This window comes from Pseudomonas sp. GM55 (genome assembly GCF_000282395.1).
GTDB classification, from domain to species: domain Bacteria; phylum Pseudomonadota; class Gammaproteobacteria; order Pseudomonadales; family Pseudomonadaceae; genus Aquipseudomonas; species Aquipseudomonas fluorescens_CC.
In genome coordinates this window covers 172810-229605 of record NZ_AKJJ01000053.1, presented here as the reverse complement: position 1 = coordinate 229605, position 56796 = coordinate 172810, and the positions used below count along the sequence as shown (strand labels likewise).

General features: G+C 60.6%; 52 protein-coding genes and 1 tRNA gene (1 of these 53 only partly in view). 31 read left to right on the top strand and 22 right to left on the bottom strand.

The features are described 5' to 3' along the window. Positions 1-1447: the 3' portion of a TolC family protein gene (locus tag PMI31_RS15900; RefSeq protein ID WP_008019138.1), read on the top strand. It extends 68 nt beyond the left edge of the window; 1447 of the gene's 1515 nt are visible here — the last part of the coding sequence; its start codon lies beyond the left edge, outside the window; the stop codon is at positions 1445-1447. After that, the gene (cysC, locus tag PMI31_RS15895) at positions 1431-2036 is read left to right on the top strand and encodes an adenylyl-sulfate kinase (protein WP_008019137.1); all 606 of its coding nucleotides are present in this window, start codon (positions 1431-1433) and stop codon (positions 2034-2036) included. The genes PMI31_RS15900 and cysC overlap by 17 nt, the downstream gene beginning before the upstream one ends. 12 nt (positions 2037-2048) lie before the next feature. On the opposite strand, the gene PMI31_RS15890 is transcribed toward cysC, so the two are convergent. Together PMI31_RS15890 and PMI31_RS15885 are read right to left on the bottom strand one after the other, a co-directional pair. Continuing rightward, a complete protein-coding gene (locus tag PMI31_RS15890; protein WP_008019136.1) occupies positions 2049-2807 on the bottom strand; it encodes a slipin family protein in 759 nt (252 codons plus the stop codon). 2 nt (positions 2808-2809) lie between these two features. Beyond that, the gene (locus PMI31_RS15885) at positions 2810-3343 is read right to left on the bottom strand and encodes an NfeD family protein (protein ID WP_008019134.1); all 534 of its coding nucleotides are present in this window, start codon (positions 3341-3343) and stop codon (positions 2810-2812) included. A gap of 198 nt (positions 3344-3541) precedes the next feature. Between PMI31_RS15885 and PMI31_RS15880 the strand changes: the two genes are divergently transcribed. From PMI31_RS15880 to PMI31_RS15840, 9 genes are all read left to right on the top strand, one after another. Continuing rightward, on the top strand, positions 3542-4003 hold the full coding sequence (locus tag PMI31_RS15880; RefSeq protein ID WP_008019133.1) for an aminoacyl-tRNA deacylase: 462 nt from the start codon (positions 3542-3544) through the stop codon (positions 4001-4003). A gap of 153 nt (positions 4004-4156) precedes the next feature. Further along, complete coding sequence (locus tag PMI31_RS15875; RefSeq protein ID WP_008019132.1) at positions 4157-4402, top strand: DUF2789 domain-containing protein; 246 nt, start codon at positions 4157-4159, stop codon at positions 4400-4402. A 127-nt stretch (positions 4403-4529) separates the two neighbouring features. Next, positions 4530-4958, top strand: a complete 429-nt coding sequence (locus tag PMI31_RS15870) for a MarR family winged helix-turn-helix transcriptional regulator (RefSeq protein ID WP_043302404.1) — start codon at positions 4530-4532, stop codon at positions 4956-4958. Further along, positions 4955-7027, top strand: a complete 2073-nt coding sequence (locus PMI31_RS15865) for an FUSC family protein (RefSeq protein WP_043302403.1) — start codon at positions 4955-4957, stop codon at positions 7025-7027. Before PMI31_RS15870 ends, PMI31_RS15865 begins: the two co-directional genes overlap by 4 nt. Next, positions 7024-7233 carry a DUF1656 domain-containing protein gene (locus tag PMI31_RS15860; protein WP_007987399.1) on the top strand — a complete coding sequence of 70 codons (210 nt, stop codon included), beginning with the start codon at positions 7024-7026 and terminating at the stop codon, positions 7231-7233. Before PMI31_RS15865 ends, PMI31_RS15860 begins: the two co-directional genes overlap by 4 nt. Then, on the top strand, positions 7230-8117 hold the full coding sequence (locus tag PMI31_RS15855) for an efflux RND transporter periplasmic adaptor subunit (protein WP_008019129.1): 888 nt from the start codon (positions 7230-7232) through the stop codon (positions 8115-8117). Before PMI31_RS15860 ends, PMI31_RS15855 begins: the two co-directional genes overlap by 4 nt. Beyond that, complete coding sequence (locus tag PMI31_RS15850) at positions 8114-9562, top strand: efflux transporter outer membrane subunit (RefSeq protein ID WP_008019128.1); 1449 nt, start codon at positions 8114-8116, stop codon at positions 9560-9562. The genes PMI31_RS15855 and PMI31_RS15850 overlap by 4 nt, the downstream gene beginning before the upstream one ends. A 93-nt stretch (positions 9563-9655) precedes the next feature. After that, positions 9656-10291 (top strand): hypothetical protein, encoded by a 636-nt coding sequence (locus PMI31_RS15845; protein WP_008019126.1) that lies wholly within the window; start codon positions 9656-9658, stop codon positions 10289-10291. A 284-nt stretch (positions 10292-10575) separates the two neighbouring features. After that, positions 10576-12081 (top strand): YdgA family protein, encoded by a 1506-nt coding sequence (locus PMI31_RS15840; protein WP_008019124.1) that lies wholly within the window; start codon positions 10576-10578, stop codon positions 12079-12081. A gap of 69 nt (positions 12082-12150) precedes the next feature. Here the strand turns inward: PMI31_RS15840 and PMI31_RS15835 are convergent, their stop codons facing one another. Next, positions 12151-13683 carry an FAD-dependent oxidoreductase gene (locus PMI31_RS15835; RefSeq protein ID WP_008019123.1) on the bottom strand — a complete coding sequence of 511 codons (1533 nt, stop codon included), beginning with the start codon at positions 13681-13683 and terminating at the stop codon, positions 12151-12153. A 139-nt stretch (positions 13684-13822) separates the two neighbouring features. Here PMI31_RS15835 and PMI31_RS15830 point away from each other — a divergent pair, with 139 nt between their 5' ends. Both PMI31_RS15830 and PMI31_RS15825 read left to right on the top strand, forming a co-directional pair. Further along, positions 13823-14383, top strand: a complete 561-nt coding sequence (locus tag PMI31_RS15830; protein ID WP_008019122.1) for a YbhB/YbcL family Raf kinase inhibitor-like protein — start codon at positions 13823-13825, stop codon at positions 14381-14383. A gap of 61 nt (positions 14384-14444) precedes the next feature. Next, positions 14445-14705 (top strand): hypothetical protein, encoded by a 261-nt coding sequence (locus tag PMI31_RS15825; protein ID WP_238539292.1) that lies wholly within the window; start codon positions 14445-14447, stop codon positions 14703-14705. 85 nt (positions 14706-14790) lie between these two features. On the opposite strand, the gene PMI31_RS15820 is transcribed toward PMI31_RS15825, so the two are convergent. Beyond that, positions 14791-14867: transfer RNA gene (locus PMI31_RS15820), tRNA-Arg, on the bottom strand. Positions 14868-15215: 348 nt separating this feature from the next. On the opposite strand from PMI31_RS15820, the gene gabD reads away from it, so the two are divergent. The 3 genes from gabD (at position 15216) to PMI31_RS15800 (ending at position 19471) form a co-directional block, all read left to right on the top strand. Next, positions 15216-16658, top strand: coding sequence for an NADP-dependent succinate-semialdehyde dehydrogenase (gabD, locus tag PMI31_RS15810; RefSeq protein ID WP_008019120.1), 1443 nt, complete (start codon positions 15216-15218; stop codon positions 16656-16658). Positions 16659-16842: 184 nt separating this feature from the next. Continuing rightward, the gene (gabT, locus tag PMI31_RS15805; RefSeq protein ID WP_008019119.1) at positions 16843-18120 is read left to right on the top strand and encodes a 4-aminobutyrate--2-oxoglutarate transaminase; all 1278 of its coding nucleotides are present in this window, start codon (positions 16843-16845) and stop codon (positions 18118-18120) included. Positions 18121-18256: 136 nt separating this feature from the next. After that, positions 18257-19471 carry a response regulator gene (locus PMI31_RS15800; protein WP_008019118.1) on the top strand — a complete coding sequence of 405 codons (1215 nt, stop codon included), beginning with the start codon at positions 18257-18259 and terminating at the stop codon, positions 19469-19471. A 113-nt stretch (positions 19472-19584) separates the two neighbouring features. Here PMI31_RS15800 and PMI31_RS15795 read toward each other — a convergent pair whose 3' ends face one another. Together PMI31_RS15795 and desA are read right to left on the bottom strand one after the other, a co-directional pair. After that, positions 19585-20574 (bottom strand): sensor domain-containing diguanylate cyclase, encoded by a 990-nt coding sequence (locus PMI31_RS15795; protein ID WP_008019117.1) that lies wholly within the window; start codon positions 20572-20574, stop codon positions 19585-19587. Positions 20575-20824: 250 nt separating this feature from the next. Continuing rightward, positions 20825-22009, bottom strand: a complete 1185-nt coding sequence (gene desA, locus PMI31_RS15790) for a delta-9 fatty acid desaturase DesA (protein ID WP_008019116.1) — start codon at positions 22007-22009, stop codon at positions 20825-20827. A 147-nt stretch (positions 22010-22156) separates the two neighbouring features. Between desA and dibA the strand changes: the two genes are divergently transcribed. The 6 genes from dibA (at position 22157) to PMI31_RS15760 (ending at position 28386) form a co-directional block, all read left to right on the top strand. Then, positions 22157-24076, top strand: a complete 1920-nt coding sequence (gene dibA / locus PMI31_RS15785) for a phosphodiesterase DibA (RefSeq protein ID WP_008019115.1) — start codon at positions 22157-22159, stop codon at positions 24074-24076. Between the two features lie 277 nt (positions 24077-24353). After that, positions 24354-24536: a sulfur starvation response protein OscA gene (gene oscA / locus PMI31_RS15780; RefSeq protein ID WP_008019113.1), complete on the top strand. Its 183-nt coding sequence runs from the start codon at positions 24354-24356 to the stop codon at positions 24534-24536. Between the two features lie 73 nt (positions 24537-24609). Continuing rightward, the gene (locus PMI31_RS15775; protein WP_008019111.1) at positions 24610-25623 is read left to right on the top strand and encodes a sulfate ABC transporter substrate-binding protein; all 1014 of its coding nucleotides are present in this window, start codon (positions 24610-24612) and stop codon (positions 25621-25623) included. A 69-nt stretch (positions 25624-25692) separates the two neighbouring features. After that, positions 25693-26511: a sulfate ABC transporter permease subunit CysT gene (cysT, locus tag PMI31_RS15770; protein ID WP_008019110.1), complete on the top strand. Its 819-nt coding sequence runs from the start codon at positions 25693-25695 to the stop codon at positions 26509-26511. Positions 26512-26523: 12 nt separating this feature from the next. Continuing rightward, positions 26524-27393, top strand: a complete 870-nt coding sequence (gene cysW / locus PMI31_RS15765) for a sulfate ABC transporter permease subunit CysW (protein ID WP_008019109.1) — start codon at positions 26524-26526, stop codon at positions 27391-27393. A gap of 3 nt (positions 27394-27396) precedes the next feature. After that, the gene (locus PMI31_RS15760; protein ID WP_008019108.1) at positions 27397-28386 is read left to right on the top strand and encodes a sulfate/molybdate ABC transporter ATP-binding protein; all 990 of its coding nucleotides are present in this window, start codon (positions 27397-27399) and stop codon (positions 28384-28386) included. A gap of 88 nt (positions 28387-28474) precedes the next feature. Here PMI31_RS15760 and PMI31_RS15755 read toward each other — a convergent pair whose 3' ends face one another. After that, complete coding sequence (locus PMI31_RS15755) at positions 28475-28999, bottom strand: Mpo1 family 2-hydroxy fatty acid dioxygenase (protein WP_008019107.1); 525 nt, start codon at positions 28997-28999, stop codon at positions 28475-28477. Positions 29000-29081: 82 nt separating this feature from the next. Here PMI31_RS15755 and PMI31_RS15750 point away from each other — a divergent pair, with 82 nt between their 5' ends. Further along, the gene (locus PMI31_RS15750) at positions 29082-29768 is read left to right on the top strand and encodes a Crp/Fnr family transcriptional regulator (RefSeq protein ID WP_008019106.1); all 687 of its coding nucleotides are present in this window, start codon (positions 29082-29084) and stop codon (positions 29766-29768) included. A 112-nt stretch (positions 29769-29880) separates the two neighbouring features. On the opposite strand, the gene PMI31_RS15745 is transcribed toward PMI31_RS15750, so the two are convergent. Continuing rightward, complete coding sequence (locus tag PMI31_RS15745; protein ID WP_008019104.1) at positions 29881-30885, bottom strand: AraC family transcriptional regulator; 1005 nt, start codon at positions 30883-30885, stop codon at positions 29881-29883. Between the two features lie 100 nt (positions 30886-30985). On the opposite strand from PMI31_RS15745, the gene PMI31_RS15740 reads away from it, so the two are divergent. The 4 genes from PMI31_RS15740 to PMI31_RS15725 all read left to right on the top strand — a co-directional run bounded on the left by PMI31_RS15740 (position 30986) and on the right by PMI31_RS15725 (position 35169). Continuing rightward, a complete protein-coding gene (locus tag PMI31_RS15740; protein WP_008019103.1) occupies positions 30986-32059 on the top strand; it encodes a fatty acid desaturase in 1074 nt (357 codons plus the stop codon). 493 nt (positions 32060-32552) lie between these two features. Further along, entirely contained in the window at positions 32553-33134 is a 582-nt protein-coding gene (locus PMI31_RS15735) for an alpha/beta hydrolase (protein WP_008019102.1), read from the top strand. Positions 33135-33189: 55 nt separating this feature from the next. Continuing rightward, on the top strand, positions 33190-34113 hold the full coding sequence (locus tag PMI31_RS15730; protein WP_008019100.1) for a sigma 54-interacting transcriptional regulator: 924 nt from the start codon (positions 33190-33192) through the stop codon (positions 34111-34113). Between the two features lie 273 nt (positions 34114-34386). Beyond that, positions 34387-35169 (top strand): MetQ/NlpA family ABC transporter substrate-binding protein, encoded by a 783-nt coding sequence (locus tag PMI31_RS15725; protein WP_007983099.1) that lies wholly within the window; start codon positions 34387-34389, stop codon positions 35167-35169. A 375-nt stretch (positions 35170-35544) separates the two neighbouring features. On the opposite strand, the gene PMI31_RS15720 is transcribed toward PMI31_RS15725, so the two are convergent. Continuing rightward, complete coding sequence (locus PMI31_RS15720; RefSeq protein WP_008019098.1) at positions 35545-36741, bottom strand: AAA family ATPase; 1197 nt, start codon at positions 36739-36741, stop codon at positions 35545-35547. Positions 36742-36916: 175 nt separating this feature from the next. Between PMI31_RS15720 and PMI31_RS15715 the strand changes: the two genes are divergently transcribed. The 3 genes from PMI31_RS15715 to PMI31_RS15705 are packed head-to-tail and all read left to right on the top strand — an operon-like array spanning position 36917 to position 42128. After that, entirely contained in the window at positions 36917-38020 is a 1104-nt protein-coding gene (locus PMI31_RS15715; protein WP_008019096.1) for an efflux RND transporter periplasmic adaptor subunit, read from the top strand. Beyond that, positions 38017-39081, top strand: a complete 1065-nt coding sequence (locus PMI31_RS15710) for an efflux RND transporter periplasmic adaptor subunit (RefSeq protein ID WP_008019095.1) — start codon at positions 38017-38019, stop codon at positions 39079-39081. The genes PMI31_RS15715 and PMI31_RS15710 overlap by 4 nt, the downstream gene beginning before the upstream one ends. Then, positions 39078-42128: an efflux RND transporter permease subunit gene (locus tag PMI31_RS15705; RefSeq protein WP_008019094.1), complete on the top strand. Its 3051-nt coding sequence runs from the start codon at positions 39078-39080 to the stop codon at positions 42126-42128. Before PMI31_RS15710 ends, PMI31_RS15705 begins: the two co-directional genes overlap by 4 nt. A gap of 117 nt (positions 42129-42245) precedes the next feature. Here PMI31_RS15705 and PMI31_RS15700 read toward each other — a convergent pair whose 3' ends face one another. The 13 genes from PMI31_RS15700 to PMI31_RS15640 form a co-directional block, all read right to left on the bottom strand. After that, entirely contained in the window at positions 42246-42872 is a 627-nt protein-coding gene (locus tag PMI31_RS15700) for a class I SAM-dependent methyltransferase (protein ID WP_008019093.1), read from the bottom strand. Between the two features lie 173 nt (positions 42873-43045). Next, positions 43046-43384, bottom strand: coding sequence for a DUF6124 family protein (locus PMI31_RS15695; protein ID WP_008019092.1), 339 nt, complete (start codon positions 43382-43384; stop codon positions 43046-43048). Positions 43385-43850: 466 nt separating this feature from the next. Further along, positions 43851-44495: a methionine ABC transporter permease gene (locus PMI31_RS15690; RefSeq protein ID WP_007972909.1), complete on the bottom strand. Its 645-nt coding sequence runs from the start codon at positions 44493-44495 to the stop codon at positions 43851-43853. Next, the gene (locus PMI31_RS15685; RefSeq protein WP_008019090.1) at positions 44485-45606 is read right to left on the bottom strand and encodes a methionine ABC transporter ATP-binding protein; all 1122 of its coding nucleotides are present in this window, start codon (positions 45604-45606) and stop codon (positions 44485-44487) included. The genes PMI31_RS15690 and PMI31_RS15685 overlap by 11 nt, the downstream gene beginning before the upstream one ends. Before the next feature lie 2 nt (positions 45607-45608). Continuing rightward, positions 45609-46418 carry a MetQ/NlpA family ABC transporter substrate-binding protein gene (locus tag PMI31_RS15680; RefSeq protein ID WP_008019089.1) on the bottom strand — a complete coding sequence of 270 codons (810 nt, stop codon included), beginning with the start codon at positions 46416-46418 and terminating at the stop codon, positions 45609-45611. A gap of 120 nt (positions 46419-46538) precedes the next feature. Continuing rightward, positions 46539-47897, bottom strand: a complete 1359-nt coding sequence (locus PMI31_RS15675; RefSeq protein ID WP_008019087.1) for an LLM class flavin-dependent oxidoreductase — start codon at positions 47895-47897, stop codon at positions 46539-46541. Further along, on the bottom strand, positions 47897-49090 hold the full coding sequence (locus PMI31_RS15670; RefSeq protein WP_008019086.1) for an SfnB family sulfur acquisition oxidoreductase: 1194 nt from the start codon (positions 49088-49090) through the stop codon (positions 47897-47899). Before PMI31_RS15670 ends, PMI31_RS15675 begins: the two co-directional genes overlap by 1 nt. Before the next feature lie 23 nt (positions 49091-49113). Further along, positions 49114-50346, bottom strand: coding sequence for an SfnB family sulfur acquisition oxidoreductase (locus tag PMI31_RS15665; RefSeq protein ID WP_008019084.1), 1233 nt, complete (start codon positions 50344-50346; stop codon positions 49114-49116). Between the two features lie 231 nt (positions 50347-50577). After that, the gene (locus tag PMI31_RS15660; RefSeq protein WP_008019083.1) at positions 50578-51342 is read right to left on the bottom strand and encodes a hypothetical protein; all 765 of its coding nucleotides are present in this window, start codon (positions 51340-51342) and stop codon (positions 50578-50580) included. Between the two features lie 485 nt (positions 51343-51827). Beyond that, a complete protein-coding gene (gene tcyN / locus PMI31_RS15655; protein WP_008019081.1) occupies positions 51828-52583 on the bottom strand; it encodes an L-cystine ABC transporter ATP-binding protein TcyN in 756 nt (251 codons plus the stop codon). Positions 52584-52587: 4 nt separating this feature from the next. Continuing rightward, complete coding sequence (gene tcyL, locus PMI31_RS15650; RefSeq protein WP_007972897.1) at positions 52588-53253, bottom strand: cystine ABC transporter permease; 666 nt, start codon at positions 53251-53253, stop codon at positions 52588-52590. Then, positions 53253-54053 carry a cystine ABC transporter substrate-binding protein gene (gene tcyJ / locus PMI31_RS15645; RefSeq protein ID WP_008019080.1) on the bottom strand — a complete coding sequence of 267 codons (801 nt, stop codon included), beginning with the start codon at positions 54051-54053 and terminating at the stop codon, positions 53253-53255. Before tcyJ ends, tcyL begins: the two co-directional genes overlap by 1 nt. Before the next feature lie 288 nt (positions 54054-54341). Next, complete coding sequence (locus tag PMI31_RS15640) at positions 54342-55334, bottom strand: D-cysteine desulfhydrase (protein WP_008019079.1); 993 nt, start codon at positions 55332-55334, stop codon at positions 54342-54344. 190 nt (positions 55335-55524) lie between these two features. Here PMI31_RS15640 and epsC point away from each other — a divergent pair, with 190 nt between their 5' ends. Then, positions 55525-56451 carry a serine O-acetyltransferase EpsC gene (gene epsC / locus PMI31_RS15635; protein ID WP_008019078.1) on the top strand — a complete coding sequence of 309 codons (927 nt, stop codon included), beginning with the start codon at positions 55525-55527 and terminating at the stop codon, positions 56449-56451. Positions 56452-56796 lie beyond the last annotated feature (345 nt).

Here is a 56796-nt window from a genome sequence, read left to right as displayed (position 1 = left end):
CAGTGAGCCGATCGAACGCAGTGTCAGTGAGCAGCGGGCCAAAAGTGACCTGCAAAGCATGTACAAGGGGCAGGAGCCTCTTGGCGGCCCGTTGACCCTGCACCAAGCCATGGCCCGTGCGGTGAAGTACAACCTCGAAGGCCGGTTGAAAATCATGGAAGAGGCCCTGGCCAAGCGTCAGCTCGACCTCGCCAGTTTCGACATGCTGCCGCGCATGGCGCTGGACGCCGGATACGTGGGCCGCAATAACGTCAACGCCTCCAGCAGCCAGAGTGTGCGTACCGGCACGCAGTCCCTGGAACCTTCGACCTCCCAGGACCGCGACCGTGACGTGGCGGATCTGACCATGGTCTGGAACGTGCTCGATTTCGGTGTCAGTTACATCAGCGCCAAGCAGCAAGGCGACCAGCGCCTGATCGTTCAGGAGCGTCGGCGCAAGGTGATCAACACCATCGTCCAGGACGTGCGCTCGGCGTACTGGCGGGCGATGGCTGCCGAGCGTCTGCTCACGCAGATCGATAGCCTCATGGCGCGGGTCGAAACCGCCCGCGACAACAGCCAGAGCATGAGCCAGCAACGCATTGGCGATCCGGTACAGGCCCTCGGCTATCAGCGCTCGCTGATCGAAGCGACACGCCAACTGGAAGAGCAGCGTCGTGCGTTGTCGCTGGCGAAGACCGAACTGGCGACCCTGATCAACCTGCCAATGGGCACGGAGCTGACCCTGGCGACCGATAACGGTTATGAAATTCCCGAGCTCAAGGTCGATCTGGCCAGCCTCGAACAGGAAGCCCTGACCAGTCGCCCGGAACTGCGTGAACAGGACTATCAGAGCCGCATCAGCGCCGCCGAGACCCGCAAAGCCATGTTGCGCCTGCTGCCGGGCCTGGAGTTCTCCGCTGGCGGACATTACGACAGCAACTCGTTCCTGGTGGAGCAAGGCTGGGCTGACTACGGCGTCAAAGTCACCTGGAACCTGTTCAACGTGATCTCGGCGCCTGCGGCGATCGACGTGGCCAAGGCGGGTGAAGAAGTCGCCACCGCACGCCGTCAGGCAATGTCGATTGCGGTGCTGGCGCAGCTGTATGTGGCCAATGCCAACTACCGCGAGGCCTTGCGCCAGTTCAAGACCAATCAGCAATTGTCGGACATCGACGGGCAAATCGTCGGTCAGTTGCGCAATCGTCACCAGGCGGAAGGTATCGGTGAACTGGATCTGATCCAGGGTGAATTGAACACCTTGCAGGCCGATCTTCGTCGAGACCTGTCCTACGCCGATCTGCGCAACGCCTATGGGCAAATTTTCGCCAGTGCCGGCCTTGACCCGCTGCCGGATCAGGTGCAATCGACGCAAGTCCAGTCCATCGCCACGGCCTTGGCCAACCGCGAAGCGGCCTGGGCGGCAGGCGATATTACGGTTCCGGTGACGCATGCCCCCGTGCGCTGATGTGAAGGCGCCGAGCGCCAGCATCAGCCGAGCCCAGCGCGAGCGGCGCAACGGTCATCGCGGCGCGGCGATACTGCTGACCGGCCTGCCGGCGGCGGGCAAGTCGACCCTCGCGCAAGCGCTGCACGCGCAGTTGTTTGCCCGCGGACTGCAGAGCGTGGTGCTCGATGGTGACGGCTTGCGGGTGGGGCTCAATCGAGACCTGGGCTTCAGCGACAGCGATCGTCAGGAGAACATCCGCCGCGCCAGCGAACTGGCGTCGTTGCTCGTGGAAAACGGACAAATCGTGATCCTGGCGATGATCGCGCCCCTGGTGGAGTTGCGCGATGTGTTCGCCCGGCGGCTCGGTGACGATTACCGGGAAGTCTGGTGCAGTGCGACCCTGGCAGTGTGCGAGCAACGTGATCCGAAAGGTCACTATGCCCGCGCCCGGCGCGGTGAGTTGGCCGGGTTTACCGGAGTATCTGCGCCGTATCAGGCGCCGGTTGACGCGGCGTTGGTGCTCGACACCGGGGCACAAACCGTCGAGGCCTGCCTTGATCGGCTTTTGACCTGGCTCGGTGAATCCGCAGTGCTGCCCAAGCCCTGAACCGGTCGGTGATCAGGGTTTCGACGACAAGTCCGCCATGCCCTTGAGCAACTCGATCGGCAGCGGAAAGACGATGGTCGAGCTCTTGTCGCCGGCAATCGAACTCAGGGTCTGCATGTAGCGCAACTGCATGGCCCCCGGTTGGCGGCCAAGCATTTCGGCAGCCTGCATGAGTTTTTCCGAGGCCTGCAATTCACCTTCGGCGTGGATCACCTTGGCTCGCCGTTCCCGTTCGGCTTCGGCCTGCTTGGCGATGGCGCGGACCATCGATTCGTTGAGGTCCACGTGTTTGATCTCAACGTTGGCAACCTTGATGCCCCAGGCGTCGGTCTGGGCGTCGAGCACTTGCTGGATGTCCAGGTTCAACCGTTCGCGTTCGGCCAGCAATTCGTCCAGTTCGTGTTTACCCAGTACCGCCCGCAGTGTGGTTTGCGCCAGTTGGCTGGTGGCGGCGAGGAAGTCCTCGACCTGGATGATTGCCTTCTGCGGGTCGAGCACACGGAAATACAGCACCGCGTTGACCTTGACCGACACGTTGTCGCGGGTGATCACGTCTTGCGGTGGAACGTCCAGCACTACGGTCCGCAAATCGACCCTGACCATTTGCTGGACCACCGGGATCAGCAGGATCAGGCCGGGGCCCTTGACCTGCCAGAAGCGCCCGAGCTGGAACACCACGCCGCGCTCGTACTCACGCAGGATGCGGAACGTCCCCCCCGCCAGTGCGATGATCAACAATAGCAGCGCGACAAGACCCAATTGCAAACCCATGACTATTCTCCACCCGGCGCCGCGTCAGCCGCGGCCACTTGCAGCAGCAAACCCTTGCGCCCCACCACCCGCACCTGTTGCCCGGGTTGCAGCGGTGTCGCGCTGAGCACTTGCCATCGTTCTCCTTGCAGATGCACCCAGCCGCCATAGGCGTTGCCGGCCTGTAACGACGTCACGGCCGTCACGCTGCCGAGCAGCCCGGCATCACCGCTGACGGTGTGGCGTGGTCGGGTCTTCAGGGCGTGAATCACCAGGTAGACCAGCAACAACGCGCTGACCAGTCCCAGGCCGATCATCAGCGGCTCCGGCACATCGGTATTGGTCAGGATCACTGCGCCGATCACGAACATCACGATGCCACCCAGGCCGATCACGCCGTAATTGGGCAGGGCCGCCTCGGCGATCAGGAACGCGAGGCCGAAGGTGATCAGCCAGATCCCGATGGGGTTGGGCACCAGCAACACAACCGTGTCGGCGGCGCAGGCTGATCCGCACAACGCCAACAGCAACGCAACGGCACAATAACGCGTGTTCACGTGACCCTCCGGGAGAGTCTTGGGGTGGCTCTGTAGACAGTTTAGTTGACCCGCCGGTTGTATGAATTTTGCTCAATTGTCGGCCACGCCCGATGGGCGGATTTCCCGCCGGAGCGCGCCATCGGGCCTAGACTTTCAGTACCGAAAGAAATGTTAACCATCGTCCGTCAGCGGTTGTTGCGGACACCGAGGTGCATCATGCGTATGGCAAGAACCGTGCAGCGAAGCCTGGAAAAGGCTCAATGCCAATATGACATCGTCAGCCACCCACACTCGGCCAGCAGCCTCGAAACGGCACGGGTCGCAGGTATTCCTGCCGAACGGGTGGCCAAATCGGTGATCCTCGACGATCACCATGGGCATTACCTGATGGCCGTACTGCCCGCCAGCCGTCACCTTGACCTGAGCAAAGTCCGTAGCAGCGGTGAATGGCAGGTGTCTCGCGAAAGTAACCTGGCGCACCTGTTCGACGATTGCGAACGCGGTGCCGTACCGGCGCTGGGTGAGTCCTATGGGTTGGATGTGGTCATCGATCCCCTGCTGACCCGGCAGAAAGACATCTATCTGGAGGCCGGCAACCACGTCAATCTGGTGCGCATGGACGTGCCCGAGTTCCTGAAAATGGTGCCGCATGCCGAGGTGCGGGAGTTGAGTCATTGAGTGTTGTTTCGTCAATGCTGACGTCATCGCGGGCAAGTCGGATCGCCGCACCGCCGCTCCCACAGGTTTTGTGATCGACACAGATCCCTGTGGGAGCGGGCTTGCCCGCGATGACCGCGCAGCGGTCCCTTAATCGGTCCCCAGGAGTTCGACATGGAAAACCCGACCCACAGCCTTCCTTCGCTGTTCAAGCAACTCGGCCTTCCGGACGACGCCGAAAGCATCGATAAATTCATCGCCACCCATTCACCGCTCAAACCGGAACTGCACCTTGCGGATGCATTTTTCTGGAGTGAGAGCCAGGCGGAACTTCTGCGGGACGAAATTCTCGACGACGCGGATTGGGCCGAGGTGGTGGATCAACTGGATGTGATGTTGAGGAAGGGGCGGGGTAGCTAACGAACGGCGTGCTGGCGCGAGATTTGTTTCAAAACTTGACGGAAAATCCCCTCCAATGCGATATTGATAGTTAGCAAACTAACAGTGTGTGTTTTCCCTCGTGCCGAATAACCTCGACGTCCTCCAGATGAACATCAGCAGTGCCATGGTGGTGGCCGCCAGGCATTGGCGCAAAATCTGCCAGACCACGCTGGTCAACTATGGAATCTCCGAAGCCTGCGCCGTTCCGCTGTTGATGATCGGGCGTCTGGGCGAGGGCGTGCGCCAGGTGACGGTGGCGCAAGCCGCGGGGATGGAGAGTCCGTCGCTGGTGCGCCTGCTCGATCAACTGTGCCATGCCGGTTACGTCTGCCGGACCGAAGATACACAGGACCGCCGCGCCAAATGCCTGAGCCTGACCGAAACCGGTCGGGACCTGGTGCAGGCGGTCGAAGTGGAGCTGGTGCGCTTGCGCCAGGACGTACTCGAAGGCATTGACCAGAGTGACCTGGAAGCTACGCTGCGGGTACTGAGAGCATTTGAAGCGGCCACGCCGCCATCGGTGGCCATCTCTTGAACGGATTTTTCTCTGGCATGCCTCCGGCGCGGGACTGGTTCTACGGCGTCCGCACCTTCGCCGCATCGATGATCGCGCTGTACATCGCCTTGCTCATGCAGATGCCCCGTCCGTACTGGGCGATGGCCACGGTGTACATCGTCTCCAATCCATTTCTCGGGCCGACCACTTCCAAGGCGCTGTACCGGGCCATCGGCACGTTTGTCGGTGCTGCGGCGGCGGTTCTGTTCGTGCCGATGTTCGTGCAGAGCCCCTACGTACTGGTGGTGGTGATTGCGCTGTGGACCGGCACGCTGTTGTTTCTGTCGCTGCATTTGCGCACGGCCAACAACTACGCCTTGATGCTCGCCGGTTACACCTTGCCGTTGATCGCCCTGCCGGTGGTGAATAACCCGTTGGGGGTGTGGGACGTGGCCGAAGCTCGGACCGAAGAAATCTTCCTCGGCATCGCCGTGGCGGCGGTGGTCGGTGCCATGTTCTGGCCCCGGCGTCTGGCGCCGGTGTTCAATGATTCGGTCAGCAAATGGTTTACCGATGCATCGACCTACAGCCTGCGCTTCCTCAGCCGCAACGTGCAGCCTGAAGAAGTCAGCGGGTTGCGGGCATCGATGGTCGCCACGTTCAACTCCCTGGAGTTGATGATCGGCCAGTTGCCCCACGAAGGCTCGCGTCCACAGACAGTGCGCAACACCAAGGAGTTGCGTGGGCGGATGATTCACCTGCTGCCGGTGATCGATGCCCTCGACGACGCGCTTTACGCATTGGAGCGGCGCACCCCAGAGCTTGTGGACAAGTTCGCGCCGTTGCTGACGGCCACCACCGAATGGCTCGGGCACAAGGATGCCGATCTCGACCGCTGGCAAGCCCTGAAGGATCAGCTTGAGGCCCTGCAGCCAGCTCCCCAGGCGCTGGATGACCGCAAGCAACTGCTGTTCTCCAACGCGATTTACCGCCTCGGCGAGTGGATCGATTTGTGGCAGGACTGTCGCAGCCTGCAATACGCCATCCTGTGCGAAAGCCAGGACAACTGGCGCGCGGTGTATCGGCACTGGCGGCTGGGGCGGCTGAGCCCGTTTCTGGATCGCGGCCTGATGTTTTATTCCGCGGCGTCCACCGTGTCCGCGATTATCGTGGCCTCGGTGCTGTGGATTCTGCTCGGCTGGACCGATGGCGGCAGCGCAGTGATCCTGGCGGCGGTGGCGTGCAGCTTCTTCGCCTCGATGGACGACCCGGCGCCGCAGATTTACCGGTTCTTTTTCTGGACGGCGATGTCGGTAGTGTTCGCCAGCCTTTATCTGTTTCTGGTGCTGCCCAACCTGCATGACTTTCCGATGCTGGTGCTGGCATTTGCCGTGCCGTTCATCTGCGTCGGCACCCTGACGGTCAAACCGCAGTTTTACCTGGGCATGCTGCTGACCCTGGTCAACACCTCGTCCTTCATCAGCATTCAGGGGGCCTACGACGCGGACTTCCTCAGTTTCGCCAACTCCAACCTGGCCGGGCCCATGGGGCTGCTGTTCGCGTTCATCTGGACCCTGATCGCCCGGCCGTTCGGTGCCGAACTGGCGGCCAAGCGCCTGACCCGTTTCAGTTGGCGTGACATTGTCGGCCTCGCCGAGCCGGCCACGTTGTCTGAGCATCGACTGCTGGGTATACGGATGCTCGATCGGCTGATGCAGCATCTGCCGCGCCTGGCCATGACCGGCCAGGACTCCGGCGTGGCGTTGCGGGAAGTGCGAGTGGCGCTGAATCTGTTGGACCTGCTCGCTTATACGCCGCGGATCCTCGGTGTGCCGCAGGTGCTGCTGCGCCAGGTGGTGGCCGAGGTTGGCGAGTACTTCAAGGCCTGTCTCAAGGCCGGTGAACGCTTGCCGGCACCGAGCCCGTTGCTGATGACCCTCGACCGCACGCGTCGTGCCCTCAGCGGTGCCGGCGATGATGAAACCCGTCGGCATTTGCTGCACGCCCTGAGCGGCCTGCGCCTGGCCTTGTTGCCCGGCGTTGAATTCGTTGGTTCCGTCGAGCCCGAAGAACCGCTTCCCCATGGCATTGATGGAGCGCCTTTATGATCGGTGACCTGGATCTCAGCGGGGTGTTCCTGCCCACGCTGCTGGTGCTGATGGGCATTACGTATGTGTTGTACCTGTTGGTGCACGGGGTGCTGACGCGCCTGCACTTTTACCGTCTGGTCTGGCACCGGGCATTGTTCAACGTGGCCCTCTACGCCCTGCTGCTTGGCGCCGTGGACTCACTCAGTCGATACCTGATGACATGAAAAAACCGTTTCTAACCCTGGGTCGCGTGGTGTTGACCCTGCTGATCGTGAGCTTCGCCGTTGTCGTGGTCTGGCGCATGGTGATGTATTACATGTTCGCGCCCTGGACCCGCGACGGGCATATCCGTGCCGACATCGTGCAAATCGCCCCGGATGTCTCCGGGCTGATCCAGCAAGTGGAGGTGCGCGACAACCAGTTGGTCAAGAGCGGCCAGGTGCTGTTCAGCATCGATCCGGACCGCTTCAAACTGGCCCTGCGCCAAGCGAAAGCGGCCGTCGCCGACCGCGAGGAAACCCTGGCCCAGGCCCAGCGTGAGGCCAAGCGAAACAAAGGCCTTGGTAACCTGGTACCGGGTGAACAACTGGAAGAAAGCCAATCGAAAGTGGCCCGCGCCCAAGTGGCGTTGATGGAAGCCCAAGTGGCGGTGGACAGCGCACAACTCAACCTCGATCGCTCGGTGATCCGCAGCCCGGTGGATGGCTACGTCAACGACCGTGCGCCACGGACCCAAGAGTTCGTCAGCGCCGGGCGGCCGGTGTTGTCGGTGGTCGACAGCAATTCGTTCCATATCGACGGCTATTTCGAAGAAACCAAACTGAACGGCATTCATATCGGGCAGAGCGTCGACATCCGGGTGATCGGCGACAATGCGCGGCTGCGCGGGCATGTGGAGAGCATCGTCGCCGGTATCGAAGACCGTGACCGCACCAGCGGCAACAACCTGCTGCCCAACGTCAACCCGGCATTCAGCTGGGTGCGGCTGGCCCAGCGGATTCCGGTGCGCATCGCCTTCGACGACGTGCCGGAAGACTTCCGCATGATCGCCGGGCGCACCGCCACGGTATCGATCATCGACGATCAGAAACGGGAGCCGGCGCAATGAGCAAGGCTTCGGGTTTGGCGGTCGCCGGATTAGGTTTGCTGCTGTCGGCGTGTCAGATGGTCGGGCCGGATTATCATTTGCCCGAAGAGGCGGCTGTCCATCGTCCAGATTTCCAGGGCGATCTGGCGGTCGACGGCAAACCGGTGGTTTCCGCACCGGTGCCGGCCGATTGGTGGCGCTTGTATCAGGACCCGCGACTCGACCAGTTGGTGCAGCAGGCCATGGCCTCCAACACCGATTTGCGCGTGGCGGCGGCCAGCCTGTCGCGGTCTCGCGCGCAGGTCGATGAGGCCGAAGCGGCGGGCGGCTGGAGCGGCGGCGTGCAGATGGGCGCCCAGCGCTTGCAGGAGTCCGGTCAAGCATTCTTGATACCGGAAAAAGTGCCGGTGGCCAACATCGGCGATATCGGCATCAGCGCGTCGTACCAGTTCGACCTGTTCGGTACCTTGCAACGCGGTATCGAAGCGGCCAAGGCCAATGCCGATGCGACGCAGGCCGCCGCCGATACTGCACGCATCACCGTAGTGGCCGACGTGGTCCGGGCCTACACCCAAGTGTGCGCGGCCAATGAAGAGCGGGAAATTGCCCAGCACTCCCTCGACCTGCAAGCCCAGAGCACCACGCTGATCCAGCGCCTGCGTGATGCCGGGCGTGGCGACGAAACCCAGGTCACCCGCTCGCAAACCCAATTCAAATCCCTGCGCGCCGACATGCCGCGCTATGAAGCGTCGCGTCAGGCCGGGCTGTACCGCTTGTCGATGTTGCTGGCCAAGCCGGTTGACCAACTGCCGGCCGGCACCGCTACCTGCGACGAGCTGCCAAAAATCGCGCAACTGATTCCGGTGGGCGATGGCGCCGCGTTGCTCAAGCGTCGCCCGGATGTACGACAGGCCGAACGTCGACTGGCGGCCGCGACGGCCGGTATTGGCGTCGCCACGGGCGAGCTGTACCCGAACATCAGCATCGGTGCGACCATCGGTACCGTCGGTATCCTGGACGATCTGGGCGACCCGTCTACCAACCGCTGGGGCTTCGGTCCGTCGCTGACCTGGAAGGTGCCGACCAACGGCGCCCGGGCGCGTATCCGCGAGGCCGAAGCGGTCACCCAGGCAACGCTGGCGCATTTCGACGGGGTGGTACTCAACGCCATTCGCGAGACCCAGACCGGCCTCGCCCAGTACACCGCGTTACTGCAGCGGCGCGATGCCTTGGCGGACACCGAGCAATCGGCAAAACTGGCGGCCGACCAGACCCACCGCTTCTTCCAGGCCGGGCGCGCCTCGTTCCTGGCCGACCTCCAAGCCACGCGCACCTACATCGATGTCACGGCGCAACTGGCGGCCGCGAACACTCAGGTTGCCGCCAGCCAGATCGATTTGTTCCTCGCGTTGGGCGGCGGTTGGGAAAGCGGACGAACGCAAGCGTCGAACCCCGGCAAACCCTGAGGCCGTTGCTATGCTTTGAAGTGTTGGAAGGGCGCTCCGTTCAAAGTGCCCTTTCTTCGCACAAGGCTCGCGCAGGTCAGGGGGAAACCAAGAATGAAAAACCCTTATGCTCTCGGCTTCTGGTGCGCCCTCGTGGCGTTGGTGCTGCTGTCGGCCACCTATTTCTACGGCATCATGCTGGCCCACCAGATCGACAAGGCTCTGGCGTTCCTCGACAGTGCCGTCGCACTGATTGCCGTGATGTCCATTGCGGTGGTGGCCTGGGCCTCGGTCCAGAATCAACGCATCAAGAAAAGACAACTCGAACAAGGCAAGACCCTGGTCCTGATCTGGGACACCAAGGTGGCGTTGCGCCGTGTCGAAACGGTGTTCGACCGTTATTTCTGGGGCAGTTACTGGCAACCGGGGCGCACGTTTCAGGAAGTCATGGGCGAATTGACCGGCACACCGCTGGAAAAAAGCCTCGATACCCTGAAAAAACAATGCGTGGCGCTGGACCGACAAGTGGCTGACGACGGACGGCACTGGCTCAACAATGCCCGGGAACTGGCCGATGTCGCCACGGCCATGGCCCGCGAACGCTATCAGCTGGACGTCTGCGACCCGCGCGCGGAAGTGACAGGCGGGGCGGTGATCAACCGCGACTTCGAAGTGCTGGTGTACACCTGGACTGCGCGGCTCAAAAGCTTTGATCATCAACTGGATGAGATCGAGGTCCAATACTCCTGATTTTGTGGTGGCTGTTATGCCGCCATCGCGGGCAAGCCCGCTCCCACAGGTATGGCGTGATCCCTGTGGGAGCGGGCTTGCTCCGGGCGGCGTTCCGACGATGGCGGTCTAATGTGCACCGATTTTCTAACCCGCCCAAGACACTCCTTCACCTTTAATCATTGGGCCGTTCGTCGCGCCTGATGCTAATCTCCATTCCACTTTCAGCACAGTCGAGCCGCAACCCTTCATGGGTTCAGGGAAGACGACCTCACTTTCAACAACGGACATTGAACGGGTCATACATGAATAAATCAGCAGGCGTGCTACTGGGAATCGTTGTCGCAATCGGTGCCATCAGCGCAGGCGGAGCCTGGTTCACCGGCACCAGACTCGAAGGTGTGTTGAACACCTCGATTGCCGATGCCAACAAGGAACTGCAAGCGGCCATGGTCGGTTCCAACGGTACCGCGTCGCTGGAACTGGTGTCGCTGGAGCGTCATGTATTCAGCAGCACCGCGCACTATCGCCTCAAGGGCGAAGGTGAAATGTTCGGCGAAGCGCCGGTCGAGCTGCTGTTTGTCGATCACATCGAACACGGCCCGTTGCCGTTCTCGCGGCTCATGTCGCTGAAGTGGCTGCCGGTCCTGGCGACTAGTCACTACGAACTGGAAAAGACCCCGTTCACCGAGAAGTGGTTCGCTGCCGCCAAGGACAAATCCCCGCTGACCGGTGTGGTCAACATCGGTTATGACAACGCCACCAAGGGCACCCTTGAGTTGCAGCCACTGGAGATGGCGCTGGATGACAAGTCGAGCATGAAGTTCTCCGGCCTGAGCATCGACGTCGACGCCAGTGCCAAGGCGCAGAAGGTCAAGGCCAACGGCTACATGGACAGCTTGAAGCTAACCACCGTTTCCGAAGACCAGGCACCGGTGCAGGTTGAATTGAACGGCCTGACCCTGGCCAGCAACCTGACAAAAAGCACCTACGGTTTCTACACCGGTGAGAACGTTCTTGAACTGGCCAGCGGCAAATCGACCTTTGGCATCAAGCAGTCGGTGCTGGACTTCAAGAAATTCGAGATGAAAAACCTGACTGAAGAGTCGGGCAGCAGCGCCTCCGGGCGCGCCGATTACAAGGTCGGCGAAGTGTCCCTGAACGGCAAGACCGTCGGTTCCGGTGCGCTGGCCATGAGCCTGAAGAACCTCGACATCCCGGCCACCCTGTCGTTGATGCAGGTTTACCAGAGCAGACTGCAGCCGTATGAACGGGCGGCGGCCGAAGCAACGGCGGCCGGTCTGCCGGCGCCGGAGCTGAAGCTGACCGAAGCCGAAGAGGCACTGCTCAAATCCAGCCTGGAAAAACTGCTGGCGGCCGGTCCGCGGGTGGCCCTGGAAAACCTGTCGTTCAACACCGCCAATGGTGAGAGCCGCGCCAACATGGTGCTCGACCTGACCAAGCCACAAGCCATCGACCTGCCGACCGATCAGTTGGTCAGGCAGTTGATCGCGCTGCTGGACTTCAAGCTGCAAGTGTCCAAACCCATGCTGGTCGATGTACTGACCGTGCAATCGCAAATCGACGGTCAGACCGACGCCAAGCTGATTGCCGACCAGGCCACTGCCACTGCAGACATGTTCAGCAGCATGGCGGTCGGCAGCCAACTGGCAAAACTGGACGGCAATAACATCGTCACCAATTTGCATTACGCCAACAACCAGGTGGACTTCAACGGCCAGAAAATGACCGTCGAAGAGTTTGCCGGTTTTGTGATGAGCAAGTTCGCGGATACCGGCGCCACCGAATAACGGCGGCCGTTTACCCGGCAACGCCCGGCCTCTGCATCGCGCAGGCGCCGGGCGTTTTGCTGTCCGGCATCACGACGGAACGTCACGGATCAACCGCCATGCCTCTTCCCATGGCAACGGTTGTTTCATCCGCTCGGCAAGCATCGCCATGGTCCGGTCCATCTCGCAGGCTACCGCTACCGACACCACGCCATTTGTGCCGAACAGGCCTATGAAGGGCGGATCGTAAGGGTCGCCCTTGAACTCGACTTCGTCCCAGGCCTCGGCGTGCCCGAGGTAGTCGTAGGTTTTGCCGAAATGCCAGGTCCAGAAGTACGGCACGTCGAGGTAATGCTCGTCACCGCCCAGCATGTTGGCAGCGGCGATCCGAGCCTGCTGTTGGGCCAGTCGCCAGTGTTCGATGCGCAGGCGTTGGTTGTTCAGCGGGAACGTGGCGATATCGCCAGCCGCCCAGAGGCCGTCGGTCACGCGCATTCCGCCGTCGACAATCAGCGAGTGATCCTGCGCTTTCGGCAGCCCGGTGAAGGCAGCAGTGGCTGGCGTGACGCCAACGCCGAGCAGTACCAGATCGGCCGGCAAGCGCTCGCCGTTGTCCAGGTGCACGGCTTCGACCTTGTTCGTCCCTTCGATCCGTGCCGCATTGCCTTGGGTATGAAACACGACGCCATTGGCTTCATGCCGCGCGCGAATGGCCTTGCCGACCGTGTCACCGAACTGCCTGGCAAACGGCACTTCGTGGCGGGCCAGCACGGTCACATTCAAGCCAAGCTGGCGCAGGGAGGAGGCGGACTCCATGGCAATGAAACTGTCGCCAATGATCACGACCCGCTGGCCGGCGCTGGCGCTGTCCAGAATCTGCTGCGCATGGACTTTGGAGCGTAAAACGAACACTTGCGGCAGGTCGGCGCCAGGCAGCGTCAGCGAATTGGGTACGCCGCCGGTGGCCAGCAACGCGGCGTCGTATGTCAGTGATTGGCCGTCAGTCAGCCGCAGCGTCCTGTTTGGCGCATCCAGGCTTGCCACTTCGCCTCGCAGGCGCTCGATCCGCTGCTCGCGGTAAAAGTCCTCGTCGCGCAGCGGCGGGACTTCACTCAGCGGCATCTCCCCGGCGATCACGTATTTGCTCAGTGCGGTGCGGTCGTATCCGGCGTCGGCTTCGCGGTCGATCAACAGTAACCGGCCGCCGAAACCTTTCTCGCGCAACGCCGCCGCTGCCGCGGTGCCTGCCGCGCCTGCGCCGACAATGATGAAAGTCCGCGAATCGTCGGCCGGTGGCGTGTGGGCGTCCGCAAAAGGCTGGTCGCCGACCCAGATGTCGCCGTCACGGACTTCGAGGGGATAGCGCTTGAGGCTGTTCAGGGCTGGCGGTTCACTGAGACCGCCATCCTCGATCCGAAACTGCGCCTTGTGCCACGGACAGGTCAGGCGCCCTTGGCATATCGCCCCGTCCGCCAGCGGGGCTCCGGCATGAGGGCATTCGGCCTGATAAGCACGCAGTTGTTCACCGGCTCGCACCAACAGAATCTTGCTGCCCTGGACCTGCACTTCCAGGCCCCGGTCTTCGGGCACATTGGCGACACGCGCAACGCGATGCAGAGTCATGATCGCTCTCCAGACAGACGTATCACTTATGAGTCTGGTACTTATCGCGAGGTTCAGCCAATTCCCCCTGCCAAGGCGCGAACGGTCCGGCTATAGTTTGCACGCCGACGACGGCCCAATACGCACAAGGTGCTCCGGTATGACCCGATTGACCCCAATCAACTCTTGGCTCGCGGCCTTGGCAGTCGCCCTTTGCGTGCAGTTCCCGGCGCAGGCTCAGGAGCGCTTCACCCTGAACATTCCCGGTGTCTCCGATGACCGTCTGTTCACGTCGGCCGCCGCCAGTGATTCCGCCGGCTGCGGCGGACACAACATTTCCCCGGCATTGAACTGGAACGCCGGCCCGGCAGCCACCCAAAGCTATGCCATCGTCATGCACGACCCTGACGGCCAGAGGGGGCAGGGCATCGATCAGTGGGTGCACTACGGCATCAAGGCCGGCACTCACCAGATCCCGGCCGGTGCCGGGAGTAAGCCCGGCCTCGAGGGCGTCGGCGGTACCAACAGCAAAAACACCACCGGCTACATCGGCCCTTGCCCACCCGTTGGCGACAGCGCGCACCACTACATCATCCAGATCTACGCCCTGGACCTGGCCCCGGACGCCTTGCCCGCCGGCCTGACCCGTGCGCAGCTGCTGGAAAAAATCAAAGGCCACGTCCTGAAAAACAGCAGCGTGGTGCGGCGCTATCACCGCTAAAGGCTGATCGCCTCAGCGGATTTGCAGAAAACTGAAGTGCGCGGCATTCCGGGGGTTTGGCATCCCCCCCGAAAGCGCGCACTATCAGGCTATAGCCGATGCGTTGGAGGATGCCGTGGCAAAAAAGATCGACCGCATCGCCCAAATGCTCAACTGCCCGCAAAAGGGTGAAGAACTGCGGCGAGCGATTACCGAGAGTCGCAAGGATTTTCTGCTGAATCAGCCGGAAGAAGACGTTGTTGAAGACGACCTTGAAGAGGAGTTTTTCGAGGACGACGAGGACGATGATGAGTACGACGAGTTCGACTGGACAACAGAATGAAAAAAAAAACCGCTTCGGCGGTTTTTTTGTGGGTCACAAAAAAGCCCCAGACCCATAAGGCCTGAGGCTTTCTCGTTTCTATCTATGGTGCACCAGGCGGGATTCGAACCCACGACCCCTGCCTTCGGAGGGCAGTACTCTATCCAGCTGAGCTACTGGTGCAGCGGGCGCCATAATACTCATATGCATTGAAGGCGTCCATGCTGCTGAATCGCCTACGTTTATTACAAGCGTAACGCGCGCCTGCTACGTTGATCAGAAAATACAGGCAAAAGCGTCGTTTTCGTTCTTTTTTTCGAACAGGCTATTGTCCTTTACCCCCTTTGATCCTAGGATTCGTTTGAGATTTCAAACGCTCTTGTCTGGGTGCTGAACCGCACGAGTTCAATCAGTGCGCTATTTATGTGCTTCAGCCCGGTGAATGATTTCCCTGACGGCAGCCTATCGAGGCGCCTTTCTACAATCATAATTTGCTCCGCATTCATTGCGGTGCTGTTAAGGAAAGCCGACATGCAGCTTAAAGACACCCAGTTGTTCCGCCAGCAAGCCTTCATCGATGGCGCGTGGGTTGATGCGGACAATGGTCAGACGATCAAGGTCAACAACCCGGCAACGGGCGAAATTCTGGGCACCGTGCCGAAAATGGGCGCTGCCGAAACCCGCCGTGCGATTGAAGCTGCTGACAAGGCGCTGCCGGCCTGGCGTGCACTGACCGCCAAAGAACGTGCGGGCAAACTGCGTCGCTGGTTCGAACTGATGATCGAGAACCAGGACGACCTGGCTCGTCTGATGACCATGGAACAAGGCAAGCCATTGGCCGAAGCCAAGGGCGAAATCGTTTACGCCGCGTCCTTCATCGAATGGTTCGCCGAAGAAGCCAAGCGCATCTACGGTGACGTGATTCCGGGCCACCAGCCAGACAAGCGCCTGATCGTGATCAAGCAGCCAATCGGCGTGACCGCTGCCATCACCCCGTGGAACTTCCCGGCTGCAATGATCACCCGTAAAGCCGGCCCAGCTCTGGCCGCCGGTTGCACCATGGTGCTCAAGCCTGCTTCGCAAACCCCGTACTCCGCTTTCGCCCTGGCCGAGCTGGCCCAGCGTGCCGGCATCCCGGCCGGTGTGTTCAGCGTTGTTTCCGGCAGCGCCGGCGATATTGGTACCGAGCTGACCAGCAACCCGATCGTGCGCAAGCTGTCCTTCACCGGTTCGACTGAAATCGGTCGTCAACTGATGGCCGAATGCGCCAAGGACATCAAGAAAGTGTCCTTGGAACTGGGCGGCAACGCACCGTTCATCGTGTTCGACGACGCGGACCTGGATAAGGCCGTCGAAGGCGCGATCATTTCCAAATACCGCAACAACGGCCAGACCTGCGTCTGCGCCAACCGCCTGTACATTCAGGACGGTGTTTACGACGCGTTCGCCGAGAAGCTGAAAGTGGCTGTCGCCAAACTGAAGATCGGTAACGGTCTGGAAGCAGGCACTACCACTGGCCCGCTGATCGACGAAAAAGCCGTGGCCAAGGTGCAAGAACACATCGCCGATGCCTTGAGCAAAGGCGCGACCGTACTGGCCGGTGGCAAGCCGATGGAAGGCAACTTCTTCGAGCCGACCATCCTGACCAACGTGCCGAACAACGCTGCCGTGGCCAAGGAAGAAACCTTCGGCCCACTGGCTCCACTGTTCCGCTTCAAAGACGAAGCCGACGTGATCGCGATGTCCAACGACACCGAGTTCGGCCTGGCCTCGTACTTCTATGCCCGCGACCTGGGTCGTGTGTTCCGTGTGGCTGAAGCCCTGGAGTACGGCATGGTCGGCGTCAACACTGGGTTGATCTCCAACGAAGTCGCGCCGTTCGGCGGCATCAAGGCCTCGGGCCTGGGCCGTGAAGGCTCCAAGTACGGCATCGAAGATTACCTGGAAATCAAATACCTCTGCCTGGGCATCTAAGCCCGGAAAAAGGCATCGCTTCAAACGCAAAGGGCACGAGAGCGCTGTCCCTTTGCGTGCTTCAAACGAAATTTTCTCGGTGGCCGGGAACGCTGTGGCAGTCGATCATCGCATGCTGCCGCTGTTGTTCCCCGCCGCTTAATCCTTGAACCACGCCGCCCGATGAGCGGTGAATGAGGAAAGTATGAGCAAGACTAACGCTGATTTGATGGCCCGCCGTACCGCTGCAGTTCCACGTGGTGTTGGCCAGATTCACCCGATCTTCGCCGATTCCGCGAAGAACGCTACCGTGACCGACGTTGAAGGTCGTGAGTTCATCGACTTCGCCGGCGGTATCGCCGTGCTGAACACCGGCCACGTGCACCCGAAAGTCATCGCCGCCGTGACTGAGCAGCTGAACAAGCTGACCCACACCTGCTTCCAGGTACTGGCCTACGAGCCGTACGTGGAAGTGTGCGAAAAAATCAACGCCAAGGTGCCAGGTGATTTCGCCAAGAAAACCCTGCTGGTGACCACCGGTTCCGAAGCCGTTGAAAACTCCATCAAGATCGCCCGTGCCGCTACTGGCCGTGCCGGCGTGATCGCCTTCACCGGCGCTTACCACGGTCGCACCATGATGACCCTGGGCCTGACCGGTAAAGTCGTGCCTTACTCGGCCGGCATGGGCCTGATGCCAGGCGGCATCTTCCGCGCGCTGTACCCGAACGAACTGCACGGTGTGAGCATCGACGATTCGATCGCCAGCATCGAACGCATCTTCAAGAACGACGCCGAGCCGAAAGACATCGCCGCGATCATCATCGAGCCGGTACAGGGCGAAGGTGGTTTCTACGTCGCGCCGAAAGAATTCATGAAGCGTCTGCGTGCCCTGTGCGACCAGCACGGCATCTTGCTGATCGCTGACGAAGTACAGACTGGCGCTGGCCGTACCGGTACTTTCTTCGCCATGGAACAGATGGGCGTTGCTGCCGACCTGACCACTTTCGCCAAATCCATCGCTGGCGGCTTCCCGCTGGCCGGTGTGTGCGGCAAGGCCGAATACATGGACGCCATCGCTCCAGGCGGCCTGGGCGGCACCTACGCCGGTAGCCCGATCGCTTGCGCCGCGGCCCTGGCCGTGATGGAAGTGTTCGAAGAAGAGCACCTGCTGGATCGCTGCAAGGCTGTTGGCGAGCGTCTGGTGACTGGCCTGAAGGCTATCCAGGCCAAGTACCCGGTGATCGGTGAAGTCCGTGCGCTGGGCGCGATGATCGCTGTCGAGCTGTTCGAAGGCGGCGACAGCCACAAGCCGAACCCGACCGCCGTGGCAGCCGTTGTGGCCAAGGCTCGCGACAAGGGGCTGATCCTGCTGTCCTGCGGCACCTACGGCAACGTTCTGCGTGTCCTGGTACCGCTGACCTCGCCGGACGAGCAACTGGACAAAGGCCTGGCGATCATCGAAGAGTGCTTCTCCGAGCTCTGATCACCCAGTGTGACCTGATCCACAAAAAACCCGCTTCGGCGGGTTTTTTCATGTCCCTTGATACACATCCTGCGCATTAGCACTGTATCGAATGGCCAGCTTTGGCTAAGGTTCCTGCATTGCCAGGGAGAGCTGTATGACAACTGTCATTTTACCCGCGGTTCCGAGAGTTCTGATCGCCGAGGCCGATCCCTGGTCCCGGGATTTGCTCAAGGAAGTGTTGTTGAACGTACGCTGCGATGCGCGGCTGGATTTGTGCGCCGATGGTCAGCAAGCGCTGGAGCTGTTGGCCGCCAACCCCTATGACCTGGTGATCGCCGACTGGGAGTTGCCGGGCGTCGATGGCCTGAATGTCCTGCGTAGCGTCCGTCAGCGCAAACGCAATCCGCCGATGCCGTTCATTCTGATGAGCAGTCGCAGCGACAGTGCCAGCGTGCGCGAGGCCTTGCCTCTGGCGCCGGCCGCGTACCTGACCAAGCCCTTGAACATGGAAAACCTGACCCATCGGTTGCAGGGGTTACTGCTGCACGCTGGCGAAGAAGTCTTGTGCGAAGTGCCATCGCTGGCGCCGGGCATGACGTTGTCGGTGTATCTGGAGCGTCGACGCGAAATGGCCGACGGCGCGCCGCTGATGACCGACGTGCAAGTGGCGGTCAAGCGCAGCCTCAACCCCAATGGCCTCGATCTGACGGTGCTGGAAGATGAAATTCGCACCGATCCGCAGGTCACGGCCGTGCTGATCGCCGCAGCCAACAGCGCGGCCCAGCACCACGGCGTCGCTGTGCAAACCCTGTCCCAGGCGCTGCATCGCCTGGGCACAGGGCAGAGCATGAACCTGATTCTCGGGCTGGCGCTCAAGCGCAGTGCCCGGCTCAGCGATCGGCAATTGGCGGACTATGCCGAGCGTTACTGGGATCTGTCCCTGCACACCGCCGAATACGCCCGGACGCTGGCGCGCTTGCTCGATCTGGATCAGGAGCGCTGCTATTGCGCTGGCATGTTGCATTGTCTCGGCGATCTGGCGTTGCTGCGTTGTTTGCAGGAATGGAAGCAGGCCGGTGGCGAACTGGACGAGTGGGAGGAGGTGGGTGAAACGCTGGCTGAATATGGCGCGGCCTATGGTTCTGCGCTACGCACGCGCTGGCGCCTGCCACTGGAGTTGCGGGAGCTGATTGCGGCGGCCTACCAGCTCGGTGGCGGGGTTTATTCCCGCGAAGCGCTGGTGATGAACATGGCGGCGCAGATGGCGCGCCTGTCCGAGCATGAGGGCATCGAGGCGCTGGCCAAGAGCCGGACGGCGAGGTTGCTCAAGATCGGCTTGCCGGAGCTGATGCGCCTGCGCAAGAAGTAGTCTTGACGCACAACCTGTAGGAGCTGGCTTGCCAGCGAAGGCGGTGTATCTGATACACCGGGTGGTCTGGATCGCTGGCAAGCCAGCTCCTACAAGGGCCTTTGTTGTGTCTGTCAGGCTGTAACAATCCGGTTCTTGCCCTCGCGCTTGGCCTGATACATCGCGGCATCCGCCCGGGAAAACAGGTTTTCCACGTTTTCGTCCGCGGCGGTCAGGCTGGTCAGGCCCTGGCTGACGGTGATGCCGAACGTCTGGCCCTCATGATTGAAACTCAATTGCTGAATCTGCCGTTGCAGGCGTTCAGCCACTTGCAGGGCCATTTGCGGCGTGCAGCCGGGAAACACCGCAGCGAACTCCTCACCGCCAATGCGCCCGAACAGGTCGCGACGACGCAACGCTGCGCGGCCGCTTTCGGCAATGCGTTGCAACACGTTGTCGCCTTCCTGGTGACCGTAGGTGTCGTTGATCGTCTTGAAGTTATCAATATCCAGCATCAGAAACGACAGCGGCTCGCCCTGTTGCCGGGCATGTGTGAACGCGCGGTGAGCGCATTCGAAGAAATGACGGCGATTGCTGCTCTGGGTCAGCGCATCGATGGTGGCCAGGCGATGCAGTTCGGTTTCCATCTGCTTCTTGTCGGTGATGTCTTCGGCGATGCCGACGATGATCACCGGTTGCCCCGGCTCGGCCTGGCGGTTGATGTAGCATTTGTCGCTTAGCCAGCGTACCTGGCCGTCGGCAGCGATGATTCGGTACTCGCGGTCTTCGACGGCGCCTTTGTCCAGCACTTCGGCCAGACTGCGTTCGGCATTGTCCAGGTCGTCAGGGTGAATGCTGTCGCGCCATTGATTGCTGTCGGCCAGCAGTAGATCGGCCGAACGGCCAAAGATCCGTTCATAGGCGGGGCTGACGTAAAGTACCTTGCGGGTTTCCCAATCGAGTGCCCACAGCACCGCGTTGATGCTCCCCAGCAAGGAACTGAACAACTGTTCGCGTTCGCTCAGGCGAGCGACTTCGCCTTGGGCATGCATCAGCGCTATCAGGGGCTGCGCGGCCTCGGGCCAATGGGACGCAGATGAGTCTTTCAGGTTTTCTGGGGCCATCGACACAAATCTCAAAGGGCATGCCGCGTGTTCGATAGCGGCCAACACCAAGCCCGCCGGGAATGGCGAAGTGTCTTTGAGATAGGGCTTTTCAGATGAAGTTCCCGCCTTGTGTGGCGAGGGAGCTTGCTCCCGCCGGGCGGTACTGTCAGTTCAGGAGAGCGGGGACTGGTAGGAACCCGGCTTGCCGGCGATGGCGTTTTTCAGGGCGCTATCGCCGGCAAGCCGGCTCCTGCAGTGAAGCTACCGGTCAGACGGCGGCAGGGCGCAGGGAGTAGGTCTTCAACTGATCGGCGAAGTCGCGCAGGGATTGAATCCCGCTGGCTTCGGCTTCGTGTACCCAATCCTTGATGGCCGCCAGCATGTCGTGGCCATTTGAGCTGGTCTTGACCCAGATCTGCTGCAGGGCCAGGCGTTTCTCGTAAATTACCTTCAGCGCCTGGCTGTGCTCGAGCATGTTCTGGATGCGTACATGGTGTTTGTCGTCCAGCAGGCTGGTCTCGCGCGAAAGCAGGCGTTTGGCCCGGTGGAACTGGTGACGTACCGAGTGATCGACCTTTTCCAGCTCTTGCTTGACCAGAGGGCCGATCACCAGTTTTCGGTACTGGGCCATGATCTGGAAGCGGTTGTTGAGGATCGCCATGGCGGTGTCCATGTCCAGATTGCCCTTGCCTTCGACGCGGTGAGCAATCGGCGCAACCCGCTGAACCTTGGCCAGGCGCAGGAAGCTGAAGACTTGAATCCACGCCCAGCCCAGGTCGAATTCCCACTTCTTCACCGACAGTTTTGCCGAATTAGGGTAGGTGTGATGGTTGTTATGCAGTTCTTCGCCGCCAATCAGGATGCCCCACGGCACCAGGTTGGTCGCCGCATCGCGGCATTCGAAGTTGCGGTAGCCGATGGCATGGCCCAGGCCATTGACCACTCCTGCGGCCCACACCGGGATCCACATCATCTGGATGGCCCAGATGGTGATGCCGATGGTGCCGAACAGCAGCAGGTCGATAACGCCCATGATCGCCACGCCCAGCAGCGGGAAGCGGCTGTAGAGGTTGCGCTCGATCCAGTCTTCGGGGCAGTTCTTGCCGTAGATGCGCAACGTTTCGGGGTTTTCCGCTTCGGCGCGGTACAGCTCGGCGCCTTTGCGCAGTACCGTGGACAAACCCTTGATGACCGGACTGTGCGGGTCATCGACGGTTTCGCATTTGGCGTGATGCTTGCGGTGGATGGCGGTCCACTCGCGGGTGTTCTGCGCCGTGGTCAGCCACAGCCAGAAACGGAAGAAATGCTTCAGGCCACCATTCAGCTCCAGGGAGCGATGGGCCGAGTAACGATGCAGATAGACCGTGACGGCGATGATCGTGATGTGGGTCATCAGCAGGGTGACTGCTACCAGTGCCCAGGGCGACAAGCCAAGAAAACCTTCGTACCACATAGGCTATAGGGCCCTCGATGAAAGAAAAAACAGCCGTTGCATTATCACTAAGCCCACACAGAAAACCAGTCGCCCTTTCAGATAAGAGTGGCTGGGTGTGTCTTTAAACTATAATTCCAACCTTTTTGTCGGGACATGGATCGCCGGATGTCTGCCACCTATCGCGATGCCTTGCGTGCAGCGCTGCTCTATCTGTTGCTTTCTGTGGTTTGGCTGCAGATCAGTGGCTATTTATTGAACAGTTTATTCGATAGCTCTGCCGAGCGACTGCGATGGCAACTGATCAACGGTTACGTTTGGGTGCTGTTCAGCGCCGGCTTGATCTTCATTGCCCGGGCGCGGCTGCTGCGGTGCCTGGGGATCGGCGCCACCTTGCACGAGCGCAATACCAACCGCGAGCGCCTGCGCCAGGCGGCCGCGGTGTTCGACTGCACCCGCGAAGGCGTGCTGGTCACCAATCGGGAAGGCGTGATCGTCCATGTGAACCGGGCCTTTATGGAAATCACCGGATACGGCTGTGAGGACGTGCTGGGGCAACGACCGAATCTGTTCAAGTCCGGGCGACATTCCCCTGAGTTTTATCAGGCGATGTTTGCCGCGCTCGCCAGTGTCGGGGAGTGGAGTGGGGAAATCTGGAACCGGCGCAAAAGCGGCGAGATTTACCCGCAGTGGCAAACGATCCGCCTGATCCACGACGACTACGGCCAGCCGAGCCAGTATTTGGCGGTGTTTTCCGATATCAGTGCAATCAAGAACTCCGAACACGAGTTGATGCACCTGGCGCATCACGATCCGTTGACCGACCTGCCGAACCGCCTGCTGTTCACCGACCGCGCCGAACAGGCCCTGGCCTCGGCGCAGGTCCACAAGCGTGGCTGCGCGCTGCTGATGATCGATCTCGATCACTTCAAGATGATCAATGACAGCCTCGGACACACCGTCGGCGATCAGTTGCTCAAGGCGGTGGCCGAGCGCCTGGGCGCCATGTCCGGCCCGGGCATCACCCTGGCGCGGTTGGGTGGGGATGAGTTCGCCGTACTCGCCGAAAGCTGTCCGCAACTGGTTCAGGCTGCCGCGTTGGCCCAGCGGATTATCGATGGTCTCAAGGAGCCATTCCTCATTGATGGGCACCCGCTGTTCATCAACGCCAGCATCGGCATCAGCCTGTTCCCCAGCGATGCCCTGAGCGTCGAGCAACTGCTGCGTAATGCCGACTCTGCGCTATTCAAGGCCAAGAGTGCGGGGCGCAATGATTATGCTTTGTACACCGAAGAGCTGACGGCCCACGCCCAGCAACGGGTCGAGATCGCCTTCGAATTGCGCCGCGCCCTGGACCAGCAAGAACTGCGGGTTTATTACCAGCCGGTTCACGACCTCAGAACCAGTCGCCTGATCGGCGTCGAGGCACTGGTACGTTGGCAGCACCCGCAGAGGGGATTGGTGTCGCCGGCGGAATTCATCCCGATCGCCGAACGAACCGGGCTGATTGCCGAAATCGATGCCTGGGTCATGCAGCAGGCGTGCCGGCAGATGTGCCAGTGGCAGCAGGATGGCGTGGTGTTGTCGTTCGTTGCGGTCAACGTATCTTCGCGCCTGTTCGCCCGTCGCGAGCTGTATCAGCAGGTGGCGCAGGTCTTGCGCGAAACCGGGCTGGAACCGGCGTTTCTGGAGCTGGAAGTGACCGAAAGCGCGGTGATGGAGGATCCGGAAGTCGCGCTGGAGCAAATGCATCGCCTGCGCGAGTTGGGTGTGCGCCTGGCCATTGACGACTTCGGTACGGGTTATTCATCGCTGCTGCGGCTCAAGCGTCTGCCGGTGCAAAAGTTGAAAATCGACCAGGGCTTCGTCGCCGGATTGCCGTGGGATGAGGATGATGCGGCGATCTCGCGGGTGATCATTGCGCTGGCGCAAAGCATGGGCATGCAGGTACATGCCGAGGGGATCGAGCAGGCTGAGCAGGCGGCATTTCTGCTCGAACACGATTGCGATCTGGGTCAGGGCTACTGGTTTGGGCGGCCAGTGCCGGCGGTGCAACTGGATTGGGTTCGGGCTCCCTTGATTCGCTGAACTATCCCTGTAGGAGCTGGCTTGCCAGCGAAGGCGACCTTAAATGCGATGCAAGGTTTGATGGCCCCATCGCCGGCAAGCCGGCTCCTGCAGGTTTTGTGTGTGGCTGAAAGTGGGTTGTTCACCTCAAGCCCATGTCCTTTCAAGTAATCTCTTCTGGTTATATAAACATTCTTAAATAGTCTTTTTAAGAATATCTACACCTCTCTAGTATTGCTCTCAAGCCGCAAGCAGTGCCGACACTGCGAGGCAACCTCTCAGTTGAAGGAGCAGCAATATGAGCGCATCCCTGCGTAGCGTCGACGGTCAAGACGAAGCCGCCATCCTGCGTGAAATCCAGAGTGCCCTGCGCGACCTGCGCTTTGGTGCCGTGGAAATCACCGTGCACAACGCCCAGGTGGTGCAGATCGAACGCAAGGAAAAATTCCGTTTGCAGCAGCCGGGCAACAAGCCGGGCTGAGGCGAACCAGGCACCGCGATTTCCGATATCCCATAAAAAAGCCAACAAACCAAGAATTCCAGGAGCTTTCACCATGTCGTCGATTCGCCACTTCGCTTTGGCCGCCCTGGCCAGTGCCCTTTTCGCCGGTTCCGCGGTAGCCAAGGACTACGAACTGCTCAACGTGTCGTACGACCCGACCCGCGAGCTGTACCAGGACTACAACGCCGAATTCGTCAAGTTCTGGCAAAAGGAGCATGCCGGCGACACCGTGAAGATCCAGCAATCCCACGGCGGTTCGGGCAAGCAAGGCCGGGCGGTGATCGATGGTCTGCGTGCCGACGTCGTGACCCTGGCCCTGGCCGGTGACATCGACGAAATCGCCAAGCTGGGCAAAACCTTGCCGGCCGACTGGCAAAAGCGCCTGCCGGACGCCAGCACGCCTTACACCTCGACCATCGTGTTCCTGGTGCGCAAGGGCAACCCTAAAGGCATCAAGGACTGGGGTGACCTGGTCAAGAATGACGTCTCGGTGATCACGCCGAACCCGAAAACCTCCGGCGGTGCGCGCTGGAACTTCCTCGCGGCCTGGGCCTATGGCCTGAAAGCCAACGGCGGCGACGAAGCCAAGGCCAAGGAATACGTACAAAACCTGTTCAAGCACGTGCCAGTGCTGGATACCGGCGCTCGCGGTTCGACCATTACCTTCGTCAACAACGGTCAGGGCGATGTATTGCTGGCCTGGGAAAACGAAGCCTTCCTGGCGTTGAAAGAAGAAGGCGGCGCCGACAAGTTCGACATCGTCGTGCCTTCGCTGTCGATCCTCGCCGAGCCACCGGTGGCGGTGGTCGACAAGAACGCCGAGAAAAAAGGCAACGAGCAGATCGCCGAAGCCTACCTCAAGCACCTGTACAGCCCGGCCGGCCAGGAAATCGCGGCGAAGAATTTCTACCGTCCACGGGACAAGGATGTCGCCGCCAAATACGCCCAACAGTTCCCGAAACTGGAACTGGTGAGCATCGACAAGGACTTCGGCGGCTGGAAAACCGCGCAGCCGAAATTCTTCAATGACGGCGGCGTGTTCGACCAGATCTACCAGGCGCAGTAGTCTTAAATAGCCATCAATGAGCCTCGAATTTCGATTCGAGGCTTTGTGCGTTCTCAACCAAGGACTTTTATGTCGCGTCGTATCTCCCCCGTCATACCCGGCTTCGGGCTGACGCTGGGCTACACCTTGGTGTACCTCAGCCTGATTGTGCTCATACCACTGGCGGCGATGTTCGTGCATGCCGCTCAACTCACCTGGGATCAGTTCTGGGCAATCATCTCGGCGCCACGGGTGCTGGCCGCGTTGAAGCTCAGTTTCGGCACCGCCCTGTGTGCCGCGATCATCAACGGCATCATCGGCACGCTGCTGGCCTGGGTATTAGTGCGCTATACCTTCCCTGGACGCAAAGTCATCGACGCCATGATCGACCTGCCGTTCGCATTGCCCACGGCGGTGGCCGGTATTGCGCTGACAGCCTTGTACACCCCTACCGGCCTGGTTGGTCAGTTTGCAACGGATCTGGGTTTCAAGATCGCCTACACCCCCTTGGGCATCACCCTTGCCCTCACTTTTGTGACACTTCCATTCGTAGTACGTACCGTACAGCCAGTATTGGCCGATATTCCCCGTGAAGTGGAAGAAGCGGCTGCGTGCCTGGGTGCGAAACCGTTGCAGGTTTTCCGCCATATCCTGCTGCCAGCGTTGCTGCCCGCCTGGTTGACCGGCTTCGCGTTGGCCTTTGCCCGCGGGGTCGGCGAGTATGGTTCGGTGATTTTCATCGCCGGCAACATGCCGATGAAAACCGAGATCTTGCCGCTGCTGATCATGGTCAAACTCGACCAATACGATTACACCGGCGCTACGTCCATTGGTGTACTGATGCTGGTGGTTTCCTTCGTCCTGTTGCTGCTGATCAACTTGTTGCAGCGGCGCATCGAAACCCCATAAGGAGGCGCACCCATGTCCCAATCGTCTATTGCTGCCGCTTCCTCGAACGCTGCCCGCCGTGGCAGTGCGACCTCGCGGCGAATCCTGATCGGCCTTGGCTGGCTGATTTTTGCGCTGTTCCTGCTGCTGCCGCTGTTCATCGTGGTGTCCCAGGGCCTGAAGCTCGGCCTCGGAGCATTCTTCACCGCGATCTTTGAGCCGGATGCGCTGTCGGCCCTGAAACTCACGGTCATCGCCGTACTGATTTCGGTGCCACTGAACCTGGTGTTCGGCGTCAGTGCCGCCTGGTGCGTGAGCAAGTACTCGTTCCGCGGCAAGAGCATGCTGGTGACGCTGATCGACCTGCCGTTCTCGGTATCCCCGGTGATCGCCGGTCTGGTCTACGTGCTGATGTTCGGCGCCCAGGGTCTGTTCGGCCCGTGGCTGCAGGATCACGACATCCAGATCGTCTTCGCCCTGCCGGGCATCGTGCTGGCGACGATTTTCGTCACCGTGCCGTTCGTGGCCCGTGAACTGATCCCGCTGATGCAGGAGCAGGGCACTCAGGAAGAGGAAGCCGCGCGCCTGCTCGGCGCCAACGGCTGGCAGATGTTCTGGCACGTCACCGTGCCCAACATCAAATGGGGCCTGATCTACGGCGTGGTGTTGTGTACTGCGCGGGCCATGGGGGAGTTCGGTGCGGTGTCGGTGGTTTCCGGGCACATTCGCGGGGTGACCAACACCCTGCCGCTGCACGTGGAAATCCTCTACAACGAATATAACCACGTGGCCGCGTTCGCCGTGGCGAGCCTGTTGCTGATCCTGGCGCTCTTCATCCTGCTGGCCAAGCAGTGGAGCGAAAACCGTATTAACCGCCTGCGCGCCAGCGCCGCGGAGGAATAATTCATGTCGATCGAAGTGCGTAACGTCAGCAAGAACTTCCACGCGTTCAAGGCGCTGGACAACATCAGCCTGGACATCCAGAGCGGCGAGCTCGTCGCGTTGCTCGGTCCGTCGGGCTGCGGCAAAACCACGCTGCTGCGGATCATCGCCGGCCTGGAAACACCGGATCAGGGCAACATCGTGTTCCACGGTGAAGACGTTTCCGGCCATGACGTGCGGGATCGCAACGTCGGATTCGTGTTCCAGCACTACGCCTTGTTCCGCCACATGACGGTGTTCGACAACGTCGCGTTCGGCCTGCGCATGAAACCGAAAAACCAGCGCCCGAGCGAAAGCCAGATCGCAACCAAAGTCCACGAACTGCTGAACATGGTGCAACTGGACTGGCTGTCGGACCGCTACCCGGAACAACTCTCTGGCGGTCAGCGTCAGCGCATTGCACTGGCCCGCGCCCTGGCGGTGGAGCCGAAAGTGCTGCTGCTCGACGAACCTTTCGGCGCCCTCGACGCCAAGGTTCGCAAGGAACTGCGCCGCTGGCTGGCGCGGTTGCATGAAGACATCAACCTGACCTCGGTGTTCGTGACCCACGATCAGGAAGAAGCGATGGAAGTCGCCGACCGTATCGTGGTGATGAACAAGGGTGTGATCGAGCAGATTGGCTCACCGGGCGACGTCTACGAAAACCCGGCCAGCGATTTCGTCTATCACTTCCTCGGTGATTCGAACCGACTGCACCTGGGCGAAGACAACCACGTGCTGTTCCGCCCGCACGAGGTGTCGCTGTCGCGCCATGAACTGGAAGATCACCACGCGGCTGAGGTGCGGGATATCCGTCCGTTGGGTGCGACCACGCGGGTGACACTGAAGGTTGAAGGGCAGAGCGATCTGATCGAGGCCGAAGTGGTCAAGGATCACGACAGCCTGATCGGGTTGGCGAAGGGCGAGACGCTGTTCTTCAAGCCGAAGGTCTGGCAGAAACTCGCCAACATTTAAGATCAAAAGCATCGCGGGCGAGCCCGCTCCCACAGGTTTTGTGAACGACACAGATCCCTGTGGGAGCGGGCTTGCCCGCGATGGCGATCTAGACAGCAGCACGCTTCGGATTGACCCGCACCCCGCCCGCCCGCGCCTCGATCTGCTCTTTCAGCTCATGTCGCATTCCCAGCATGAACGCCAGCTCCGCCACCACGAACAGCGGCCCGACGATCAACCCGGTGACGTCATCGACAAATGCCGGTTTGCGCCCTTCGTAGTGATGGCCGACAAACTGGATCGCCCAACCGATCACGAACATCGCCACACCGCTACCCAGCCACACCAGCGTACTTTGCTGCGCCAGCGCATGACCGGCCCAGACACTCAGCCCGAGCAACACGGTCATCAACACGCCAAGGCGCAACTCCAGGCGCAGGTAAAACCACGCCGATGCCAGCGAGACGAGCACTGCCGGTGACAGCCACACGCCGCCCAGCGACCAATCCGGCCGAGACAGCAACACCGCGACGGCGATCACGATCAGCGGAATGCCGATAAAGTGCGATGCAATGTTGCGCGGGTCACGGTGGTAGGCGGCGTATTGACTGAGATGGTCGACGAGGCTTTTCATGTTGTTCTCCTGTGGGGTGACTGATCATGCCCCGGGGCCACTTCTCGCTCTGTCAGCCAGGCGACAATCTCTAGGAGTTTTCATGGATATGCAGGTTTGGCGTCCACGCTTGATGAGCGGTCAGTGGTTCAGCCATTTGCCTGTTTCCCTACAGGATAGTCTGCTGTCGGTGGCCAGGGTGCGGCGCTTGTCACCGGGCCAGCGGCTGTTCAAGCGTGGCGATCCGCCCTGTGGCCTGTACGCGGTGCTTGAAGGCGCGGTGCGCGTCGGTGCCGTGAGCGAGCAGGGCAAGGAAGCGTTGCTGAGCCTGGTGGAGCCGCCGCACTGGTTTGGTGAAATCTGTCTGTTCGATGGCCAGCCACGCACTCACGATGCGTACGGCGTGGGCCAGTGCACGCTGCTGCACATTCCCCAGAACACCTTGCTGGCGCTGCTCGACGAGCATCCGCAGCACTGGCGGCAACTGGCGTTGCTGATGAGCCAGAAATTGCGCATGACCTTCATCAACCTCGAACAATTGAGCCTGTTGCCGGCCCCGGCACGGCTGGCGCACCGCTTGTTGATGATCGCCGAAGGCTATGGCGAGACCGTCCCTGCGCGCCGCGTCCTGCAGCTACCCCAGGAGCAGCTGGCTTCAATGTTGTCGCTGTCGCGCCAGACCACCAACCAGATTCTCAAGGAGCTGCAAGGGCAGGGGATCATCGGACTGAGTTACGGCGAAATTGAAATCCTCGATGCTGTGCGGTTGCGGGAACTGACCACAATCTGAAACTCGACGCATATCCCTTGTGAACTTCGAATGTGTGGCTAACCACATAACCCTGTGGGAGCGGGCTTGCCCGCGAAGAGGCCAGCCCAGTCAACCCATTTTCAGGGCTGGATCACCGCAACCCATCCCGAAACTGCCCCGGTGTCATCCCCGTCCAGCGCTTGAACGCGCGACTGAAGCTGCTGGTGTCGGCAAATCCGAGCAGATAACTGATTTCACTCAGCGACACCTGAGGGTCACGCAGGTGCAGCAGCGCGAGATTCTCGCGGCTTTCGTTGAGCAGCGTATCGAACCGGCAGCCTTCATCCGCCAGATGCCGTTGCAGGCTGCGCAGGCTCAAGTGCAGGGCCTTGGCGATGTGCTCGGCGCTGGGTTCGCCTTCGGGCAGTTGTTCTTCGATGGCGTCGCGGACCTTGCGCTCCCACGTCAGCGGCTTGAGTTGCGCCAGGGTTCGCTTGAGCACGGTTTCATTGTGTTCGGCCAGTTCCGGGTTGGCGTCATCCAGGTGGCTGTCGAAGTCGACGAGGGCAAACTCCAGTCGATCCTCTTCGGCGCTGAAATGCACGGGCGAGCGAAAGACTTTATGCCATTGGTGCGAGTCTGCTGGCTCCGGACGGCGCAGGTAGGTCGCCAGCGGCGCGTATTCGCGGCCCAGGCGATTGCGGCAGGTGCGCACGTAAATCGCCATGAACGCATCGATGGCTTCGAAGGCCGGGGCCGGGTTGCCGGAAGGGATTTTCAGGCGGAAATGGTAGCGATCCTCAGCGCGGGTCAGTTCCAGTTCCAGGGCATCGCTGACCACCTGGTGATAACGCACGATGCGCTCGAACACCTCCCGCAAACTGCCGCTGGCCACCAGTGCATAACCCAGCGCATGGAAGGTGGTCGGGCTGACGAAGCGCGAAACCCGCAAGCCAATCGCCGGGTCGCCGCTGACCTGCACCGCCAACGCCCACAGCTGTGTGGTGCCCGACAGCGGGTATCGGGCGTTCGGGTCGTCCATCAACTGTGGATCGAGTCCGGCTTGATGGCACAGCGCGGTGCTGTCGATGCCCAGGGCATCGAGTTGCTTGCGCAAGGCGCGGGTCCAGCTGGCGAGAGAGGTCGGTTCGGTCATGCTGATTGGCGCTTCCGGTCAACAGGTTGGCGTTCTCGGCTACCGCGTTGCGAAGGTACGCAAGGCAGGATGCAACCATCAATAACCAGAGGATGGAAGCATGGACCGTACTTCTGCAAGCCCCCAACGACTGAATGCAGCTCAACGATCAGCCCATATCCGTGAAGTGGTGCTGGCCAGAGGCGTCGAATTGCGCGAGCAGTACCCGATTCTCAAGCATCAGGACGCCCTCGGCGCAGGCATTCTGGCCTTCGCCCTGGCCGGTATGATCGGCTCGGCCGCGCTCTACCTGACCGGGCACATGGCCTGGTGGGCGTGCCTGCTGCTCAACGCGTTTTTCGCCTCGCTGACCCACGAGCTGGAACACGACCTGATCCATAGCATGTACTTTCGCAAGCAGAAGGTGCCGCACAACCTGATGATGGGCCTGGTGTGGCTGGCGCGGCCGAGCACCATCAACCCGTGGATTCGCCGCCACCTGCACCTCAACCACCACAAGGTCTCCGGCTCCGAAGCCGACATGGAGGAACGCGCCATCACCAACGGCGAACCATGGGGTTTCGCACGGTTCCTGATGATTGGCGACAACATCATGTCGTCGTTCATCCGCATGCTGCGGGCCAAGACCTGGGCCATGAAGTTCAGCATCATTTACCGCACGCTGAAGGTCTACGCGCCGCTGGCGTTGATGCATTGGGGTGCGTGGTACGTGTTTCTCGGTTTCCATGCAGCGAATGGCGTTGCGCATCTGATGGGCGCACCGGTCGAGTGGTCGGCGACGACGTTGTCGATGATGCAGGTGATCGACATCGCGGCAGTCGTGATCATCGGCCCGAACGTGTTGCGCACGTTCTGCCTGCATTTCATCAGCTCGAACATGCACTACTACGGTGATGTGGAGCCGGGCAACGTGATGCAACAGACCCAGGTACTGAATGCCTGGTGGCTGTGGCCGTTGCAGGCGTTCTGCTTCAACTTCGGCAGCAGCCACGGGATCCATCACTTTGTGGTGAAGGAACCGTTCTACATTCGTCAGCTGACTGCGCCGGTTGCGCACAAGGTGATGCGTGAGATGGGCGTGCGCTTCAACGATTTTGGCACGTTTGCACGGGCGAACCGCTTCGAGCGCGAAGTAGCGGTACAACCTCAAGAGACCCGTGCCGCTCAGGCTTGATAGAGGTGACAGGAAACTCAAAAGTGCACGGGGTGGTGAAACCTAGTCATCAATCTGACCCAAAGAGGCGATAGGTTATGAGGCAAGCAGGGAGGCTTGGCGGTCACTGTATCGTTGATTCATTTATGCGATTAAGGTCTAACAACTGAATTAAATATTCCTTTATTGGATAACCATTTCAGCCAATCATCGCTCCTCAGTGATGTTGACTCGCGCTAGCAGGTTTTGAGTTTCCGGGGCCGTCTCCTTGGCAGGGTGCGGCCCTTTTTTTATTTCCGGCAAACACAAAACCGTAGGAGCTGGCTTGCCAGCGAAAGCGGTTGGTCAGGCAACATCTCTACTGACCCAAAAAACGCCTTCGCTGGCAAGCCAGCTCCTACAGGTCAGCATTTAATATTCGATTAAGGTCTTAATAAATAGCTTCTTATTCCTTAACGAATATATCTCACCTCCCTATACTCGACCGGGAACAGACACGCAGGAGAGCTTCCCCATGCGCAACGAATCAATTCGCTACCTGATTGTGCCGGGCTGGCAAGGATCGCCAGAAGATCATTGGCAAAGCCACTGGCAGAACAGCCTGCCGAACAGCGCACGGGTGGAGCAGGCCGACTGGCTGACGCCACGTCGTGAAGACTGGGTCGCGGCGCTGGCCGAGGCGATTGCCGCCGACAGCACGCCGGTCATCCTGATCGCCCACAGCCTGGGTTGCATCACCGTCGCTCATTGGGCAGCCACCGCGCCTGTGCAGTTTTTGCGTCAGGTGCGCGGTGCCTTGCTGGTCGCGCCGGCGGACGTCGAACGCCCGGCCTGCGCGCCGGCCTTGCGCAACTTCGCGCCGATCCCGACGGACCTGCTGCCATTCCCGAGCCAGGTCGTCAGTTCCGATAACGACAACGCCGTCAGTGCGCCGCGAGCTCTGGAGCTGGCGCGCAACTGGGGCGCCGAGGCGGGGATTCTGGCAGGGGCGGGCCATATCAACGTGAAATCCGGTCACCAGCGCTGGGAGCAGGGTTTTGCCTATCTCTATCGCCTGCAAAACCGTACGGAACACCACGCCCTGCGTCGCGCTTGAACACTTTCCTTATTTAACGCCCCCGTCTCCCGGCGGTTTTGGGCGGGAGTCTGCCATGAGCTTTGAAACCTTCGGTCAGCCGCTGCTGACCTTTCCCGATGCCGAAAAAAGTCCCCTGAGCATTCGCGCCAAGGCGCTGGTGTTTGTCGATCCACGTTCACGGCAATTACGCGAAGACCTTGAGCAACTGGCCACGCGTTCAGTGTCAGTGCTGATCCGTGGCGAAACCGGCACCGGCAAGGAATTGCTGGCCCGTCATATCCACCGCGCCAGTGATCGCGGCGGGTTATTCGTGTCGGTCAACTGCGGCGCCATCAGCCCGACCTACGCCGACGCCGAGTTGTTTGGCTACGCCGCGGGCAGCTACAGCGGTTCAGCGAGCAGTCGTGCCGGCTGGTTCGGCTCGGCCAACGGCGGCACGCTGTACCTGGACGAAATCGGCGACCTGCCGCTGCCGATTCAGATCAAACTGCTCGCCGCCCTGGAGAACCACGAAGTCACCCGCGTCGGCGCTCATCAGCCGAGCCCGGTGGATGTGCGCCTGGTGGCGGCCACCAGCATCGATCTGGCCCAGGCGGTTGCCGCCGGAAAATTCCATGAGCGGCTCTATCACTACCTCAGCGAGGGCCCGCTCGAACTGCCGGCACTGCGCGAGCGCACGGGTGACATCCTGCCGCTGGCCGAATACTTCCTCGGGATTTACAGCCAGCGCCTAGACTTGCCGGTGCCGCTGATCAGCGAGGCCGCGCAACGCGTGCTGGAACGCCACAGATGGCCGGGCAATACCCGGGAACTGGAAAACGTCATTCACTTTGCGCTGTTGGTGAGTACCGGCGACGAGATCTTGCCGGAGCATTTGAATTTGCCCGATGAAGGTCTTGGACAGATCGAACGGCAGATCAAGCGGATTCTTGGCAACGGTTCCGCTGCCGAAAAAGACGCCTTGAAACAACTGCTCGCAAGCATCGGCCTCCTGTAGGAGCGAGCCTGCTCGCGATGGTCGTCAACGATGACGCGGGTTTCCTGAATGCCCGCGTTGTCCTGGCGATCATCGCGAGCAGGCTCGCTCCTACAGGGTGAGGTGCGGGCTAGAGCTGTATGAACAAAATGGAATATGAAGCTGAATAAACGTTATTGTTCGGGAATAAAAAATCCCGGTATTGTCCGCTTCACGCCAGCGATAGCACTTCACTGGCACTCTCGTTTTCAAGCCGTCGCCACAAGCGACTGCGATTTTCGATAAGGACACTGCATGAAAAAGGTTCTGTTGTTCACCGCACTGGCGGCTGCCCTGACCGCGGGCCTGGCCCAGGCTGGCGAGAAACTGGTGGTTGCGGCAACCCCGATTCCACACGCCGAGATTCTCGAGCTGATCAAGCCAACCCTCGCCAAAGAAGGCGTGGACCTGGAAATCAAAGTTTTCACCGACTACGTTCAGCCGAACGTGCAGGTCGACCAGAAGCGCCTGGACGCCAACTACTTCCAGACCCTGCCGTACCTCAAGAGCTTCAACGAAGGCAAAGGCACTCACCTGGAAACCGTGATCGGTGTGCACGTCGAACCCTTCGGCGGCTACTCGAAGAAAGTCAAAACCCTGGCTGAGCTGAAAGATGGCGCGACCATTGCCATCCCGAACGAAGGCAGCAACAGCGGCCGTGCCCTGATCCTGCTGCAGAAGGCAGGCCTGATCGAGCTCAAAGACCCGAAAAACGCCTTGGCCACGCCGAAAGACATCGCCAAAAACCCGCACAACTTCAAGTTCAAGGAGCTTGAATCGGCCATGCTGCCGCGCGTGCTGGATCAGGTTGACCTGGACATGATCAACACCAACTACGCGCTGGAAGCGGGTCTGAACCCGGCTAAAGACGCACTGGTGATCGAAGGCGCCGATTCGCCTTACGTGAACTTCCTGGTGGCCCGTCCGGACAACAAGGACAGCGTTGCCATCCAGAAACTGGCCAAGGCCCTGACCAGCCCGGAAGTGAAAGCCTTCATCGAGAAGAAGTACAGCGGTGCGGTACTGCCGGCGTTCTGATTCGAGACGTAAACCCCTTCAAGGTTTCAAACGCCGACGGCTGGCAATAGCGTCGGCGTTTTTTTTGCGTGTGCACAATGCATGTGCGAGCCTGTCCTAGTCAGGTCAGGTCAGGTCAGGTCAGGTCAGGTCAGGTCAGGTCAGGTTACCTTGGCCTCCAAAGCCCTGCGCAAGGCTATCAAGAGTTTCAGAATGTCCTGCGGATCCAGCCGTTGTGGCGGTTGTACGTCTGCCATGTTCTCGTCCTTGTGAGGTTTTGGCCGGGCGTCTGGCCAAAAGTGTTCCGTCCTTGGAGCTGTGTTTCGAAAAAAAGATCCTTCCTGCAGCGCAAGGGAAAATAGACGTCTTCCATCGTCCCGGCAAATCACGTGTCGTTCAATCCGGCCAATACCATGCGGGTTCATCCAGCATGCGTTGGCCGACAATGGCGGTCTGGCCAAGATTTTTCTCCAGCACGATGCAGTTGCAGTCGGGGTCCTGCTGCAAGGCCGAAATCAAGCGCCGGGCATGGGACACCACCCACACCTGGCACTGTTCGGAGGCGCGGATGATCAAGCGCGCCAGCGCCGGCAACAGGTCGGGATGCAGGCTGGTCTCCGGCTCGTTCAGCACCATCAGTGTCGGCGGCCGTGGCGTCAGCAGCGCCGCGACCAACAGCAGGTAACGCAACGTTCCGTCCGACAACTCGGCGGCCGACAGCGGCCGCAACAAGCCTTCCTGAAAGAACTCGATGGCGAAGCGCCCACCCGGCAGCGGTTCAATGTGCAGTCGTGCACCGGGAAACGCGTCGCTGATGGCAGTCCGCAATGCCTCGGGATCACCAATTTCGATGATCGTCTGCAAGGCCGCCGCCAGATCGCGCCCGTCGTGATGCAGCACCGGCGTGCGGGTGCCCAGTTGCGGTTGACGCGCCGGGGCGTCGGCATCGCTGCGAAAATGATCGTAAAAGCGCCAGCGGCGAATGAACTCGCGCATCTCCAGCACTTCCGGAGAGCTGCGCAGGCTGCCGACCTGATCGAACAGGCTGTCGAACGTCGGCGTGTGCTGCGCCAGCACGTCCCAGCGCCGATCGGCGCGGGCACGGATCATCGGGCCGTCACGATCGACCAGCAGACTGGCCGGTCGATAGAACGCGCCTGCCCACAGGCATTCCCGTTTGATCTGCGGGTCGAGGCTGAAATAAGACGGTATCGGCGTGCTGCGCCCGGGCAGCATGAAATGGCCATTGGAATCGGGCAGGCCGAGGCTGATCGAGTAGCCGAAATCCTCTCCCGCAAACCCCAGGCGCAGGCGTTTGACGCCTTGGCGCACGCTGGGCTCGATGGCGACTTCGCCGGTGCGCATGCGCCGGGAGAGGGTTTCCGGACCGGCCCAGAAGGTTGAATCCAGCCCGCCTTCGCGGGCGAGCGCATTGACCACCCCACCGTGAGCGGTTTCCGCCAACAGGCGCAACGCACGGTACAGGTTGGATTTGCCGCTGCCGTTGGGCCCGGTGATCAGATTCAGTCGGCCCAGCGGGATCACCAGTTTGTTGATCGAGCGGTAATTGGCCACCGCGAGCGTGTTGAGCATGTGGGTTCCTGAGAGGGTCGACCGGGGCTCATTGTCAGGCATGCGCAGGCGTCTATGGCAAGTGTTTCAGGGGTAAAGCGGTGTGAATTTTTTCTTCATAAGACGCCCGTGCAAGGTTGGAATCCTGTTCTAAGCTCTCTGTCGAGTTGTCCATAAAAAAGGCCAAGGAGTTTGCATGGCGGTTCCCGGACTGAAAGTACTAATGGCCTTGAGTGTCGTCACCCTGCTAACGGCGTGCGAGGAGAAAAAACCCGTGCAGGAATACCTGCCACGGGTGTTCGTACAAGTCGTCAAGCCAACGGATTACGCAGCCTCGGTCACCCTCACCGGCGATATCCAGGCACGGGTACAGACAGAGTTGTCTTTCCGGGTGGGCGGCAAGATCATCCAGCGCTCGGTTGACGTCGGTGATCGCGTGACCGCCAAGCAAGTGCTCGCCCGGCTCGACCCCAAGGATCTGCAGACCAGTGTCGACTCTGCCCAGGCGCAAGTGCTCGCCGAGCAGGCGCGGGTGAAGCAGAGTGCGGCGGCGTTCGTACGTCAGCAAAAACTCCTGCCCAAGGGCTACACCAGCCAGAGCGAATACGACTCGGCCCAGGCTGCCTTGAACAGCAGCCAGAGCGCCTTGAGCGCTGCCCAGGCGCAGTTCGCCAATGCCAGGGATCAGTTGAGCTATACGGCGCTTATCGCCGATGCGCCGGGGATCATTACCGCACGCCAGGCAGAAGTCGGCCAGGTGGTGCAGGCGACGATGCCGGTCTTCAGCCTGGCCCGGGACGGCGACCGGGATGCCGTGTTCAACGTCTATGAATCGCTGTTGGCCCATAAGCCTAAGGATCAAACCATTGTCCTGAGTCTGGTCGACAATCCCGCCATCAAAACCACTGGCACCGTACGTGAAGTCACCCCGTCGGTGTCGGCGCAATCCGGCACCGTGCAGGTCAAGGTCGGTCTCGACAGATTGCCAGAAGGCATGCAATTGGGCTCGGTGGTGAGTGCCACGGCCAGGGGTTCGGGCAAGGCGGCCATCGAGCTGCCGTGGTCGGCGCTGACCAAAAACATCAGTAAACCTGCGGTCTGGATTGTCGACGACAAGGGCAAGGCCCAGTTGCATTCGGTGACGGTCGGCCGCTACCTGACTGGCAAGGTCATCATCAGCGACGGGTTGAAGGAAGGGGACAAAGTCATCGTCGCGGGCGGGCAGCTGTTGCACCCGGACATGGAAGTCGAGATTGCCGAAAACACCTACAAGGATCTGACCTGGGGAGCCAAGCCATGAAGCCTTTATGGGCGTTGTCCATCGGGCTGGTGCTGAGCGCCTGTTCCAAAAGCGAACCGCCTCCGGCACCGGTACGGCCGGTGCTGTCGATCAAGGTTCAGACCTTGAACGAAGAAGACCTGGGCCGCTTCGCCGGCAGTATCCAGGCACGTTATGAAAGCAATACCGGGTTCCGCGTGGGAGGGCGAATCGCCAACCGTAACGTCGATGTCGGTACAGAGGTCGAGAAGGGCACGTTGCTGGCCACCCTCGATCCTTCAGATCAGCAGAACCAATTACGCTCGGCTCAGGGCGATCTGTCGAAAATCCAGGCGCAACTGATCAACGCCAAGGCCACTGCCCAGCGTCAGCAAGCCTTGTTTGACCGCGGGGTTGGTGCGCAAGCGCAACTCGACGCGGCCAACACCGACCTGAAAACCACCCAGGCCTCCCTCGATCAGGCCCGGGCCGCCGTCAACCAGAGCAAGGACCAACTGGGCTACACCGAGTTGCGCGCCGATCATAAAGCCGTGGTCACCGCGTGGAGTGCCGAGGCCGGGCAAGTGGTCACGGCCGGTCAGCCAGTGGTGACCCTGGCGCAACCGGACATCAAGGAAGCGGTGATCGACCTGCCCGATACCCTGGTCGATCAATTGCCCAAAGATGTGGTGTTCCTGGTCGCTGTGCAACTTGAACCGAGCATCAACACCACGGCGGTCATCCGCGAAATCGAACCTCAGGCTCAAAGCGCCACACGCACCCGTCGTGCTCGCCTGACGCTGGCCGAAACGCCAGCCGGCTTTCGTCTGGGGACGGCAATCAGCGTCACCTTGAGCTCGGCGATCAAGCCGCGCATCGAATTGCCTGTCACCGCGCTCCAGGAGGTCGATGGCAAACCACGCATCTGGGTGATTGATGCACAGAGTAAAACCGTCTCCCCCCGTGACATCACCGTGATCAGCCGCACCGGCAACACCGTGGTGCTGGCTGGCGGCGTGAAGAACGGCGAGCGAGTGGTCAGTGCCGGTGTCAACAGCCTCAAACCGGGGCAACCAGTGAAATTCGACGAGGACAGTCAATGAAAGGGCCTTTCAACCTCTCGGAATGGGCCCTCAAGCATCAGTCGTTCATCTGGTATCTGATGTTCGTCGCGTTGCTGATGGGGGTGTTCTCGTACTTCAACCTTGGGCGTGAAGAAGACCCCTCGTTCACCATCAAGACCATGGTGATCCAGAGCAAATGGCCGGGGGCGACCCAGGAGGAAACCCTCGAGCAGATCACCGACCGGATCGAGAAAAAGCTCGAAGAACTCGACTCCCTCGACTATGTGAAAAGCTACACGCGCCCCGGTGAGTCCACGGTGTACGTGTACCTGCGCGACACCACCAGTGCCAAGGACATCCCGGAAATCTGGTACCAGGTGCGCAAGAAGATCAACGACATCAAATACCAGTTCCCACAAGGCATACAGGGGCCGTCGTTCAACGACGAGTTCGGTGACGTCTTCGGGTCGATCTACGCCTTTACCGCCGACGGCCTGACCATGCGTCAGTTGCGCGACTACGTGGAACAGGCCCGCATGGAAATTCGCGGCGTTCCGGGGCTGGGCAAGATCGAGATGGTCGGCCAGCAGGACGAAGTGCTGTACCTGAACTTCTCCACGCGCAAACTCGCCGCGCTGGGCATTGATCAGCGTCAGGTGGTGCAGAGCCTGCAAACCCAGAACGCCGTGACCCCGGCAGGTGTCATCGAGGCCGGGCCGGAGCGGATTTCGGTGCGGACCTCGGGGCAATTCGCTTCGGAGAAAGACCTGGCCGAGGTCAACCTCAAGCTCAACGACCGTTTCTATCGTCTGGCCGACATCGCCGAAATCAGCCGCGGCTACGTCGATCCGGCCTCGCCGGAATTCCGCTTCAACGGCAAGCCGGCCATCGGCCTGGCGATCGCCATGCAGAAGGGTGGCAACGTCCAGGCGTTCGGCAAGGCCCTGCATACCCGTATCGACGAGTTGACCGCCGACCTGCCGGTCGGTGTCGGCATCTACAACGTCTCCGACCAGGCCGTGGTGGTGGAAGAGGCCGTCGGTGGCTTTACCAGCGCGTTGTTCGAGGCGGTGGTGATCGTGCTGCTGGTCAGCTTCGTCAGCCTTGGCGTGCGCGCCGGTCTGGTGGTGGCGTGCTCGATCCCGCTGGTGCTGGCGATGGTGTTCGTGTTCATGGAATACAGCGGCATCACCATGCAGCGGATTTCCCTCGGTGCACTGATCATCGCCCTCGGCCTGCTGGTGGACGATGCGATGATCACCGTGGAGATGATGGTCACGCGCCTGGAATTGGGCGAAACCAAGGAGCAGGCGGCGACCTTCGCCTACACCTCCACCGCGTTCCCGATGCTCACCGGTACGCTGGTCACGGTGGCGGGCTTCGTGCCGATCGGCTTGAACGCCAGCTCTGCCGGCGAGTACACCTACACCCTGTTTGCGGTGATTGCCTGTGCGATGCTGGTGTCATGGGTGGTGGCAGTTCTGTTTGCGCCGGTGATCGGCGTGCACATCCTCAGCACCAACGTGAAACCCCATGAAGGCGAACCCGGGCGTATCGGCAAGGCGTTCAACGGCGGGCTGCTGTGGTGCATGCGCAATCGCTGGTGGGCCATTGGCATCACCGTACTGTGCTTTGTACTGGCGGTGTTTGGCATGCGCTACGTGCAGAACCAGTTCTTCCCGTCTTCGGATCGACCGGAGATCCTGGTGGATCTGAACCTGCCGCAAAACGCCTCGCTCGACGAAACCCGCCGGGCCGTCGATCGACTCGAGGCCACGCTCAAGGACGATCCGGACATCGTGCGCTGGAGCACTTATGTCGGTCAGGGCGCCATCCGCTTCTATCTGCCACTGGACCAGCAACTGCAAAACCCGTTCTACGCGCAGTTGGTGATCGTCAGCAAAGGCCATAGCCGCGAGGCCATGATGCAGAAGCTTCGCGAGCGCTTGCGCAACGACTTCGTCGGCATCGGCAGTTATGTCCAGGCACTGGAAATGGGCCCGCCGGTAGGGCGTCCGATCCAGTACCGGGTCAGCGGCAAAGACATCGATCAGGTGCGCCGACATGCCATCGACCTGGCCACCGAGCTGGACAAGAACCCGCACATTGGCGAGATCATCTACGACTGGAACGAGCCGGGCAAAGTGTTGCGCATCGACATCGCCCAGGACAAGGCGCGGCAGTTGGGGCTGTCTTCCGAGGATGTGGCCAACCTGATGAACGGCATCGTCAGCGGCCAGTCGGTGACCCAGGTAGACGACGACATCTATCTGATCAACGTGGTCGGGCGTGCGGTGGATTCCGAGCGCGGAACGCCGGAAACCCTGCAGAACCTGCAAATCGTCACACCTGGCGGCACGTCGATTCCACTGCTGGCGTTCGCCACGGTGCGCTACGAACTGGAGCAGCCGCTGGTGTGGCGTCGCGATCGCCTGCCGACCATCACCATCAAGGCGGCGATACGCGACGAGATCCAGCCGACCGACCTTGTGAGAATTCTCAAGCCGTCCATCGACGATTTCGCTGCCAAATTGCCGGCGGGCTACAAGGTCGCCACCGGTGGTACGGTGGAGGAAAGCGGCAAGGCCCAGGGGCCGATTGCCAAGGTTGTGCCGCTGATGCTGTTTTTGATGGCGACCTTCCTGATGATCCAGCTGCACAGCGTACAGAAGCTGTTCCTGGTGGCCAGCGTCGCGCCGCTGGGGCTGATCGGCGTGGTACTTGCGTTGGTGCCTACAGGTACGCCCATGGGCTTCGTGGCGATCCTCGGGATTCTGGCGCTTATCGGTATCATCATCCGTAACTCGGTGATCCTGGTGACCCAGATCGAGGAGTACGAACAGAAGGGCTATACGCCATGGGACGCGGTGGTGCAGGCCACCGAACATCGACGTCGGCCGATCCTGCTGACCGCGGCGGCGGCGAGCATGGGGATGATCCCGATTGCCCGGGAAGTGTTCTGGGGGCCGATGGCCTACGCAATGATCGGCGGGATCGTCATCGCCACCTTGCTGACGCTGCTGTTTTTGCCGGCGCTGTATGTGGCCTGGTACAAGATTCGCGAGCCGAAGAAAGCGGCGCAGTAAAGGCGAGCGCTGCGCGCTCATCGCTGGCAAGCCCGCTCCCACAGGGTCCAGCACAATCCCTGTGGGAGCGGGCTTGCCAGCGAAGACGTCAGCACAACCACCGCAAACCTGCAGGCTTTACACCTTGCGCCAGACACTCGCCAACCAAGGCTGCTGCTCCCGCGGCAGCCCTGCCGGCCGGTAGTAATGCTCAAGCTCGACAAACCCCGCCTCGATCAACAATTGCTGCCAGGCCGCCAGATCGTGGTACGACCCATAACGCGGCCCGTTCCAGCCTTCCTGATTCTCGCCACGGGGATTGGAGCTGAACAACACGCCACCCGGTTTCAACGCTCCCCACAGCTGCTTCAACACCCGTGGCAGTTCCTGACGCGGCACATGAAACAGCGCCGCATTGGCAAAGATTCCGTCGAAGCGTTCGGCCGGCAGATCGAGCTTCAGGAAGTCCTGCTGCCAGACCTCGCAACCACTGTCCTCACGGGCCAACTGCGCGAGTTTTTCCGAACCGTCGAGGCCGACCGCCTTGTGGCCCATGCGGGTGAACGTCTGCAAATCCCGGCCCGGCCCACAGCCAAAATCGAGAATGTCGAACGGCGCCTCGCTCTGAATGTGGCGCAACAGCGCATCGATGTTCTGGCTGACGTCGTGATCGCGGGTTCCTTCACGGAAGTCTTCGGCGACTGCGTTGTAATGACCGAGGGTCGTGGAGGTGATCTGTTCGAGTTCGTCGGGTGTTTGCTTCATGGTCGGCTGCGCAGGCAATTGGGATTCACCGAATATACGCCATGGCGCCGGGGGCTGCTGCGCAGCCCATCGCGGGCAAGCCAGCTCCCACAGGACAGCGTGCTGGTCCAAACACCGCGGTACCTGTGGGAGCGGGCTTGCCCGCGATGGCTATCTAAAAAACACAGGAAATGTCAGCCCTTTTTCATCCCCAGGCATTCAATGGAGTGATCCACCATCGCCTTGGCAATCTCCAGCAAATGCCAGATCGAGTACACCATCGCACGATCAGCCCCCTTGAGTTGATCGCCACATTGGTAGGCATTGACCGAGGCACAGCGCAGCAGATCGGCAACATAGAGCTGGGTGTCTTCAAAGCTCACGTCTTTGCTGACGTTGTAGAAGCGCAGTTCATCGGGGCGGGTGGGTTGATCGCCGGTCAGGTAAAAATCAATCGCACGGTAGAGCGCTGATCGATCCCTGGTTTCGTTGGTGGATGTTTCCGGAGGTGGATCGGGTACGGATTGTTCCATGAGTGTTACTCCTATTGCTGCATGGGAGCCATCACGTATCGCCTACTAAACGATTGGGTGGCGGCTGTACGCAGGTTAGTAGGCCGGTCAATAGGAAAACCGGTGCATCCGAAGATGCCCCACGCACAGCCACCATATTCTGCATGCGGCAAATCGCCGGACATGAGCATGGAATCGCTATGCGCCTATTGTTCCGGGCTACTAAACCCGATCACTGATAAGCAGTGACGGACCGAGACTAGCCACCGGATTTGGCAGGCGCAAGCGAGCGAAATGATCTAGGAAACGTCCTGCAAAGGAAAGGGAACGGGCCTTCGGAAACGCTGATTTCTTTGTACGAAATATCGCCAGTATCGCCACTCCTGTAGGAGCGAGCTTGCTCGCGAAAAACCTGAGGGCGCCACGGGGAATCAGGTTCCCCGCGTTATCGTTGACCTCCATCGCGAGCTAGCTCGCTCCTACAGAGTTAGCGTTTATTCAACCCCCGCGCCAACCGATCCCCACCCAGCTGAATCACCGCCACCAACGCCACCAGCAGCACAATCACCGTCAACATGATCTGGCTATCAAACCGCTGATACCCATACCGATACGCAATGTCCCCCAACCCACCCGCACCAATCGCCCCGGCCATGGCGGAGGAGTTGATCATCGTCACCAGCGTAATAGTGAACCCGCCGACAATCCCGGGCAGCGCTTCTGGCAGCAACACATGCCAGACGATGTGCCAGCGCCGGCAGCCCATGGCTTGCGCCGCTTCGATCAAGCCGTGGTCGACCTCGCGCAAGCTCACCTCGGCAATACGCGCAAAGAAAGGCGTAGCCGCGATGGTCAGCGGCACCACAGCGGCCCATACGCCGTAAGTGGTGCCGACGATGAGCCGGGTGAACGGAATCAAAGCGACCATCAGGATCAGGAAAGGCACCGAGCGGAACAAGTTCACGAATGCGCCCAACGCGCGGTTCAGCGCCGGGGCTTCGTAGATGCCGCCCTTGGAACTGGTGACCAGGATCACGGCCAGCGGAATGCCCGCCAACAGCGCGATCAACGACGACACGCCGACCATCAGGAACGTGTCGATAAACCCCTGCAGCAAGCGATCAAACCACATAACCCAGTACCTCCACCTGTTGCGCCCATTGGCCGGCGCGCTGACGCAATTCTTCGGCACCAAGGGGGGAGCCCGTCACCGCCAGCAGCAGTTGCCCAAGCGCATGCCCCTGAATCCGTTCCACGCCGCCTTGCAGCAAGCGCACTCGGCCGCCGAGCGCGCTGAACAATGCTGCCAGGTCCGGTTCGTCGCGCTGGCTGCCGGTGAACTGCAAGCGCAGGACCACGGCGGCATCGGCGGATGTCGCTTGCGCCAACAGACGGCTTTGCAGCTCTGGCGGCAAGGCGTGTTGCAAAGGCGCCAGCAGCGTCTTGCTGACCTCATGTTGCGGACTGCCGAAGACTTCCCACACCGGGCCTTGTTCGACGATGCGGCCGTGTTCGAGCACGACCACCCGATCACAGATCTCGCGAATCACCGCCATCTCGTGAGTGATCAAAACGATGGTCAGGCCCAAGCGCCGATTGATCTCGCGCAGCAGGCCGAGGATCGATTGCGTGGTCTCCGGGTCCAGTGCCGAGGTGGCTTCGTCGCACAGCAGGATTTGCGGGTCATGCACCAGCGCCCGGGCAATGCCCACGCGTTGTTTCTGCCCGCCGGACAACTGCGCCGGGTAAGCCTTGTGTTTGGCCTGCAAGCCGACCAGTTCCAGCAGTTCACGGACCTTTTGCTCGCGTTGTTCCTTGGGCACGCCAGCGACTTTCAGCGGTAGCTCGACATTCTGCCAAACGGTCTTGGCCGACATCAGATTGAAGTGCTGGAAGATCATGCCAATGCGCCGCCGCAGCGCCACCAGGCGGTCTTCGTCGAACTCGCCGATGTCCACCTGATCGATCAGCACCCGACCGCTGCTCGGTTGTTCCAGGCGATTGATGGTACGGATCAGCGACGACTTGCCGGCGCCGCTGCGGCCGATGATGCCGAACACTTCGCCGCGCTGGATCGCCAGGTCGATGCCGTGCAGGGCAGCCACCGGCCCTTGCTGGCCGTTGTAGGTTTTGCCCAGGCCGATGAAGCGGACGTGGGCATGGTTTAGCTCGGGATGCAGCTCTGTGCGCTCAGCACTTTGCGGCTCTGGAATCTCCAGTCGCCGTTGGATGGCGGCGGTCATGCTCAGCTTTCCCAGCCGGCTTGGTACAGCTTGCCGTGAGCTTTATCCAGCGCGGCGCGCACAGCGGGTGAGTGCTGGTAGATGTCGACGAACTTGATCAGGCGCGGGTCGGTTTTGCTCTTGGGCTGGATCACGAACTGAATCACGTACTCCTTGTGATCGAGGCCGTCGAACAGCAGCGCGGAGCCCGCATCGAAGGTTTTCGACAAGCGAATGTAGGCCGGGTAGCCCTGCACCAGATCGGCATCGTCATAGGCACGCACCAGTTGCACGGCTTCGACCTGGAGGATCTTGATGTGCTTCGGGTTGGCGATGATGTCTTCTTCGGTGGCCTTGTAGCCGACGCCGGGCTTGAGGGTGATCAGCCCGGCCTTGGCCAGCAGCTGCAAGCCACGACCGCTGTTGATCGGGTCGTTGGCGATGGCCACGCTGGCGCCTTGCGGCAGTTCGTCGAAGCTTTTGTATTTTTTCGAATAGAGGCCGACGTTGTTGATGATTCCCGGTGCGAAAGGCACCAGGTCGAAACCCGAAGCGGCCTTGGCGTTTTCCAGGAACGGGATGTGCTGGAAGTAGTTCACGTCGATGTCGCCGGCGGCGAGGCTGACGTTCGGCGCGATCCAGTCGGTGAATTCCACCAGCTCGACTTTCAGGCCTTGTTTGGAGGCCTCGTCGACGGCCGCTTCCAGGGGAATGGCGAAGGCGGCGGTGGTGCCGATTTTCAGCGGCGCGTCGGCGGCGAACGTCACCGAGCTGAACAGGCCGAGGGCCAGGGCCAGTGCTTTGACTGGGTGAGAGAGGTAGTGCTTTTTCATGATGAGTTATCCAGTCAGTGCAGAAAATTTGTGGTGTTGGGGCGGGCCTCTTCGCTGGCAAGCCAGCTCCTACAGAAGATCGCAACCCTCTCTGTAGGAGCTGGCTTGCCAGCGAAGCTTTTAGCGTCGGTAAGCCGACCCGGTATGTTGCTCAGGCAAATGCGCTTCCTCGCGAAACAGCTTTTCGCGCAAGGTGCCGTTGTCGTACGCAGTCTTGTACGATCCCCGCCGTTGCAGCTCGGGGATCACCAGCTCAATGAAATCCTCATAGCTTTCCGGCGTGACGATGCGGGTCAGGTTGAAGCCATCCAGCCCGGTTTCGGCGATCCACGATTCCAGCTCATCGGCCACCTGTTCCGGGGAGCCCACTACAGTGATGTAACGCCCGCCGAGAGCGTGTTGCTCGAGCAATTTGCGTCGGGTCCAGTCGTTGTTTTGCAGGTGTTTGGTGGCGGACTGGATCGCGTTGCTCTTCACGTACTGGATCGGTTCGTCGATGTCGTACTGGGAAAAATCAATCCCGGTAGACGCCGAAAAATGCGCCACGCCGGCTTCGGCGTTGGCGTAGCTCAGGTATTCGGCGTGCTTGGCCCAGGCCAGGTCTTCGGTGGCGCCGACGATCACATTCAGGCCCATGAACACCTTGATGTCCTCGGAGTTGCGTCCGGCGGCGACGGCGCTGGCGCGCACCTTGTCCACCTGCGCCTTGGTCGATGCCTTGGTCTGGCCGCTGATGAACACGCACTCGGCATGGCGCCCGGCGAACAGCAAGCCACGATCCGAGCTGCCGGCCTGGAACAGCACCGGCGTGCGCTGCGGTGAGGGTTCACAGAGGTGATAGCCCTCGACCTGATAGAACTCGCCTTTGTGCTCGACCTTGTGCACTTTCTCAGGCTGCGCGTAGATCCGCTGCTGTCGGTCGTTCAGCACCGCGCCGTTTTCCCAACTGCCTTCCCAGAGTTTGTAGAGCACCTCCAGGTACTCGTCGGCCTGGTCGTAGCGACGGTCGTGTTCGACCTGTTCGCTCAGGCCCATGGACTTGGCTGCACTGTCGAGGTAGCCGGTGACGATGTTCCAGCCAACCCGGCCACGGCTCAGGTGATCCAGGGTCGACAGGCGACGGGCGAACAGATATGGCGCTTCGTAGGTGAGGTTGGCGGTCAGGCCGAAACCGAGGTTTTTCGTCACCGCGGCCATGGCCGACACGAGCAGCAGCGGGTCGTTGACCGGCAACTGGATCGACTCTTTGAGCGGCACGTCCACCGAGTTCTGATAGACGTCGTAGACCCCGACGATGTCGGCGATGAACAGGCCGTCGAACAGCCCGCGCTCCAGCAGTTGCGCCAGTTCGGTCCAGTATTCGATGGTGTTGTATCGGGTTGATGTGTCCCGTGGATGGGTCCACAGGCCATGGTTGATGTGCCCGATGCAGTTCATGTTGAACGCGTTGAGCAGGATCTTCTTTTTAGTGGCAGCCATCAGATGGTCCCCCGCAGTGGCGGGTTTTCATCGTTGAGGTAGTAGTTACCCACGGCGTGGTACTTCCAGCGCACCGGATCGTGCAGGGTGTGCACTCGGGCGTTGCGCCAGTGGCGGTCGAGGCTGTGTTCGATCAAGGTCGCCTGGCTGCCGGCCAGTTCGAACAGCGTGCTGCCGGCGGCCAGGGAGATTTCTGTGCTGATGGCGCGGGCTTCGGCGACGGCAATCGACGCAGCTGCGACGGTCTCGGCATGGGTGTCGGCCTGGGCCTTGTCGAGGTATTCGCCCGCACGCTCCAGCAGCGCCTCGGCGGCGTGCAGGCGAATGCTCAGGTGGCCGAAGCTCTTGAGGGTCAGCGGGTCGTCCGTGGCTTTTTCGTGGGTGGCGTCGATCCACGGCCGGGTTTTCGTGCGCACGAAGTGCAGCGCATCTTCATAGGCGGCGCGGGCGATGCCGGTGTCGATGGCGGCATGGAGAATCTGCGCCAGCGGGCCGACCGGGGTCGGGCGCTCGAAGGCGCTTTGAAAGGGGATCACATCTTCAGCGGCAACAAACACATCTTCAAATACCACTGAGCCGCTGCCGGTGGTGCGCTGACCGAAGCCGCTCCAGTCGTCGATCACGCTCAGGCCCTTGCTGTTTCGCGGGGCGAACGCCAGTTGCTGCACGCCGTTTTCATCCACCACCGAGGTGGGAATGCGCTGGGCGTAAATCGCGCCGGTGGCGTAGAACTTGCGACCATTGATGCGATAGCCGCTGCCGTCGCGAGTCAGGCTTGTGACGCGATCGTGTGCGGTTTTGGTGCCGAGTTCGGCCAATGCGTTGCCGAAGCGCTGGCCGGCCAGTACTTCGGCATAAAGACGTTTTTTCTGCTCGTGGTTGCCGTTCACCCGCAGCACTTCAAGGGCATAAAAATGGTTTTGCGGGATTTGCCCAAGCGAGCCGTCGGCTTGGGCAATCAATGCGATCACCTTGGCCAGGGTGACGTTGGAAACGCCGGCGCCGCCATACTCTTTCGGCACGCTGATGCCCCACAGGCCCGAGCGGGAAAATACTTCCAGCTCCGGGTGTGGCAAGCGGCGCTCGCGGTCGCGCAGGGCGCTGTCGCGTTTGAAATCTTCGGCCAGGTCGCTGGCAATGATCAAGGCTTGTTCATCGCTGGTGATGACCGCGACGTGCTGAGAATTTGTCATGTTGTTCTCCAGATGTCTGGTCGTCAGATCCAGGAATGCCGATTCGGCAGCGTGCCGTTAAGGCGATAGGCGCCGATGGCGTGATACTTCCAGCGCACCGGATCGTGCAGGGTGTGCACCCGGGCATTGCGCCAGTGACGGTCGAGGTTGAATTCGGCGAGGGTCGCGCGGCTGCCGGCCAGTTCGAGCAGCTTTTCACTGGCCAGCAACGAAATCTCGGTGGTCAGCACCTTGGCTTCGGCCACGGCAATCGAGGCGCGGGCGGCGGACTCGGCGGTGAGCGGCGCGGCGCTGACCTGATCAAGCACCTGTCCGGCCTTGCGCAGCAGCGCTTCGGCGGCGTGCAATTCGATTTTCAACTTGCCGATATCGGCGATCACGTAAAGGTCATCGCTGGCCCGCTCGACCTTGGCGTCGATCCATGGCCGGGCGCGGGTTTTCACGAAGTCGATGGCGTCTTCGATGGCGCCTCGGGCGATACCGGCGTCGATGGCCGCTTGTATCAGTTGGGAGACGGCACCCTGAATGTTCGGCGTGTCGTTGATCTTCCAGTTATCCACAACCAGTTCGGAGTCGACTCGCACGTTGTTGAGCAAAATCGTGCCGCTGGCGGTGGTGCGCTGACCAAAGCCGGACCAGTCATCGACGATGCGCAATCCCGGCGTGCCACGACGGATGAACGCCAGCACCTGCCTGCCGTCGTCATTCAACGCCTTGACCGCAACCCAATGGGCGAACAGGGCACCGGTGGAATAGAACTTCTGGCCGTTGAGGACGCCGTCGGCGGTCAGGCGTGCCTTCAGTTCCAGGGTGTTTTTGGTGCCGCGTTCCGGCCCGGCATTGCCGATGCGCCAGCCATCAAGAACGCTTTTGAACAGTTGTCGTTTCTGCGTTTCGGTGGCACTGCCGAGGATCAGGTTAAGAATGCCGAACTGGTTTTGCGGGATCTGCCCAAGCGCCGGGTCGGCGGCGGAAATGATCGCGAAGACCTCAGCCAGGGTGACGAACGAAACCTGCGGGCCACCGTACTCGCGGGGGATGGAAATGCTGCCCAGGCCGCTGCGGGTGAACTGTTCGATTTCAGACCATGGGAGCTTGCGCTGCTGGTCACGTTTGGCTGCTTGCAGGCGAGCGACTTGCGCCAACTCGTGGGCCGCTTTGATGGCTTGGGCATCGTTGCGCAAGACTTTTGCGGGCAACAACAGGGGGGCGACGTCCAGGTCACTCTGGACGATTGCATCTGCCAGACTGGACATCAGTGCCGCTCCTTGGCTGCATGCAATGCCCTGGCGATCTGCACTGGGGTGATTGTGTTCCGGACCATACCTACCTCACATCTCATGGAAGCGCCGCTTGTGGCGGCGCATGAAAACAAGAATGTCCGGTGGTCCGGTGCATATACCCTAAACGCGTATAAATATTTTATGAACTAACTTTTAGGAATATGAATAGAAGGATGATCCCGCGGCTGTGAGTGACCCCTGTATTCATTGCTTGCGGGATTCGGCTGCCTTGAACACTTTTTTCGGGGGGACTTTCAGATAAGGATTGGCGCAACCGATCTTCAGCGTGCGGGCCGGCGCCCAGCGCGAGTTGTTGCCCACCCTGTCGAGAATGCAGTAGGTCACTTCCAGGCGCAGATCTTCGCCGGCTTCGAGGATGATGGCCGGCGGTATCCAGACCTGGATCGGCTGACCCACATCGGCGGGCTCGAGTCGTGGCAGGTCCATGCGCACATCGCCCCAGCGCAGGGTGATTTCGTCATCGACGGCCATGTTCAGGTACGGCTCGATGGTCAAGGGAACACCGCGTTTGACCTGGCTCGGATTGACCCCCTGACGGCGAATTGCCTCGGGAATGTTCACCGGTGCCAGGCACTGGTTTTCATCGCCGCACAACGCGGAGGGTTGGCCGCCTGGACAGTCGAGTTTGATCTGTACGTTTTGGCTGGCTGATATCGCCGGTCCCTGGCCAACTTGCATGACCCGGTAGTGAATGCATGAAGTGCCGTTGGCGACAAAACTTTCAGGCACCCTTAGCTGCACAGGTCGACCGACATCGCTGGCCGTCAGCACGCGCGAGGCCACGTAGCAGTTGTCCCAGAACAGTTCGATCAGGTCACCAGCGTCCATGGCAGGGTAGGGCGCCACTTCGATCAGCAGGTGCGCCGCGCAAGTGACGTTGATGCCGGTCTTGTTGGATTGCGCCAGGGTCGGGGCCGCAAGCCCGGATTTGTTCGAGGTGCTTTTCATGAAGTCTCCTTGAAGTCTTGCAACGAAGTCCGTTTCTGGAATATCAAAAAACTAAAAATCGAAGCGAAAAAAACCATTCATTACTTCGAGTTGAAATAATGATTCAAGCGTGATGAGTGTTGCTGGCAGGAGACTAGATAAGAGCCAGCAAGATCAGGTGTCAATGAGAATTATTAGTTATGTGTGGTGTGTGCTGCTATTCAGAAAGTTCCTACGCGCTCAAGTAAGTAAACCATATCGGTGTGTCGAATTTATCTGCTGAAAGCGGCGAGATACAGGCAGTTTTGTACAAGTCGTCGGCACAGCTCTGCCATGGAAAACCTGATTGGATTAGCACTGTTTAATTGTTGCGAAGCTTATATGTGTACCGCGTGTGCGTACAGGATATGTGTGTCGAATAGATAGGCTTAGTTTGGTATTAATGGGGTGTGTTTCGAAGGGTGTCACTTCCATCCATGGAAGTTAACCATTGTTGCGCAGGGTTGTTAGTTGTGACCGTTATTCAGGAACTTGCTCAGGAACTGTTTGGTTCGCTCTTCTTTCGGGTTGGCAAACAACGCCTTCGCTTCGCCTTGCTCGACGATCACGCCCTTGTCGAAAAACACCACACGGTTAGCCACGTCCCGGGCAAAACCCATTTCGTGGGTGACGATCACCATGGTGCGTTTCTCTTCGGCCAGGCCGCGGATGGTCGCCAACACCTCGCCCACCAGTTCCGGGTCGAGGGCCGAGGTCGGCTCATCGAACAGGATCACTTCGGGCTCCATCGCCAGCGCCCGGGCAATCGCCACGCGCTGTTGCTGGCCACCGGAGAGGCGACGCGGGTAAGCGTCCTCCTTGCCCGCCAGGCCGACCTTGACCAAGAGTTTTTTACCCAGGGCAACGGCGTCGGCATGTGGGGTCTTCTTGACCACGATCGGGCCTTCGATGACGTTTTCCAGGGCGGTGCGATGGGGGAACAGGTTGAAGTTCTGGAACACGAAACCTACGTGCTGGCGCAAACGCCGCACCAGGCTCTGCTGCTGGTTCAGGGGACGGCTGGTATCGACCTCGATATCACCGACCTTGATCCGGCCGCTGGTGGGTTCTTCCAGAAAATTCAGGCAGCGCAGGAAGGTGGTCTTGCCCGAACCGCTTGGGCCGATGATTGCCACCACCTCGCCTTCCTTGACCTCAAGATCGATGCCGTTGAGCACGACTTGACCCTTGAACTGCTTTGTCAGTTTTTCCACGACAATCATCGGGTCAGGACTCCTGGTCGTGCCGATTGACCCGCGCTTCCAACTGGTTCTGCAGGTGCGACAGCACCGTGGCCAGGACCCAGTAGATCAGTGCGGCGGCAAGATACATGGTGAAGATTTCGAAGGTACGGGCAGTGATCAGTTGCGCCTGACGGAACAACTCCGGCACCTGGATGGTAGCGGCCAGCGCCGTGTCCTTGACCAGCGAAATGAAGCTGTTGCCCAGCGGCGGCAATGCGGTGCGCATGGCCTGCGGCAGGATGGCCCGGCGCAGGGTTTGCGCACGGGTCATGCCGATGCTGGCAGCAGCTTCCCACTGGCCGCGCTCGATGGAGCTGATCGCGGCACGCAGGATTTCACAGGCGTAGGCGGCCATGTTCAGCGAGAAGCCGATCAGGGCCGCCGGCAGCGGATCAAGTTCCAGACCCAACTGCGGCAAGCCGTAATAGATCACGAACAGTTGCACCAGCAACGGCGTGCCGCGAAAGAACGACACGTAGATGCGGGCGATCCAGCTCACCAGTTTGAAGCGCGACAGGCGCATCAGCGCCAGGCCGAACCCCATCACCAGGCCGAAGAACATCCCGCCCAGGCTCAAGATCACTGTGTAGTACGCGCCCTTGAGCAGAAAGGGCACGGAGTCCAGTGCGAGTTGAAAAGCTTCTTCCATTATTGAGTGACGTCAGCGCTGAAGTATTTTTCCGAAAGCTTTTTCAGCGTACCGTCGGCGCGCAGCTTGTCGATGGCTTTGTTCACAGCTGCCAGCAGTTCAGGCTCGCCTTTGCGCAGGGCAATGCCGGCTTCCTGACGGGAGAACGCATCACCGGCGGCGGTGGTGTCCTTGGCTTTCTTGGCGTATTCCAGCGCGGCCAGGCGGTCGATCAGAATGGCGTCGATGCGGCCGACACGCAGGTCCTGGAACTTGGTCGGATCATCTTCGTAGGTGCGAATGTCAGCCTTAGGCACATTTTCTTTCACCCACTGCTCGTAGTTGGTGCCCAGGCCTACGCCGACTTTCTTGCCAGACAGGTCAGCGGCGGACTTGATGTTCAGCTCGGCGGCCTTCTTCGTCAGCACCAGCGCCTGAATGCCGGAAACGGTGTACGGCTCGGAGAAGTCATACTTCTTCTTGCGCTCTTCAGAGATGGTCACCTGGTTGATTACCGCGTCCAGGCGCTTGGACTCCAGGGCGGCGAGGATGCCGTCCCATTTGGTCGGCTGCAGCTTGACCTTCACGCCCAGCTCTTTGGCCAGGGCTTCGGAGAACTCGACTTCGAAGCCGGCCAGTTTGCCGTCGGCGTCGACGAAACTGAACGGTGGGTAAGTGCCTTCCAGGCCAACGTTGATCACGCCGGCGTCTTTGATTTTTTGCAGTTGCTCACCGGCAACGGCATGGCCAATCAGGCCGGCGCTCAGTGCCAGGCCCAGCGAACCCACCAGCAGATTGCGACGTAGTGCGGAAAAATTCATGACAAGCCCCTGTGTTTTCTTATGGAAGACGCTTAAGGAAAGTTGGCAAATTCGGGATTTTGACGACAGCGCTATCCTGCCTTAAAGCAGCGTGTGCGTCTCGCTGCAAATTCGCCTGCGGCGTGACTATAAGATGATGCAGTTAGATAGGAAAATAATAAAGTTTATATTTGTTATGCTTTAAGGGTATATGTAACCAGAACGATTGCTTTCGCTGGCAAGCCAGCTCCTACAGGGCGACACAAACTCTGTAGGCGCTGGCTTGCCAGCGAAACGGCTCCAATGCGGTTACAGATAATCCTTGTAGGCAAACAGCGCCGGCGCCCCGCCGGTGTGCAGGAAGATAATCGGGCCCTCATCGAAACGCTGACGCCCGATCCCGTCCAGCAAGCCCGCCATGGCCTTGCCAGTGTAGACCGGGTCCAGCAGCAAGCCTTCCTGACCCGCCAGCAGCTTCACCGCCGCCAGTGTTCCGGCATTCGGCTCGCCATAACGCGGGGCGAAATACTCATCCCATAGCTCGACCTTGAAAGCCTCCGGCAGGTTCACGCCCAGCAGCTCGGCGGTGCGTTCGGCCAGGCCTTGAACCTTGGGCCGCTGATCTTCATCGCTGCGCGAGACCGTCACGCCGATCACTGGCAGATCCGGCAGCACTTCACTCAAGGCCAGTGCCAGGCCGCTGTGGGTACCGGCACTGCCCGAGGCCAGGACCACGGCGGCGAAGGTCAGGCCGGTGTCCTTGATTTGTTCGGCCAGTTCCAGCCCCGCACGCACGTAACCCAGGGCACCCAGCGCGTTGGATCCACCGATCGGCACCAGGTACGGCTTCTTGCCGTTGCTGCGCAGCCGGCCGGCCAGGGCTTGCAGTTGTTCGTCGGCGTTGTCGAGGTTTTCCACCAGTTCGACCTTGGCATCGAACAAATCGAGCAGCAGTCGGTTGCCATTGCCGGTGTAATTGCTGTCATCGGTGCCGAGGGGGTTTTCCAGAAGGGCTACGCAGCCCAGACCGAGCTTGGCGGCAATGGCGGCAGTCTGGCGCACGTGGTTCGATTGCAGTGCGCCGGCGGTGATCAAGGTGTCGGCACCCTGGGCCAGCGCATCGGCGGCCAGGTATTCGAGTTTGCGCAGCTTGTTGCCGCCCATCGCCAGCGGCGTCAGGTCATCGCGTTTGACGTACACGTCGCGACCCAGCCAGGTCGACAGGCGTTCGAGCTTTTCCAGGGCGGTGGGTTGACCGAGCAGGTCGAGGCGGTTAAAGCGGGCGAGCTGTTGTTTGATCATGGGTCCGTACTGGCCGTTGAAGATCTCAGGACTATAGGCACGCCCCAAAGCCTGGGCAACCGCCAATCGCTTATAGCCAATCGAACTGAGTACAGCACTATTGGTTCTTAATTTGCTTTGCGACCCTTGCCGTAAAGTAATTGCCGTCAGCGCGACCAGACAGTCCGGTCGCCCGTGAGGAGTTTTTACCGTGAGTGAGCGTTCCAGCCATTGGCAATTGCAGACCATCGTCAGCCAGCTGCGCACGGCACGTGAAGAGTGGCGTGCACAAAACGGCCGGGCCAGCGGCGAACAGGGCGGTCGCGAACTGCCCTCCCGGGCGGCCATGGCAGAGATTCTCGAAGCCTTGTGCGGTGCGCTGTTCCCGATGCGCCTGGGGCCGGTTGACCTGCGTGAAGAGAGCGAAGATTTCTACGTCGGTCATACGCTGGATGTGGCGTTGAATGCGCTGTTGGCCCAGGCGCGACTCGAATTGCGCTACGCCGCGCGCCACAGTGCCCAGGCCGATACCGAAGTCGAAGCCAAGACCATCCAGATCATTCAGGACTTCGCCCTCGCTTTGCCTGGGTTGCGCAGCCTGTTGGACACCGACGTACTGGCGGCCTATCACGGCGACCCGGCGGCGCGCAGTGTCGATGAAGTGCTGTTGTGCTACCCGGGGATCCTGGCGGTGATTCATCATCGCCTGGCCCACCATTTGTACCGTGCCGGGCTACCGTTGCTGGCGCGGATCAGTGCGGAAATCGCCCACTCGGCCACCGGCATCGACATTCACCCCGGCGCGCAGATCGGCCGCAGTTTCTTCATCGACCACGGTACTGGTGTGGTGATCGGCGAAACCGCGATCATCGGCGAGCGCGTGCGGATTTATCAGGCGGTGACCTTGGGGGCCAAGCGCTTCCCGGCCGACGAAGACGGTCAGTTGCAGAAGGGCCAGCCGCGGCATCCGATTGTCGAGGATGACGTGGTGATTTATGCCGGGGCGACGATTCTGGGGCGGATTACCATCGGCCAGGGCTCGACCATCGGCGGCAATGTCTGGCTGACCCGCAGCGTGCCGGCGGGCAGCAACCTGACCCAGGCGAATCTGCAGCATGATGATGGGGCGCAGAAGTAAGGCCGCGAAATTATTGCCGAGCAATACGCCGCCATCGCTGGCAAGCCAGCTCCTACAAGGTTGATGTAATGCCTGTAGGAGCTGGCTTGCCAGCGATTGATCTCACGTCGAATCGAGAGAATGGCCCTCCCCAAAATCCCGCCTCATCCCCCTCCTTAAGCTAGTGTAGGAAAACTACCGCCCAGCCCTGCGATTAGTCCTTAGCCCCCTATCCATGTTTAACTTGAACGTTCATTCAAGTTAAACCGGCGGTTCGCTGCCCGCTCACAACAGGAGGCTTGCCTTTGCTGAGTCCGATTTCCACAGCCACGTTTTTACCCTTCGAGGTGCACCGTACATGAGTGC

Bases quoted from the DNA above. Each gene is read 5' to 3' on its own strand.
- PMI31_RS15685 (WP_008019090.1), bottom strand. From the start codon at position 45,606: ATGACCGCCGCCATCCAACGGCGACTGGAGATTCCAGAGCCGCAAAGT.
- PMI31_RS15860 (WP_007987399.1), top strand. From the start codon at position 7,024: ATGATCGGTGACCTGGATCTCAGCGGGGTGTTCCTGCCCACGCTGCTG.
- PMI31_RS15835 (WP_008019123.1), bottom strand. From the start codon at position 13,683: ATGACTCTGCATCGCGTTGCGCGTGTCGCCAATGTGCCCGAAGACCGG.
- dibA (WP_008019115.1), top strand. From the start codon at position 22,157: ATGTCTGCCACCTATCGCGATGCCTTGCGTGCAGCGCTGCTCTATCTG.
- PMI31_RS15675 (WP_008019087.1), bottom strand. From the start codon at position 47,897: ATGGCTGCCACTAAAAAGAAGATCCTGCTCAACGCGTTCAACATGAAC.
- PMI31_RS15775 (WP_008019111.1), top strand. From the start codon at position 24,610: ATGTCGTCGATTCGCCACTTCGCTTTGGCCGCCCTGGCCAGTGCCCTT.
- PMI31_RS15855 (WP_008019129.1), top strand. From the start codon at position 7,230: ATGAAAAAACCGTTTCTAACCCTGGGTCGCGTGGTGTTGACCCTGCTG.
- oscA (WP_008019113.1), top strand. From the start codon at position 24,354: ATGAGCGCATCCCTGCGTAGCGTCGACGGTCAAGACGAAGCCGCCATC.
- PMI31_RS15700 (WP_008019093.1), bottom strand. From the start codon at position 42,872: ATGAAGCAAACACCCGACGAACTCGAACAGATCACCTCCACGACCCTC.
- gabT (WP_008019119.1), top strand. From the start codon at position 16,843: ATGAGCAAGACTAACGCTGATTTGATGGCCCGCCGTACCGCTGCAGTT.
- PMI31_RS15715 (WP_008019096.1), top strand. From the start codon at position 36,917: ATGGCGGTTCCCGGACTGAAAGTACTAATGGCCTTGAGTGTCGTCACC.
- PMI31_RS15840 (WP_008019124.1), top strand. From the start codon at position 10,576: ATGAATAAATCAGCAGGCGTGCTACTGGGAATCGTTGTCGCAATCGGT.
- PMI31_RS15870 (WP_043302404.1), top strand. From the start codon at position 4,530: ATGAACATCAGCAGTGCCATGGTGGTGGCCGCCAGGCATTGGCGCAAA.
- PMI31_RS15845 (WP_008019126.1), top strand. From the start codon at position 9,656: ATGAAAAACCCTTATGCTCTCGGCTTCTGGTGCGCCCTCGTGGCGTTG.
- tcyJ (WP_008019080.1), bottom strand. From the start codon at position 54,053: ATGAATTTTTCCGCACTACGTCGCAATCTGCTGGTGGGTTCGCTGGGC.
- PMI31_RS15705 (WP_008019094.1), top strand. From the start codon at position 39,078: ATGAAAGGGCCTTTCAACCTCTCGGAATGGGCCCTCAAGCATCAGTCG.
- PMI31_RS15640 (WP_008019079.1), bottom strand. From the start codon at position 55,334: ATGATCAAACAACAGCTCGCCCGCTTTAACCGCCTCGACCTGCTCGGT.
- PMI31_RS15665 (WP_008019084.1), bottom strand. From the start codon at position 50,346: ATGTCCAGTCTGGCAGATGCAATCGTCCAGAGTGACCTGGACGTCGCC.
- PMI31_RS15660 (WP_008019083.1), bottom strand. From the start codon at position 51,342: ATGAAAAGCACCTCGAACAAATCCGGGCTTGCGGCCCCGACCCTGGCG.
- PMI31_RS15690 (WP_007972909.1), bottom strand. From the start codon at position 44,495: ATGTGGTTTGATCGCTTGCTGCAGGGGTTTATCGACACGTTCCTGATG.
- PMI31_RS15670 (WP_008019086.1), bottom strand. From the start codon at position 49,090: ATGACAAATTCTCAGCACGTCGCGGTCATCACCAGCGATGAACAAGCC.
- PMI31_RS15680 (WP_008019089.1), bottom strand. From the start codon at position 46,418: ATGAAAAAGCACTACCTCTCTCACCCAGTCAAAGCACTGGCCCTGGCC.
- PMI31_RS15745 (WP_008019104.1), bottom strand. From the start codon at position 30,885: ATGACCGAACCGACCTCTCTCGCCAGCTGGACCCGCGCCTTGCGCAAG.
- PMI31_RS15730 (WP_008019100.1), top strand. From the start codon at position 33,190: ATGAGCTTTGAAACCTTCGGTCAGCCGCTGCTGACCTTTCCCGATGCC.
- PMI31_RS15880 (WP_008019133.1), top strand. From the start codon at position 3,542: ATGCGTATGGCAAGAACCGTGCAGCGAAGCCTGGAAAAGGCTCAATGC.
- tcyL (WP_007972897.1), bottom strand. From the start codon at position 53,253: ATGGAAGAAGCTTTTCAACTCGCACTGGACTCCGTGCCCTTTCTGCTC.
- cysW (WP_008019109.1), top strand. From the start codon at position 26,524: ATGTCCCAATCGTCTATTGCTGCCGCTTCCTCGAACGCTGCCCGCCGT.
- PMI31_RS15890 (WP_008019136.1), bottom strand. From the start codon at position 2,807: ATGGGTTTGCAATTGGGTCTTGTCGCGCTGCTATTGTTGATCATCGCA.
- PMI31_RS15760 (WP_008019108.1), top strand. From the start codon at position 27,397: ATGTCGATCGAAGTGCGTAACGTCAGCAAGAACTTCCACGCGTTCAAG.
- PMI31_RS15850 (WP_008019128.1), top strand. From the start codon at position 8,114: ATGAGCAAGGCTTCGGGTTTGGCGGTCGCCGGATTAGGTTTGCTGCTG.
- PMI31_RS15755 (WP_008019107.1), bottom strand. From the start codon at position 28,999: ATGAAAAGCCTCGTCGACCATCTCAGTCAATACGCCGCCTACCACCGT.
- cysC (WP_008019137.1), top strand. From the start codon at position 1,431: ATGCCCCCGTGCGCTGATGTGAAGGCGCCGAGCGCCAGCATCAGCCGA.
- PMI31_RS15720 (WP_008019098.1), bottom strand. From the start codon at position 36,741: ATGCTCAACACGCTCGCGGTGGCCAATTACCGCTCGATCAACAAACTG.
- cysT (WP_008019110.1), top strand. From the start codon at position 25,693: ATGTCGCGTCGTATCTCCCCCGTCATACCCGGCTTCGGGCTGACGCTG.
- PMI31_RS15740 (WP_008019103.1), top strand. From the start codon at position 30,986: ATGGACCGTACTTCTGCAAGCCCCCAACGACTGAATGCAGCTCAACGA.
- PMI31_RS15710 (WP_008019095.1), top strand. From the start codon at position 38,017: ATGAAGCCTTTATGGGCGTTGTCCATCGGGCTGGTGCTGAGCGCCTGT.
- desA (WP_008019116.1), bottom strand. From the start codon at position 22,009: ATGTGGTACGAAGGTTTTCTTGGCTTGTCGCCCTGGGCACTGGTAGCA.
- tcyN (WP_008019081.1), bottom strand. From the start codon at position 52,583: ATGATTGTCGTGGAAAAACTGACAAAGCAGTTCAAGGGTCAAGTCGTG.
- PMI31_RS15695 (WP_008019092.1), bottom strand. From the start codon at position 43,384: ATGGAACAATCCGTACCCGATCCACCTCCGGAAACATCCACCAACGAA.
- PMI31_RS15725 (WP_007983099.1), top strand. From the start codon at position 34,387: ATGAAAAAGGTTCTGTTGTTCACCGCACTGGCGGCTGCCCTGACCGCG.
- gabD (WP_008019120.1), top strand. From the start codon at position 15,216: ATGCAGCTTAAAGACACCCAGTTGTTCCGCCAGCAAGCCTTCATCGAT.
- PMI31_RS15795 (WP_008019117.1), bottom strand. From the start codon at position 20,574: ATGGCCCCAGAAAACCTGAAAGACTCATCTGCGTCCCATTGGCCCGAG.
- PMI31_RS15875 (WP_008019132.1), top strand. From the start codon at position 4,157: ATGGAAAACCCGACCCACAGCCTTCCTTCGCTGTTCAAGCAACTCGGC.
- PMI31_RS15800 (WP_008019118.1), top strand. From the start codon at position 18,257: ATGACAACTGTCATTTTACCCGCGGTTCCGAGAGTTCTGATCGCCGAG.
- PMI31_RS15830 (WP_008019122.1), top strand. From the start codon at position 13,823: ATGACCCGATTGACCCCAATCAACTCTTGGCTCGCGGCCTTGGCAGTC.
- PMI31_RS15735 (WP_008019102.1), top strand. From the start codon at position 32,553: ATGCGCAACGAATCAATTCGCTACCTGATTGTGCCGGGCTGGCAAGGA.
- PMI31_RS15750 (WP_008019106.1), top strand. From the start codon at position 29,082: ATGGATATGCAGGTTTGGCGTCCACGCTTGATGAGCGGTCAGTGGTTC.